Origin of the sequence: Novosphingobium clariflavum (genome assembly GCF_026420865.1) — a bacterium.
Classification (GTDB): Bacteria; Pseudomonadota; Alphaproteobacteria; order Sphingomonadales; family Sphingomonadaceae; genus Novosphingobium; species Novosphingobium clariflavum.
The window spans coordinates 1-56,358 of sequence record NZ_JAPCWC010000024.1 but is presented as its reverse complement, the minus strand read 5'-3'; the positions used below and the strand labels follow the sequence as shown (position 1 = coordinate 56,358).

Sequence of the window (56,358 nt, the reverse complement as noted above, 5' to 3'; positions counted from 1 at the left end):
TGAAGGTGGCGGATTTACGGAAGTGCTTTGCAGGGAAACCGGTGCATTGAAAATATTTGCTCAATATTGAATAGATGAACCCCGATTTCATCCGTATTAGATGATGCGCGGCCCCGTCCACTTATCTTGAAGCAGGAAATTTTTCTGAAATCGATGTTGGCATTTCCAAACACCCTTTGCGATTGCTTTGATGCAAGGCGAACTCGATAAGTATTTTTGCCAATAGTCAGGTTGCTGCTGTGCTGGAAAAGCACTAATTTCCCTGAAAATTTCGAGGCATCGTTGCTTTTGGCGTCCGCTCCTGTTGCGATCAGCGCCGCTACGGCGGCCAAGTATCTGTAGGAAATGCGCTTTCTCGCAGTCATCGTAACCCTTCATAAAACCGCTCACCGTGGCGGTAAGTAAGCGCATTTCTTCGGTCGAGCTACATCTTGCTGCAGATCGCGCAGACCGTCGGGTATCCACCCAATCAGACCAAACCCGCTCAGCCTGAGCTTGTCGAAGGCCCCGAAGCGGGGCGCTGAGCCCCCATGCTTCGACAAGCCCAGCATGAGCGGGGTGGTTGGCGCAGCGTCCGCCAGCCACCCAACTCGGTCGCTCCGCTCCCCGCTGAATGTGTCCGCGCCGCCCAGGCCGTAAACTCATAAACGGCGCCAGCAGGCCAAAACCGGTGAGCCCGGCTTCGCTCAGGCCGGGGCGCGCATGGCCGCGACGAAGTCGCTCAGAAGCAGACGGACATCGAGTTCCTCGATGACCCGAATGGTGCGTCCGGGAATCTCGTCGCCGTAGCGGGCATCGTCGAGGATCCGGCGCGCCGTCTGGGTCCGGGTCCGGCTGGTCGCGGCCGAAATCGCGGTGAGCAGCACCAGCGCGCTGTCGCCGCAGCCGATGGTGCCGCCCAGTTTGACGAAGGGCGGCAACTTGGCATAGCGCTCGTAGAGCCACTGCGTCGTCGCCGAAATGTCGCGCACGTTGCGTTCGAAGTCGGCGATCGAGATCTGGCACTGCGCGTAAGTGGGCATCGGGATCTGCCACAGGGCAATGCCCGAGCGTTCGATGACGTCGCGCGCGGCGGCCAGATCGGCGGACAGGTTGTATTCCTCGCCGCCGCCCGGATAGCCATCGCCGCCCAGCCATACGAGGGTCATGCGCGCGGCGATCCGCGGTTCGAGCCGCAGCGCCTGCGCAAGATTGGTCAGCGGACCGCCGCAGGCAAAGAACAGCGGCAGCGGGTCATCCCGCATGGCTTCGGCGACGATCGCCCGCGCGGCCTGCAGGGCGCCCCTGGGCTCCGGGCCGAGGCTTTCGCTGCCGGCGAGCACCGGGCACATCCGCGCAAGGCCCATCCTGGCCAGCAGGTCGCGGGCCAGGCTCGCGCCCTGTTCGGCGGTGCTGTCGGGGTCAAGCCCTCCCATCCCCGCGAAGCGGCGATCCAGCGTCGAACTGGTGACGAGCACGCAGCGGCTGGAGCGCGAGGCAGCCTGGTGAGCGAGGGCAATCAGCCCATCGGGATCACCGGCAAAATCATTATCGACGATCACCCGCGCCGCAGGCTCGCGGCGCAAGTCGCCCAGCGCCGCACCGGGGATAGCGGCAAGCGCCGCACCTGCAGCGCCGACGATGAATGCGCGGCGATCCACTCTGTCCAACAAGGCCCTTCTCCCGATCCTTGCAGAGACCTTGCAGGGCGCAACGATACCGTCAAATCGGGATTTTTAGGAATTCCATAGCAAGGCGCTATGGATCAACGGCAGGGCCATCCACGCCATAGGCCCGCAGGAAGGCCTCCACCGCCAGCGCCACGGCGGCTTCGATCTCGTAATCGGGGGCAGCGCCGAACAGCTGCGGCTCGTAGATACCAGCCTCGAGCAAACCGCGCAGGTGCGCGCCGACGATCATAGGATCTCCGGCCCTGAGCTTGCCCTGCTCCTGCATGCGCAAGACAAAGCCCGCCATTTCGCGGGCGCCGCGCTTAGGCCCGAGTTCGTAGAGCTGTGCGCCAAGCCTTGCATTCGCCCCTTCCGAGACCACCGTGCGGACGATCGACAAGTGCTCAGGCGCGGAGAGGAAGCGCAGATAGGCCGCTCCGAACCGGCACAGCACGATCCTGACGTCATCGGAAGCGGAATCGAGCAGGTTCAGCATCGCCATGCCCTGCTCCTCCATCGCCCCGACCATGGCGGCAGCGAAGAGTTCGTCCTTGTTCTTGAAGTAGTTGTAGAGCGTGCCCTTGGAACCACCGACGCGCGCGGCGATGGCGGCCATGCTGGCACGCTCATACCCCACCTCCCGAAACAGCGCGATCGCCGTGTCGAGGATCGCCTGTCGGCGGCTGTCTGTCTTCACACGCATGGGTCGTCTTTCATTCCTGTACCGGACTGTACGCTTTTCGTTTGACGGAGCAAGCGCGAATCCATAAATGACCGAACTGTACGGTTATAAACCGATCCTCCGAATCGAGATGGAGTCGTTCGTGAACCCAGAGATTTCACGGCACTTGCGCAGTCCGCGAAGCGTCGCGGCGACAGGAGTCTGCTTGTTGCTTGGCGCCAATCTGCTGCTGGCAGGCTGCGCCGCCCTGCCGCCCAAAGCCGACCTCAAGCCGATTGCCGCCCCGCAGACTTTCGCCGCTGACACAAGCCTCGCCGCTCCATCCGGCGACTGGCCGTCCGACAACTGGTGGAAGGGTTTCGGCGACCCCCAACTCGATACGCTGATCGCCGAGGGCCTTGCCGGGGCGACCGACCTCAGGGTCGCCGAGGCACGCTTTGCCAAGGCGCGGGCGATGGTCAGCACCAGCCGCGCTGCCACCCTGCCCTCGCTCGATGCCAGCGCACAGGGCGGGCTTGCCCAGCAGAGCGATAACTACCTGTTCCCCTCCGGCTTCGCCCCGCGCGGCTGGCCGGATTACGGCCAGGGCAGCCTGAACCTCAACTGGGATCTCGATTTCTTCGGCCGCAACCGCGCCGCGCTTGCCGCCGCGCGCGGTGATGCGGCGGCCGCAGGGGCCGAAGCGGCCTCGGCCCGTCTGGCCGTTTCTGCGGGCATCGCCGCCGCCTATGCCGATCTGGCCGACCATTACGCCCAGCGCGATGCGGCAGATGGTGCCCTGAAAGTCCGCCGGCAGACACTCGAACTGATCGAAGGCCGCCGCGCCGCCCAGCTTGAGAACGACGGCGCCGTCGCCCGCGCCCGCTCGGCCATGGCCAGCGCCGAGGGCGACCTTGCCGCGCTCGACGAGACCATCGCGCTCGATCGCAACCGCATCGCCGCCCTGCTCGGGCAAGGACCGGATCGCGGCCTTGCCATCGCCCGCCCGGCGGACATGGCCCACGCCGCCTTCGGCCTGCCCGCCAATCTCCCCGCCAACCTGATCGGCCGCCGCCCCGACGTGATCGCCGCAAGGCTGCGCACCGAAGCCGCCGCCGCGCGCATCAAGCAGGCCCGCGCCGCGTTCTATCCCGACGTCAATCTCTCCGCAGCCATCGGCCTCCAGGCCATGGGCATCGGCAGCCTGGTCAAGACCGGTTCGGACTACGGCAGCGTCGGCCCCGCGCTCACCTTGCCGATCTTCGAAGGCGGCAAGCTGCGCGGCCAGTTGCACGGCGCCGAGGCCGACTACGAGGAAGCCGTCGCCCAGTACGACGGCACGCTGACCCAGGCGCTGCGCGATGTCGCCGATGCCGCCGCCAGCCAGCGCGCGCTCGATACCCGCCTTGCCGCTGCGCAAAAGGCCGAACAGGCCGCCGAAACCGCCTGGCTCGTTGCCGGGAACCGCTATCGCGGCGGCCTTGCCACCTATCTCGACGTGCTGACCGCCGAAGACTCGCTGATCTCCGCGCGCCGCACCGTCGCCTCGCTGCAAACCCGTGCCTTTGCCCTCGACGTCGCTCTCGTCCGCGCGCTCGGCGGCGGTTTCCGTTCCGAAGGATAAGACCGCAATGAACACTCACGCTCACCCCGAAACCGCCGAAACCGCCCCCGCCGATGTCGAAAGCCCCGCCGATGAGGCCGCCCGCAAGGCCAAGCGCAAGCGCGCCTTCGCGGCGATGGCCGCCGTCGTCGCCGTGCTCGGCGGCGGCGTCTGGGCCTATGAGACTTTCGTCGCCTCGCGCCATGTCGAGACCGACAATGCCTATGTCGGCGCCAATGTCGCGCAAGTGACGCCGCTGGTCGGCGGCCCGGTCGCGGAAGTGCTGGTGGACGATACCGTAGCCGTGAAAAAGGGCGACGTGCTGGTCCGGCTCGACGATACCGACGCCCGCATCGCGCTGGCCAAGGCCGAGGCCGACCTTGCCCGCACCGAGCGCAAGGTGCGCGGCACGATGGCCACCGTCACCGGCCTCGGCGCGCAGATCGCCTCGCGCGAGGCGGCGCAGCTTCAGGCCGAGGCGAACTATGCCTCTGCGAAAAGTTCGCTGGAAAAGGCAAGGATCGACCTTCAGCGCCGTCAGGGCCTTGTCGCTTCGGGCTCGGTTTCCGGCGATGAAGTGACGAGCGCGCGCAATGCCTTCGAAACCGCGCAGGCCAACCTGCGCGCCAGCGAGGCGGCCCGCGCCGCCGCCCGGGCCGACCGTGCCGCCATGGTCGGCGACCGCGACGCCACCGGCGCACTGGTCGAGAACGCAACCGTGGAAACCAATCCCGAAGTGCTCGCCGCCCGCGCGGTGCGCGATCAGGCCCGCGTCGACCTGGCCCGCACGGTGATCCGCGCACCGGTGGACGGCATCGTCTCCCGGCGGCAGGTCCAGCCCGGCCAGCGCGTGCAGGCGGGGCAGGCGCTGATGTCGGTGGTGCCGATCAAGGCCGCCTACGTCGATGCCAATTTCAAGGAAATCCAGCTCGCCAAGGTCCGCCCCGGCCAGAACGTGACGCTGGTGAGCGATCTCTACGGCGACGACGTGGAGTTCCACGGCAAGGTCGTGGGCTTCTCCGGCGGCACCGGCGCGGCATTCGCGGTGGTGCCTGCGCAGAACGCCACCGGCAACTGGATCAAGGTGGTGCAGCGCCTGCCGGTGCGCATCGCGCTCGACCCCAAGGAACTGGAACAGCACCCCTTGCGCGTCGGCCTTTCAATGGACGCGGACATCGACGTCTCCAACTGACCTGAGCCTTTCGGGAGGCCACGCATCATGAGCCAATCCGCAGCCGCCCCAAGAGGGACCGGCGCCTTCTCGGCGTTCACCGCGCGCGAACCGGCAGGCCCGCTGACCGGCGGCAAGCTGTTCCTTGCCGCGCTCGCCATCGGGCTCGGCAATTTCCTCGTCGTGCTCGATACCAGCATCGCCAACGTCTCCGTCTCGACGATTTCCGGCGCGCTCGGCGTCTCCTCGACGCAGGGCACCTGGGTCATCACCTCCTATGCGGTGGCCGAGGCGATCACCGTGCCGCTGACCGGCTGGCTGGCGATGCGGTTCGGCGCGCAGCGGGTGTTCATCGCCTGCTACCTCGCTTTCGCAGTGCTTTCGGTGTTCTGCGGCCTCTCGACCTCGCTGGGCATGCTGGTAGGCGGGCGCGTGATGCTGGGCCTTGTCGGCGGGCCGATCATGCCGCTCTCCCAGTTGCTGCTGCTGCGCGTGTTCCCACCGGAGAAGGCCACGCAGGGCACCGTCTTATGGGCGATGACCACGCTGGTCGGCCCGGTCGCCGGGCCGATTCTGGGCGGCGTCATCTGCGACAGCATGCGCTGGAACGACATCTTCCTGCTGCCCGCCGTGGTCGCGGCCGCCGGGGGCCTGCTGACGATCTTCCTGCTCAAGGGACAGCCCGATCCGCGCCAGAAAGCCTCGATCGACAAAGTGGGCTTCGCGCTGCTGGTGGTCTGGGTCGGCGCCTTCCAGATCATGCTGGACGAGGGCCGCAATCACGACTGGTTCGCCTCGCCCGAGATCTGCGCGCTGGCGGTGATCGCCGCGCTGGGCCTGGTCGCCTTCCTGATCTGGGAGATCACCGAGAAGAACCCGGTGGTGGACCTCAAGATCTTCCGCCACCGCGGTTTCACGGCTTCCGCGATCACCTTTGCGGCCGGGTTCGGGGCGTTCTTCGCCAATATCGTGATCCTGCCGCTCTGGCTCCAGCAGAACATGGGCTATACCTCGACCTGGGCCGGTTATGCGACCGGGATCATGGGCGTGCTCGCCATCGCCTCGGCCCCTGCAGTGGGCGCGGCGGTCAACCGCTTCGACCCGCGCCTGATCGTCTCGATCGGCCTTGTCGGCCTCGGCGGGATGACCGCCTGGCGCATGGGCTTCAACCAGGACGTGACGTTCCTGCAGATGGCGATCCCGACGCTCTTGACGGGCCCGTTCATGGTCATGCTGTTCGTGCCGGTCACCGGCATCGCCATGGCCAGCGTCAAGCCGGAGGAACAGGCCAGCGCAGCGGGGCTCTCCAACTTCATGCGCACGATGGGCGGCGCCATCGCCACTTCGCTGGTGCAGACCGGCTGGTCCGACGCCGCGCGCGAGAACCAGACCGAACTGGCCGGCGCGATGACCTCTGCGAGCCAGACGGTCGACAGCTTCGTGGCGGGCGGCATGAGCCAGGACGGCGCGACCGCCACGCTGACGAGCATCGTCGAGAGCCAGAGCGTGATGCTGGCGACGCTCGACATGTTCGCGGTCATCACCGTCTGCTTCGCTTTCGCGGCGACGCTGATCTGGCTGGCGCCCAAGCCCAAGGGGCCTATCGACACCTCGGGCGGGCATTGAACCAAGGGGAAACTCGCGTCATGCCTCCCCTTCGTCTGGAACATTGCAATCAGCCGCCGGCGGCAATGACCTCGATCGCCAGCGGGGCGCCGCCTGCCGCGACGGTGAGCAGGCGGTCGATATTGGGGTGGGCACCGGGACGGCTGCGCGCATCCGCCGTGTGCTCGCCGAACACCGCCAGCCCCAGTTCGGCAGCCTGCGCGTCGAGGCTGCCGAAACGCTGCTTCAGGTATTGGTAGACGGCCAGCGAGCCCTGCTTGCCGGGACGGTTCTCGATGCTGTCGACCACGGTGCCGGCTGCATCGACAAGGTCGATCCGCTCGATGCCGTCGATGGCGGGCAAGTGCTGGAGGTTGTCCTTGAACGAGGCGCCTGGTGCAAACATGCTTGGTATTTCCCCAATTCCTGAAGTGAACTGGCGGGCGCTCTTGCAGCTTCCACGCCCCTTCGCAATCGCCAAAGCAGCGGGCCGACAGGGCCCGACGAATTGACGGCCACCGGCAGGCTACCTAAGCGCAGCGGGTTCGTTCCGATCCCTCCCGCCGCCAAAGGACAATGCCTCATGAGCTTCTGCGACACGATCTGGGAGGACGTGGCCCCGCTGCGCCGGGCCATTCTCGATCATCCGTTCCTGAACGCACTCGCGGACGGCACGCTGGAGGCGGAAAGCTTCCGCCACTACATCGTGCAGGACAGCCTCTATCTGGCCGAATATGCCCGTGTCCTCGCGCTCGCCGCCGCGCGTGCGCCAAGCGCGGCCGGGCGGCTCGAATTCTCGGACGGGGCCAAAGTCGCCGTGCAGGTCGAGGAAGCGCTGCATCAGGCGTTCTTCGCGCAGTTCGGCGTCACCGCCGAGATGGCCCACGGCAGCGAGCCGACCCCGGCATGCCTGGGCTATACCAGCTACCTCTCCGCGCTGGCCGCCACGCGCAGCTACGAGGAACTGATCGCGGGCATCCTGCCGTGCTTCTGGGTCTACTGGGAAGTCGGCTGCAACGTGAAGCCGCGCGCGGTCTCGCCCAATCCCTATGCCGCCTGGATCGACACCTACGCCGCCCCCTCGTTCGGCGAAGCGACCCGGCGGGTGTGCGCGCTGGTGGACGAAGCCGCCGCCGCCGCCTCCCCGGCTACCCGCGCGGGCATGGCCACGGCGTTCCGCAATGCCACCCGCTTCGAATGGATGTTCTGGGATTCCGCCTGGCACCGCGCCGGCTGGCCGATCTGACCGCGTTCTAAGCGCAGGGCGGCGCGGGGCGGCGCGAGCCATCGCCGGAGAAATGCCCTTTCGGGCATTTCCCAGGCAGACCGTCAGCCGCGCCGGAACACCGGTGCGCGCTTCTGGAAAAAGGCGTCGAACGCCTCGCGGGCCTCGGCCGACTGCATCGCCTCGCGGAAAATCCGGGCTTCCTCGTCGATCCGCGCGAGCACCGGCGCCGTGTCGCCCTTCATCAGTCGGCGCGTCGCCAGCAAGGCCTGCGGCGGCTTGGCCAGCAGGGTCGCGGCAGCGCCGCGCGCATGGGCGAGCAGGCCCTCGCCCGGCACCACCGCCGTCACCAGCCCGGCCTGATCCGCCGCCCGCGCATCCATCGGCTCGCCCAGCAGCAGCATCGCCGCCGCCTTGGCATAGCCCAGGGTCGCGGGTGCCAGCAGGCTGGAGCCGGCCTCGGGAACGATGCCGAGGTTGACGAACGGCATGATGAAGCGCGCATCCGGCGCGGCATAGACGAGGTCGCAGTGGAACAGCATCGTGGTGCCGACCCCCACGGCCAGCCCCTGCACCGCGGCGACTACCGGCTTGTCGAAGGCCGCGATCGCGCGGATGAAGGCAAAGGCCGCACCAGCGCCTTCCGGCCCCGCCATGAAGTCGGCAAGGTCGTTGCCCGCGCTGAAGGCATCGCCCCTTCCGGCGATCAGGACGGCGCCGATGTCCGCACGCGCCGAAGCCTCTTCCAGCGCCGCCGTCATGGCCCCGTACATCGAGGCGGTCAGCGCGTTCTTCTTTTCCGGGCGATCCATATGGATTTCCACAAGCCCCGCCTGCCCGGTTACCTCGACACCTTGAACCACTGCATGTTCTCCCTGCCGCCGCCGACCCTTGCGCGGTGCGGCCATTCTTCGCCAGACCATCCGAAAATGCCCGCGACGGGCATTCGGGGACGGCACCGGCCTGTACCCTTCGCTAGGCGGCCTGGACAAATTCCGCAACGCTGCTGGCGCCGCAGGCGCAACCCCTCCGGGGCGGAGGCGCGGCCAATCGGTCCTGAGCCCGAGAATAGATCACCGCCGGAGGTCGGCAAGGGATGTTTGCGCGCTCCCCCTTCAGTTGACCGCGTCGGCGGGGACAGTGCGGTTGCCGGTCGACACCACCACCGCGCGGGCCTGGCGCACGACACTGTAGGCCGGCACTCCATGGGTCAGCCAGACGTTGCCGCCGATCTCCGCGCCCTTGCCGATGGTCACCCGGCCCAGGATCGTGGCGCCCGCATAGATCACCACGTCATCCTCGACCACGGGATGGCGCGCGCTGGCCTTGGCGGCGGCCACCGATCCATCCAGCGGATAGGCCTTGGCGCCCAGCGTAACGCCCTGATAGATCCGCACGTTGTTGCCGACGATGGCCGTTTCCCCGATCACCACCCCGGTGCCGTGATCGATGAAGAAGCCATGGCCGATACGCGCCGCGGGGTGGATGTCGATGCCGGTGGTGCCATGGGCGATCTCGCTCAGGATCCGGGCGACCAGCGGCGCGCCGAGCCCGTGCAGGACGTGGGCGAGGCGGTAGTGGATGATCGCCAGCAGCCCCGGATAGCAGATCAGCACTTCGTCGATGCTGCGTGCGGAAGGATCGCCCGCATAGGCCGCCTCGAGATCGCGATCGAGCTGGCGGCGGATCGCCGGCAACTGGCGCGAGAAGGCGAGGACGATCTCGTCCGCGCGCCGCTCGCTGGGGCGGGGCCCCGACTCCGGTCCCGACTCTGGCCCACCATCCTCGCCGCCGATCTCGCCGGAATAGGCAAATTCCAGCCGAACCTGTGCCTGCAACCGGCTGAGGGCGATCTGCAGCGACTGGGTGACGAACGTCTCCTCGTTGTGCGGCCGCACGAAGTCCGGGCCGAGCCGCAGCGGGAACAGCGCCCCGCACAGCTCGTCCGCCACCTTGGCCAGCCGCACCCGGGAGGGAAAGCCGCCCACACCGTGCTCGGCATGCGGACTGTTGGTGGCACGCCAGTGCTGGCGGATCTGCGCCAGTTCCCCCACGATCTCGCCGACATGCCAGAAATCGGCATTGTCCTCACCCGCGTTCTGCGCCGCGCCCGGCGCTGCGCTCTGCGCCTCGGGGGCGCTGTTTTCCGTCGTCATCGTCCTACCCCGCGTGATCCTCGAGGGCGACGCCTTCGATGGTGATCCGGTGCATCTCGCGCCGATGGCCGTGATAGTCGTTGTAGGCATAGTGCCAGGTCGCGCGGTTGTCCCAGAACGCGATCGAGCCATCGCGCCAGTGGAAGTCTTCCTGGAACTCCGGCTTCTGGCAATGGGCGTAGAGTTCGGCGAGGAGATCGGCCGATTCTGCGGCGTCCAGCCCCTGGATGTGCAGGGTGAAGCCGGGATTGACGTAGATCGCGCGCTTGCCGCTAAGCGGATGGACGATCACCACCGGGTGGACCGGATCGTCGAGCACGTCGGCGGCCGCGGCATTGCCGATGCGCCCGGCGCGGCTGCCGTCGCCGCGCGTGTCCTGCGCCGCTTCGTAAAGCGCGGCCTTGCTGCCGAAGACATGCCGGGCGGAGTGGACGGCACGGCGCCCCTCGATCCGCGCCTTCAGCCTTTCCGGCAGGCCGTCGTAGGCGGCATACATCGAGGCAAAGGCCGTTGCCCCGCCTTCGGGCGGCAATTCGCGGGCGGCAAGGATCGACCCCAGCGCCGGCTCGAAGTCGTAGGAATGGTCGGTATGCCAGCCGCCGCCGATGTTGTGCTGCTGGTCCGGCTCCTTCACCACCAGCGCGATCTCGGGATAGGCGGGATGCGCGGCAAAGAAGCGGTTGATGTTGATCGCCCCCCAGCGCCGCGCAAAGGCGATGTGCTGGGCTTCATCGATCGACTGGTCGCGGAAAAAGATCACGCCATGTTCGGCAAAGGCACGCCGGACTGCCGCAAATTCCTCGCCGGACAAGGAGCGCGCAAGATCGATGCCGAGGACTTCGGCGCCGACGCGGCCGTGCGGACGGATTTCCAGGGTCATGCGGCAAACTCCGAGGAAACGCGGGTGGTCGCCGTGAAGCGTAAGGTCATCGTATCACCTGATCGTTGGAGAACACGATGCCTGACGTTGTCGTCCGGGCGCCGCGCGCTTTAGCCGTTGGTAACGCGGAGCAAGCTGCTTCTCGGTCAAATGCCGCGGACTGGAACGAACGGACGCCGGCAGGCCAGGTCCCCCCGTCGACATTCTCAAGTTATTTGATTGAGAATTTACCGTCAAGCACGGTCGCCGCGCGCCGGAGGCGGATCGGCGCAACCAATTCTACACCCCCTTGAAGGCGTCCTTGGGGCGTCCCTGGGCCGTCCCTGGCCCGGCATCGACGAATCAGTCGCTCGCCCGGCGTTGCACGATTGCTGCATGCGCACACCGGCAGCTGGCCCGCCAGCGCGCATCCGGTGTTACCGGGCCGGCATGAAAATGACGGTTTTGCGTCATTTCAATAGTCCCGACCGACCATGCCGCAAGTGCAGCATTAATACGCTTGACGCGAAACGTAATATCCATACCGTGTACCCATGTCGCCGGTTCAGAGCGATGAAAGCGGGAAGGAGCATTCTGTAACAACAGGCCGGTCAACCGGTCTGGATGGGGGTTTTTCGATGGAACGACTGCCGGCCAGCAATGCAGTTCTCTCAGGCTACGCGCCATCGGGCGGGGCGTCTTCGGACCGCTGGCTGAAGCAGACGCTTCTCAATCTCGTCCCCCCCGCTTTTGTCGCTCTCGTCGTGCTGCTGTGGGCCTATGCCCCGAAAGCCTGGACCGACAATCCCAACGCGATCATCGTCGCCACCTCGCTGACGACGGCAGCGGTTCTCGCCCTCGAATGGGTCGCCGAGCGCCATGCCGGCTGGCGCATGACCTGGCGCGAGTTCGCGACCGACCTGTTCTACGTGGTGCTCAGCGCCACCGTGATCGCCTGGACCACCGCGACGCTGGCCGACGATCCGTTGGCAAGCCTCAAGGCCTCGCTCGGCATCACCACCCAGTGGGCGATGCACCTGCCCTTTGTCGTGCAAGTCGCGCTGGTGGTGTTCCTCATCGAATTCGGCCAGTACTGGATGCACCGGCTGATGCACAACTGGACGCCGTTCTGGCTGACCCACGCGCCGCATCACCACCTGACCCAGCTCAACGCGATGAAGGGCGCGGTGGGCAACCCGATCGAGCTGTTCCTCATCAGCCTGAGCATCGTCGCCCTGTTCGACCTGCCGACCGCGGCGGTATTCTGCGGGTTCAACGTGCTGGCCGTGATCTCGACCTTCGCCCACGCCAATGTCCGGGCGGACCCGCCGCCGTTCTATGCCTTCTTCTTCACCACGATCCGCCACCACAGCCTGCACCACTCGACGGATTACGAAGCCACCCGGTGCAACTACGCCAACTCGCTCATCCTGCTCGACCGTGTCTTCGGCACCTTCCGCGACGGCGAATCCGCCGTGGTCGGCCAGGACGAACGCAAGCGGCTCTCGATCGCGGAACAGTTCCTGTTCCCGTTCCAGCCCCTGATCGCCCGCGCCCGGCAACCGGCGAGGGACACCACCCCGGCCGCCAACGGATGATCTGCGGCGCAGAGCCGACTTCGGAGGAACGCCCCGGCGGAACTTGACCACGCCGGGAGCAGCAAGCGCGTCGACAGAACCATCCGTCAAGCGATGGCGGACGCGCGACAAGTGTCATCGCAAGCAGCACCCGAGAGGTTCTGGCGCACCCGCGCCGGGGCGCGGGCGAGGTCGTACTCAAGTACTGGCATAATAGATAGGGAAGCACATGACATATCGCGCGAAACTGAAAGTCGGGCTGCTGTCCGCAACCATCTTCACCAACGTCGCCCTTGCCATGCCCGCGATGGCCGAGGATGCCGCGCCTGCCGCCGAGGGCAGCGGCGGCGGCGGTGACGTCATCATCGTCTCGGCCACCCGCCGCGACACCACGATCATGGAAACGCCGATCAACATCAGCGCGCTGGGCGGCAAGGACCTGCAGGACCTCCACGTCGACGACATGCGCAACCTCGGCGCCTTCACCCCCGGCGTGACCATCCTCGACACCGGCCCGCGCGGCGCCGGCACCATCGTCATGCGCGGTCTTTCGGCCGACGACACTTCGGCGACCGGCGGCGACAACAGCAACTCGGCGGTCGGCATGTATCTCGGCGAAGTGCCGATGTATTACGACTTCAAGCTGATCGACATCAACCGCGTCGAGACGCTGCTCGGCCCGCAAGGCACGCTCTACGGCCTCGGCACCCTGGCCGGCGCCATGCGCAACATGCCCAACCGCCCCGACGCGACGCAGTTCTCGGGCGAGGTCCACGGCCAGGTCTTCGACATGGCCCACTCCAAGGACACCGGCTACAACGGCTACGGCGTCGTCAACATCCCGCTGATGAAGGACCACATCGCCTTCCGCTCGGCCACCGGCTACTACTTCACGCCGGGCTATATCGACTACAACTACCTGCTGCAGGATCCCGGCGTCTCGCTGCCGCAGCCGGGCGACGCCAGCAACCCGCTCGGCACCGCCGAGCAGCAGGCCGCCAACTTCAAGTCACGCAGCGACGCGAACTTCGAGCGCACGTTCACCACCCGCAACCAGCTCGCGTTCTATACCGACGACCTCAAGGCCTATGTCACTTACGCGCACCAGCGCACCCACACCGACGGCCAGTCGTCCACCGGCGGCGGCTATTCGGGCGAGGGCAAGTACGAGGCACCCTGGCGCTACCTCGAACCGGCCACCCGCACCGGGGACATGCTGAGCCTGGAGATCGAGGGCAACGTGCACGATGCGGTCAACGTCGTGTTCGTCTCGGCCTATACGCAGCGCAAGACCAAGTACCAGGCAGACAACACCGACCTGCTGCTCGACCTCGACTACGGCTACGAGGCCTTCCCGGCGTTCTCCAGCTACAACAAGTCGGCACAGAAGGAATACGAGTTCACCAACGAGCTGCGCCTCGTCTCGACCTTCGAGGGGCCGCTGAGCTTTGTCGCCGGTGCCTTCTGGAACCGCCAGCACTACAAGTCGAACTACGACGAATACGTGCCCGGCTTCCCCGAATGGGCCAACGACCCCGACAACTGGGATACCGCGTTCGTCACCGATCACAGCAATCCCGAATATGCCCACGAGTATTCCTCGTTCGTGCGCAGCACCAATGACGAGAAGGGGCTCTACGGCGAAGCCACCGTGCACTTCACCGACGACCTGCAGCTCACCGGCGGCCTGCGCTACTACAAGTACAATGCCTGGGTGAACGGCGGTTCCTACCTCCCGCTCTGGGACGACACGTACGCCACGCGTTCGGGCTCCACCGGCAAGGACGGTCTTGTCTACAAGATCAACGCCTCGTGGAACATCTCGCCCGAGTTCATGGTCTACGGCACCTGGTCGACCGGCTACCGCATCGGCGGCGTGAACCGCACCGCGCCCTGCAGCCAAGACGTGATCGACAAGTACAACGCTGGCCTGCCGCAGGACGGCCAGACGCTCTGCGCGCTGCCCAACGAACTCTCCTACGGCCCCGACAAGACCAAGAACGCCGAAATCGGCATGCGCGGCCAGTTCCTCGACAACAAGCTGAACTTCAGCATTTCGGCCTTCCACATCGACTGGGACGGCATCCAGCTTGCCGGCCAGACCTATTACGGCGCCATCGGCATCACCGTGAACGGCGGCAAGGCGGTGTCGAAGGGCATCGACGCCTCGTTCGAGGCCCGGCCGATCCCCGGCCTGTCGATCCGCGGCAACTACTCCTACCTCGACGCGCACCTGACCGAGGGCGTCGCCAACCTGCTTTCGACGCATGACGGGCTGGTCGACGCCGAGGTCGGCGACCGGCTGCCCGGATCGGCCAAGAACAAGGGGGCGATCGGCGTGAGCTACGACCTGCCGGTGGGCGACAACAGCCTCGCCTTCGGCTGGACGGCGACCTATACCGGCAACATCCTGACCCGCGTGGGCGCCCGTGCCGGCGGGGAAAAGCTGCCCGATTACTGGATGCACCAGGCCAACATCACCTACAAGACGGCGATGTACGACATCGGTCTCTACGCCACCAACATCTTCGACAAGTATGCCGTGACCGGCGTCAGCAACGACCTGACCCGCGCCGGCATCGTCAACGACGGGGTGGTTTCGCGCTACTATGGCCGCTCGGTCGCCCAGCCGCGCACGATCGGCCTGCAGGGCACCATGCGCTTCTGATCGAAGCCCAGGACAGGCAACCGGAAGGCGGCGCGGGAAACTCCGGTTTTTCCGCGCCGTTTTCCGTCCACTCAGTCGATCGCGATGCCCTCTGCCCGGAAAAAGGCCGCGACTTCGGCCATGCCCTCGCCCTGGCTCTTCCAGCGGCCCACCGCGTCGCTGTTGAGCTTGCGCCGCACTTGCGCGGCGCTCGGCGTGGCGACGGCGGCGCGGTTCTCGTGGAAGGCCAGGCAGGCCGCGTCCCAGCCCAGCCCGCAGTGGCCGAGCAGGCGGCGGGTCTGGCCTTCCTGGTCGGCGACCAGCCCTTCATAGCTCAATTGCAGCACCCGGCCCGGATAGAGCCGCTCCCACAATGCCATCAGCCGGTCGAAGCGCAGGTAATAGCGCGCCGTGTCCATGAGATCGTAGGAGTAGCCGTAATAGGCCGAGAGGCTGGCAAACAGGTTCTTGTAGTTGCTCCACACCGTGTCCATCGGATGGCGGCGCAGGCAGACCACCGAGGCCTTCGGGAAGGCCCGCAGGATATGGCCGATATAGAGGAAATTGGCCGGCAGCTTGTCGACGAACCGCGCCGTGCCTTGCGGGCGCTGGTGCGCGGCGCGGGCCATGTAGGCCTCGCCGACAAGGCGGGGGTCGATCGCCGCGCTCGCCGCCACCGTCGCCGGATCGATCACCAGCCGCGAAGGCGTGCCCGCCAGGTGCCTGCCCGCCAGTTGCTTGACCGCCAGCGGCATCGCCTGAAGCTCTCCGGCCGAGCCGACATCGGCGTGCGAGGACAGGATGCGGTCGACCAGCGTGGTGCCCGTGCGCGGCATGCCGACCACAAAGATCGGCGCATCGTCAGCGCCTTGGTAGCCCGGCCCCGGATCCGCCAGCCCCGCGCCGCCGAACGTCGCCTCGATGGCATCGAAGATCGCCGCGTCCTGCGCGAAATCGTAGCGGATCGCCCGCTTGTGCGCGGCATTGGCGAGGGACAGGTGGCCGAATGCCGCCGCCGCCTGGCCGAGGTCCTCGAGTTCCTTGGCCAGCGCATACCGGATGCGCAAGGCATCGTCCGGCCGCGCCGCGGCGGCCAGCGCCGCTTCCAGCCGGGGCACGTGATGGGCCTCGTGCGTCTGGCGCGAGAGGATCGCCAGCGCATAATGCGCGCGCGCATTGCCGGGATCGGCAGCAAGGATCCGCTCGTAGTGCCCGCGCGCCTCCTCGACCCGCCCGGTAAACCCGCTCGCCGCCGCCAGGTTGTAGCGATAGTCGAGATTGTCCGGCTCGGCCGCGACCGCGCCGGCAAACGGCACCATCGACGCCTCGTGATCGCCCAGCCGCGCCAGCACGCAGCCGATGGTGTCGCAGGTCAGCGCATCGCCGGGCGGCAGTGCCATGGCCTGCCGCGCGGCCTCCGCCGCCTCGCCGTCGCGCCGCAGCAGGATCAGCAGCCGGGCCAGATGCGCAAGATATTCGGCGCGGGGCCCGCGTTCCACCGCGGCCTCGATCAGCGGCACCGCCTTGGCGATCTGCCCGGCTTCCGCCGCCGCGATACCAAGCAGAAAATAGCCCGCCGGGTCCTGCGGGTCGCTGTCGGCCAGCGCGCGGGCAGCGGCGGCCGCACCGTGAAGGTCGCCGCGCTGCAATGCCGCTCTCGCCCCGGCTTCCGGCGTCATGCGCGGCCTCCGAAAGGGGGGATCCGGCACGGCAGGGATGGGATGCGGGAAGCGAGGCGCAAGGTCATGGCCGAAGTTGTAACGACTTTGCCAGCGAGGTCCAACGCGCAAAAAGTCAGTGAAATCCGCACTTGGAGACGTGTTCGCAGCGGGCTGGGCGGCGCCGCTTGCAAGCCAAGCGCGGCGTTGCGAAATGCGTCCGCGCCGCCTAGGACACCCCATGGCTCAGGCGACCCGCGCGACGAAGATGCTCGAACAGGCTGGCATTGCCTTCAGCCTGCACAGCTACGACTACGATCCCTCGGCAGACAGCATCGGCCGCGCCGCGGCAGAGGCGATCGGCGCCGATCCGGGGCAGGTGTTCAAGACGCTGATGGTGCTGGCCGACGGCAAGCCCGCCTGCGTGATCGCCCCGAGCAGCGGCGAAGTCTCGATGAAGCGCGCCGCCGCCGCGCTCGGCGTCAAGAGCGCGGCGATGATGAAACCCGCCGAGGCCGAACGCCTGACCGGCTACAAGGTTGGCGGCATCAGCCCGTTCGGGCAGATGAAGCGCGTTCCCGTCGTGATCGACGAGACCGCGATCCTGTGGGACGCGATCTTCATCAACGGCGGCCAGCGCGGCCTTCAGGTGCGCCTCGCCGCACAGGACGCCGCACAGGCGCTCGGCGCGACGCTGGCCGATATCTCCGCCTGACCGCTTGCCCTCCTACCGGTCGCCAGCTAGGAGCAGATCCGTCCGGAACGCCAGATGGCAGCCCGGACATGATCGCGCCGGTGCCCCGCAAGGGGCTTAATACGGGAACACGGCAAGGATGGTTCGCCATCCGCAACCGAGGCTGTCCCTGCAACTGTAAGCGGCGAGCGCGATGCACATCGCGGCGGGACAAGGATCTTCGCCGCAGCCACTGGGCCGGACGCTAAATCCTGCGAGGCCTGGGAAGGCCGTGCATCGCGCCGTGACCCGCGAGCCAGGAAACCTGCCGGCGTCGATGTCGCTCTTGCCCGGGTCCAGGGGATGGCCAAGGCACGGTAACTCTTCCGTCTGAGCGACGTGATGGATGCGGCCGGGGCCGCAGCGGCATGCCATGTCGGGCGCCCGTGCGCCGGTCCGACGCGGCACGCCGCCTTCGCCGCCTGTGCGGCGCAAAGCCCCGCCGCTTGAGGTCGCTGGCGCGCGGGAGACGATTACATGAGCAAGGTTCCCACCACTGTCATCACCGGCTTCCTCGGCGCCGGCAAGACCACGCTGATCCGCCACCTGCTGCAGAACGCCAAGGGCCGCCGCCTGGCCCTCATCATCAACGAGTTCGGCGATGTCGGCGTCGACGGCGAACTGGTGAAGGGCTGCAACGACGAGGCCTGCCCGCAGGACGACATCGTCGAACTGGCCAACGGCTGCATCTGCTGCACCGTCGCCGACGATTTCCTGCCGACCATGCAGAAGCTGCTGGACCGCGAGAACAAGCCCGATCACATCATCATCGAGACCAGCGGCCTTGCCCTGCCCAAGCCGCTGGTCAAGGCCTTCCAGTGGCCCGACATCCGCACCCGCGCCACCGTTGACGGCGTGGTCGCGCTGATCGACGCCGATGCCGTCGCGGCGGGGCGCTTTGCCGCCGACGAGGCGGCGCTGGCCGCAGCCCGCGCCGCCGATCCGATGCTCGACCACGAAAGCCCGCTGGAGGAACTGTTCGAGGAACAGCTGGGCTGCGCCGACATGGTCGTGCTCAACAAGACCGATCTCGTCGATGCCGATGCCCTTGCCCATGTCGAGACGCTGGTGCTGGCCGAAACGCGCCCCGGCGTGAAGATCGTGCGCGCCGATCACGGCGCCGTCGACATCGCCGCGCTGCTGGGCATCACCGCAGCGGCCGAGGACGACCTCGATTCCCGCCCCTCGCACATCGACGGGCTGGACGAGGACCACGACCATGACGACTTCGACAGCTTCGTCGTCTCCGGCGATGATGTTGCCGATCTCGATGCGCTGCTCGCACGCCTGAAGGACCTGATCGCGGAGCACGACATTCTGCGCGTGAAGGGCATGGTCGCGGTCGGCGGCAAGCCCGGCCGCCTGGTCGTGCAGGCCGTCGGCCCGCGCATCCAGCACTTCTACGACCGCGCCTGGCTGCCGCAGGAAATGCGCCACACCCAGCTGGTCGTCATCGGCCAGAAGGGGCTGGACCGCGCCGCCATCGAGGCGGGGCTGGCCGGGGTTCTCGGCAGCGTGGACGCCTGATGCACCTGCTGTCCGCCACGCCGGGGACGATCTCCAACGGCGAGGAGGCGATCGACCTCGACCAGTCTCCCGGCGACATGGTGATCCTCACCGTGGCGGACAGCGAACTCGCCTGCTTTGCAGGCGCAGCAGCGCGCATGCAGGAAGGCGCGCGCCCCCATTCCGCCCCGAGCATTCGCCTCGCCAACCTGCTGCAACTGCGCCACCCCTACTCGATCGACCTCTATGTCGAGAAAGTGATCGCCAAGGCCAAATTCGTCTGCGTGATCCTGCTCGGCGGCAAGAGCTACTGGCCCTACGGCATCGACGAGATCGCCCGCACCGCGCGCGAGAACGGCATTGCCTTTGCCGCCATTGCCGATGGCCGCGAAGCCGATCCCGCGCTCGACCGCGCTTCCACCCTGCCGGCCGATCTGCGCGAACGGCTGCGCGACTATCTGCGGCAGGGCGGCATGGCCAATGCCCTCTCGTTTCTGCGCACCGCCGCGCGCACCATCGGCCATGATGCCGGCGCGCCCGACGATCCGGTGCCGGTCGCCGATGCCGGGCTCTACCTTGCGGGCACCGAGCGCGCCGGCCTTGCCGACGTGCGGGGGGGCTGGACCCCGGGCCGCCCGCTCGCACTGCTGGTGTTCTACCGCGCGCTGATGATCGCGGGCACGCTGGACGCCGTGGACGCGATGATCGCGGCACTGCAGGAGCGCGGCTTCAACGTCGCCGCCGTCCATGTTCGCGCCCTGCGGGAGCCGTTCGCGGTGGACTGGCTCTCCGGCCTGCTGGGCGAGATCGCGCCCGACGTGATCGTCAATGCCACCAGCTTCGCCTCCTCCTCCGCAGGGGACGAGCGCAAGCCGGGCATTCTCGAAAAGGCGGACTGCCCGATCCTGCAAGTCGCCTTCGCGGGTGTCGAGGAGGCCGATTGGCACGGTTCCGCACGCGGCCTTGGCCCGCGCGATCTGGCCATGAACGTGGCGCTGCCCGAAGTGGACGGCCGCCTGTTCACCCGCGCCGTCGCCTTCAAGGCCGCCGCCCGCTTCGACGAAGTGACCCAGTGCGGCATCGTCGTCCCGCGCGTCGCGCCGGACCGGGTGGCCTTTGTCGCCGACCTTGCCGCCAACTGGGCAAGCCTGCGCCGCACCCCCTCGCCCGAGCGCCGCGTGGCGCTGGTGCTGGCGAACTATCCCAACCGCGACGGGCGCATCGGCAACGGCGTCGGCCTCGACACCCCCGCCAGCACCGCCGCGATCATCGCCGCGCTGGCCGAGGCTGGCTACGACACCGGCGCAGCGCCGGAAGACGGCGCCGCGCTGATGCAGGTGATGACCGGCGGCGTGACCAACGACCTCACCTCGCGGGATCGCCCCGGCGAAGTGTCACTGCCGCTTTCGGCCTACGAAGCCGCCTTCGCGAATGTGCCCGAAAGTGCGCGCAAGGCCATGACCGAACGCTGGGGCGAGCCCTCGGCCGATCCCTTCGTGCAAGGCGGCGCGTTCCGCCTGCCGGTGCACCGTTTCGGCAATCTCGCTCTCGCCGTGCAGCCCGCGCGCGGCTACGCCATCGATCCCAAGGCCAGCTACCACGATCCCGCGCTGCCGCCGCCGCACGCCTATCTTGCCTTCCATGTCTGGCTGGCGCAGGACTTCGGCGCACAGGCACTGGTCCACGTCGGCAAGCACGGCAATCTGGAATGGTTGCCCGGCAAGGCCATCTCGCTCTCGCGCGACTGCTTCCCGGAGATCTGCGCCGGGGCGCTGCCCCAGCTCTACCCCTTCATCGTCAACGACCCCGGCGAGGGCACCCAGGCCAAGCGCCGCATCGGCGCGGTCATCGTCGATCACCTCACCCCGCCGCTGACCCGCGCCGAGACGTACGGCCCGCTCAAGCAGCTGGAAGCGCTGGTGGACGAATATTACCTCGCCGCCGGGATGGACCCGCGCCGGCTCGACCGGCTGCGGCGCGACATTCTCGATCTGGCCCGCAGCCACGGCCTCGACCGCGATGCCGGGGCCAGCGGCAACGACGACGATGCGCTTTCGGCCATCGACAACTACTTGTGCGAACTGAAGGAATTGCAGATCCGCGATGGTCTGCATGTCTTCACCCGGTCGCCCGAGGGCCGCCTGCGGCGTGACCTGCTGGTCGCGCTGGCCCGCACGCCCCGTGGTTATGACCATGACGGGCAGGCCTCGCTGCTGCGGGCGATGGCGGACGATTTCAGGCTGGACTTCGATCCGCTCGACTGCCGCATGGGCGATCGCTGGAACGGCGCGCGGCCCAAGGCGCTCGCGGCGGTATCCGATGAGCCGTGGCGCACCCATGGCGATACCGTCGAGCGGCTCGAACTGCTGGCGGCGGAATGGGTCAGCGAAGCAACCCAGCCGCCGTTCGTCCTGAGCGTGTCGAAGGACCACAGCACCGCGCCAGCATCCTTCGACACGCTCAGGATGAGCGGGGCGGGAGACAAGAGCCTGGCGGTTCTCGAAACCATTCAAACCGACCTCGCCCCCCGCGTCGACTTGTGCGGCCCGCGCGAGGCGCAAGCGCTGCTGGCGGGTCTCGATGGCTGCTTCGTGCTGCCCGGTCCCTCCGGCGCGCCGACCCGCGGGCGGCCCGATGTACTCCCCACGGGGCGCAACTTCTACTCGGTCGACACCCGCGCCGTGCCCACCGCCGTCGCCTGGGAACTCGGCCGCAAGTCCGCCGATCTTCTCGTCGAGGACTACCTCCAGCGCGAGGGCGAGTACCCCAGGGCCGTGGCCCTTTCCGCCTGGGGCACCGCCAACATGCGCACCGGCGGCGACGACATCGCGCAGGCCCTCGCGCTGATGGGGGTGCGTCCGCGCTGGGACTGGACTTCGGGCCGTGTGACCGGCTTCGAGGTGATGACCGTGGCCGAACTCGGCCGCCCGCGCGTGGACGTGACCTTGCGTGTCTCCGGCTTCTTCCGCGATGCTTTCCCCGAGCAGATCGACCTGATCGACAGCGCCGCGCGCGCGGTCATGGCGCTCGACGAGCCGCTGGGCGACAACCCCGCCGCCGAGCGCCACCGCGCCGAAACCGCTGGGCTCATCCAAAACGGCGAGGCCGAAGCGCAGGCCGCCCGCCGCGCCGGTGCGCGCGTGTTCGGCTCCAGACCGGGGGCCTACGGCGCCGGGCTCCAGGCCATGATCGACGAGAAGATCTGGCACGAACGCGGCGATCTGGCCGATGTCTATCTCGACTGGGGCAGCCATGCCTATGGCGGCGGCGTGGAGGGCGATGCCGAACGCGGCCTGTTCGCCGCGCGCCTCACCGCGGTCGATGCGGTCGTGCAAAATCAGGACAACCGCGAGCACGACCTGCTCGACAGCGACGACTACTACCAGTTCGAGGGCGGCATCGCCGCCGCCGTCGAGCATCTCAAGGGCCGCGCGCCGATCAGCTATCACAACGACCACAGCCGCCCCGAACGCCCGGTCGTGCGCACGCTGGAGGACGAGATCGGCCGCATCGTGCGCGGACGCGTCACCAATCCCAAGTGGATCGCGGGCGTCATGCGCCACGGCTACAAGGGCGCGTTCGAGATCGCCGCCTCGGTCGACTATCTCTTCGCCTTTGCCGCCACCACCCACGCGGTGAAGGACCACCATTTCGACGCCGTCCACGCCGCCTTCATCGAGGACGAGGCGGTGCGAGACTTCATGGCCCAGGCCAACCCCGCCGCCTTGCGCGAAACCGCCGCGCGGCTTGCCGAGGCGCTGGAGCGCGGCCTGTGGAAACCCCGATCGAACAGCGCGGGCCTGACGCTCGCGGCCCTTGCAGGAGCATGACCATGGTGCAGCGCAGTGACGAACAGCACGCCGAGAAGATGAAGAAGAAGCAGGCCGCGCATGACAAGATCATGGCCGGAAAGACGATCGAGAAGGGCCTGCTGATCGTCCACACCGGCAAGGGCAAGGGCAAGACCACCGCCGCGCTCGGCATGGTGGTCCGCGCCATCGGCCACGGCAAGAAAGTGGGCGTCGTCCAGTTCGTGAAAGGGGCGATGACCACCGGCGAAAAGGTCGTCTTCGATGCCTTCCCGGACAATGTCGAATTCAAGCCGATGGGCGAGGGTTTCACCTGGAACACGCAGGACCGCGCCCGCGACATCGCGCTCGCCCGCGAGGCCTGGGAGGAAGTGAAGCGCATGGTCGCCGATCCCGCCTATGACATGGTGCTGGCGGACGAACTCAACATCGTCCTGCGCTACGACTATCTGCCGCTGGACGAAGTGCTGGACGTGCTGACCGCGCGCGGCGAGATGAAGCATGTGCTGGTCACCGGCCGCAATGCCCCCGAAGCGCTGATGGAGGCCGCCGATCTCGTCACCGAGATGACGCTGGTGAAGCACCCGTTCCGCTCCGGCGTGAAGGCGCAGGCGGGCATCGAGTTCTGACCATGCCGCCGCGCTTCGGCCCCGACTTCCAGCAGGAACTGGGCGACCTGCTGGCCTGGCGCCGCGACGTGCGCCATTTCCGCAGCGATCCGCTGGAGGAAGAACTCGTGGCCGAATTGCTCAGGGCCGCCCAGCTTGCGCCCTCGGTCGGCAATTCGCAGCCCTGGCGTTTCGTGCGGGTGCGCTCGGGCGAACTGCGCGAGGCGCTGGCGGCCCACGCCGATGCCGAGATCGCCCGCGCCGGTGAGGCGATGCCCGAGGATCGCCGCCCGGCCTATCGCGCGCTCAAGCTCCACGGCCTGCGCGAGGCGCCCGAGCTGATCGCGGTGTTCTGCGACGATGCCACGCCCGTCGGCGGCCGCCTCGGCGCCGCGACGATGCCGGAAACGCGGGGATTTTCGGTGGTGCTGGCGATCCACACGCTGTGGCTGGCCGCGCGGGCGAGAGGGCTGGGGCTGGGCTGGGTCTCGGTGGTCGATCCTGCGCATGTGTCCGGGCTTCTCGGCGCCGCGCCGGACTGGCGGCTGATCGCCCTGCTGTGCCTCGGCGCGCCGCTCGAAGCCGACCCTGTGCCCGAACTCGAACGGCGCGGCTGGCAGGCCCGGCTCGACTGGCGCGCAAACGTCAGCGAGCGGTGAGAGGCCGCCCGCCCGCCTGCTCCGCCATGGCCCGCGCCGCCTTAACATAGGCCGGGCCGCCGCAGACCGTCCACGCCTGCGGGATGGTGATGCGGGCAATGGTCCTGAGGATCGGGTGATGGATCATCTCGGTGCCCTGATCCTCCACTGGCCGCGCGGCGCTGTCCATCAGGATGAAGTCCGGCCGGGCCAGCGCCATCTCTTCCAGGCTCATCTGCGAAAGCGGCGGTTTTCCAAGCTTTCCGGCGAGATTGACCAGCCCCACCCGCGTCATCAGATCGTCGACCAGCGTGCCGGTCCCGGTCAGGTACCCGCGCCGCTGGTAATAGGCGGCGACCTTGCCTCCGGGCACTTTCGGCAGCCCGGCCAGATCGGCATTCATCCGCGCGATCATCGCCTCCCCGCGCTCCGGATGGCCGACCGCGCGGGCCACCGCGCGGATCGAGACGAGGATGTCCTCGTAACGGTTCGCGGACTGGAGATCGAGCGCGGGATAGTGCTGCCCCTTCAGCACCGCGATGGCCGGATTGCGGCGGGCGGGCATGCCGACCACGAGGTCCGGGCGCGCGGCGAGGATCTCCTCCGCCGAGCCGCCGAAGACCGGCAGGCGGCGCGCCTGTGCCGCCACCGCCGACATCTCGGGGTCCGAGGCATAGCGGGTGAGCCCGGCGATCTGCTCGCGGTCGGCGAGCGCCACCAAAAGTTGATCGGCGCACAGATTGAGCGAGACGATCCGGTGCGGACGCGGCAAAACCGGCGCGGCAGGCCGCATCGCCGCACCATAGACCACGCCGCCAACCATCGCCGCGAGCAGCAGGCAGGGGACAAGCCGAAGACGCCGATGGATTTTTCCGCAAGCCATGGCATTGGCTCTTAGCCGGACCTGACCGGGACACAAGCATGACAGACAGCGACACAGGCATGACACAGGCCGATGCCAAGCGAGGTTCCAGTGGAATTATCCGGTAGTCCGCCCCGGCTACGCCACCCGGCGCTGCTTCCGCTGCTGACCTGCGCCGTGATCGTGGTGGCGCTGGCGTCGATGAGCCTCGGGCCCATCTCGCTCGGCCTTGGCCGGATGGTGGCAGCGCTTGGCGGAACCGGCGAGCCGGTGGTGCGTGCGATCCTGCTCGAACTGCGCTTGCCGCGCACCCTGATCGGCCTGATGACCGGCGCGATGCTCGGGCTGTCGGGTGCGGTGCTGCAGGGCTACTTGCGCAATCCCCTGGCCGAACCCTCGGTGCTGGGGGCCTCCAACGCCTCGGCGCTGGGCGCGGTGATCGCGCTCTATTTCGGCATTTCGCAGTGGCACGCAGCGATGCTGCCGCTGCTTGCCATCGCCTCGGCACTGGGCGCGATGGTGCTGCTGTTCGCGCTGGCGGGGCGTTCGGAAAGCCCGCTCGGCCTGATCCTGGCGGGCATCGCCGTCTCGACGCTGGCGGGCGCGGGGATCAGCCTCGCGCTCAATCTTTCGCCCAATCCCTTCGCGGCGATGGAGATCATGTCCTGGCTGCTCGGCTCGATCGAGAACCGTTCGATGGAGCACGTGTGGATCGCGCTGCCCTGCGTGGTGGTGGGCGCGGCGCTGCTGCTGGCCGATCCGCTGGCGCTCGATGCGCTGTCGCTGGGCGAGGACGGGGCGCGCTCGCTCGGCGTCGACCTTGCCCGCACGCGGCTGCGGCTGATGCTGGGCGTGGCGATCGGCGTCGGCGGCGCGGTCGCGGTGTCGGGCGCGATCGGCTTCGTCGGCCTGATCGTGCCGCACCTGATCCGCCCCATGACCGACCGCAGCCCTTCGGCGCTGCTGGTGCCCTCGCTGCTCGGCGGCGCGGTGCTGCTGACCGGAGCCGACATCCTCGTGCGGCTGATCCCGACCGATGCCGAACTGAAGCTGGGCGTGGTGACGGCCTTCCTCGGCGTCCCCGTCTTCCTCTTCCATCTGCTGCGGGAGCGGCGCCTGTGGTGAGCCCGCCGATGACGACGATCGCGATCAACGAGCTTGCCGTCGAACTCGGCCGCCGCGAAATCCTGCACGGCATCTCCGCGCAGCTTCACGCCGGTTCGCTGATCGGCGTGATCGGCCCCAACGGCGCCGGCAAGTCGACATTGGTGCGCGCGCTCGCGGGGCTGGTTCCGGCGGCGCGCGGCACCATCGCACTGGACGGCGCGGACATCGCCGCGCTCCCCCCGCGCGAGCTGGCCCGCCGCATCGCCTATCTGCCGCAAGGCCAGACGCTGCACTGGCCGCTCACGGTCGAGCGCCTCGTCGCGCTCGGCCGCCTGCCGCACCTGGGGCCGATGTCGCGGATCGCCGAGGCCGACCGCCTTGCCGTCCACGAGGCGATGGCACGCGCCGACGTCGGCCATCTCGCCGCGCGCATCGCCACGCAGCTGTCCGGCGGCGAGCGTGCCCGCGCGCTGCTGGCGCGGGCCCTGGCGGTCGGCGCCCCGGTGCTGGTGGTGGACGAGCCGCTCGCCTCGCTCGACCCCGGCCACCAGATCGACGTCATGGAACTGCTGGCCCGCGAGGCCCGCGCCGGCGCGCTGGTGATCGCCGTGCTGCACGATCTCAACCTCGCCGCACGCCACTGCGACCGGCTGCTGGCGATCGACCAGGGCCGTCTGGTCGCCGACGGCTCGCCCGCCGAGGTCCTCACCGACGCCATGCTGCGCAGCATCTACGGCGTCACCGGCTACCGCGCGGAGCTGGACGGCATGCCGCTGGTCATCCCGCTCGCACGGAGCCGGTGATCCGGGCGCGCACCGCGGCGGATTTCGCGGCTGACGTTTACGGCAACATATCGTTACGCCGATAAACCATAGGCAAGCACGATTTCCATGCTTATGGGGGTGGCCATGGACGACAATCTGCGCCGCGCCGCCCTCGATTACCACCTCTACCCCCAGCCCGGTAAGCTCAGGATCGAGCCGACCAAGCGCATGGTGAACCAGCGCGACCTGGCGCTGGCCTATTCGCCCGGCGTCGCCGCGCCCTGCATGGAAATCGCCGCCGATCCGGCCAAGGCGCTGGACTACACCGCGCGCGGCAACCTCGTCGCGGTGATCTCCAACGGCACCGCCGTGCTCGGCCTCGGCGCGATCGGCGCGCTGGCCTCGAAGCCGGTGATGGAGGGCAAGGCGGTCCTGTTCAAGAAGTTCGCCGACATCGACGTCTTCGACATCGAAGTCGACACCACCGATCCCGACAAGTTCGTCGAAGCCGTCGCCCTGCTCGAACCGACTTTCGGCGGCATCAACCTGGAAGACATCAAGGCCCCCGAATGCTTCGCCATCGAGGCGCGGCTCAAGGAACGCATGAACATCCCGGTGTTCCATGACGACCAGCACGGCACCGCCATCGTCGTCGCAGCCGCCGTGCGCAACGCGCTGGTGCTGCAGGGCAAGACGCTGGCGGAGGCGCGCCTCGTCACGTCGGGTGCGGGCGCGGCGGCGCTGGCCTGCGTCGACCTGCTGGTCTCGATGGGCCTCCGCATCGAGAACGTGACGCTGACCGACAAGGACGGCGTCATCCATTCCGGCCGCGAAGGCATGCTGCCCAACATGGCGCGTTATGCCCGCGATACCAACGCGCGTTCGCTGCCCGAGGTGCTGCCCGGCGCCAACCTGTTCCTCGGCCTGTCCGCCCCCGGCGTGCTCAAGCCCGAATGGCTGGAGCTGATGGCGCCCAACCCGCTGATCTTCGCGCTTGCCAATCCCGAGCCGGAAATCCGCCCCGAACTGGCCCGCGAAGCCCGCCCCGATGCGATCATCGCCACCGGCCGCTCGGACTATCCGAACCAGGTCAACAACGTCCTGTGCTTCCCCTACATCTTCCGCGGCGCGCTCGACGTCGGCGCCACCGCGATCAACGAGGAGATGAAGGCGGCCGCCGCCGAGGCCATCGCCGCGCTCGCCCGCCTGCCCGCGCATGACAGCGTGGCCCAGGCCTATGGCGGCCGCAAGCTGGTGTTCGGCCCCGAATACATCATCCCGACCCCGTTCGACCCGCGCCTGATCGGCGAAATCGCGGTCGCCGTCGCCCGCGCGGCGATGGACAGCGGCGTCGCCACCAAGACCATCGACCTCGACGACTACAAGCGCGCGCTCTCGCACCAGAACACCCGTTCGGGCCAGCTCATGCTGCCGGTGTTCGAGGCCGCCCGCGGCAGCAAGCGCCGCATCGTCTACGGCGAGGGCGAGGACGAGCGCGTGCTGCGCGCGATCCAGGACGCGCTGGACGAGGAACTGGTGCGCCCCACCATCGTCGCCCGCCGCCGGATCCTCAAGGAGAAGCTGCCCAGCCTCGGCCTCGGCTTCGAACTCGACCGCGACGTCGAGGTGATCGATCCCGAGACCGATCACGAGGTCATGGCCGATCTGGTCGAGGCCTATCGTGCCATCGCCTCGCGCAAGGGCGTGCCGACCGACGAGATCCTGCGCCACGTCTATCGCCGCCCGACGATCACCGCGACGATGATGCTGCGCACCGGCCGCGTCGATGCCGCGCTGGTCGGCGGCCGTTCGGAATACTGGGGCCAGGTCGAGCACGTGCTGCGGGTGATCGAGCGCGATCCCGCCAGCAGCCGCGTCTACGCGCTGTCCGGCCTGATCCTCGATGCCGGCGCGCTGTTCATCACCGATACCCACATGGTGCCGGACCCGACCCCCGAGCAGATCGCCGAGATGACCCAGCTGGGCGCCACCCAGCTCAAGCACTTCGGCCTGCGCCCGCGCGTGGCGCTGCTCTCGCACTCCAATTTCGGCGCCTCGCACAGCCCCAGCGCGCGCAAGATGCGCGCCGCGCTGGACATCGTGCGCAAGGCCATGCCGGACCTGCAGGTGGACGGCGAAATGCATGCCGACGCCGCGCTCAGCCAGCCGCTGCGCGACCGCCTGGTGCCGGATTCGCGCTTCGAAGGCCCGGCCAACCTGCTGGTCATGCCCACGCTCGATGCCGCCAACATCACGCTGACCGCGCTGTCCGCCTCGTCCAGCTCGCCCACCGTCGGGCCGATGCTGATGGGCCTGGCCCAGCCGATCCACGTGCTGACGCCGGGCGTCACCGCGCGCGGCATCCTCAACCTGACGGCGATCGCCGCCGCCCAGCTCGAACAGGGCTGATCGCCCTGCCGCCGGCCGGAGCAGCGCCTGCGCCCTGCTCCGGCCCAGCGGTCCGTCAGCGGCCCCTGTCGCCCCGGATAACGTCGCCGCGGATCGCGCCGAGCCGGATCACACCGACGCCGTGATCGATGGCGATGGTCGTGCCATAGGGCTGCGACAGCGCCTGCAGCCGCGCCAGGATGCGCGCGCCGGTGGCAGCGTCCGCCATGTGCGGCACCCCGCGTCCCGCCCCGCTGGCATTCACACCGAGATCGACCGGATAGAGCCGCACTTCGTCCAGCCTGCCGTCGCGGTAGTGGGCCGTGGCGATCACCGTCTCGTAGAGGGCGGGATCCGAGAACTCCTTGGCATTGCGCGCGGCCAGCAACTCGGGCGTGGTCACGCTGCCCGGAGTGACGCCGAACTGGTCGTACATGTCGGCCGGCACGTCATCGAGCGAGTTGTTCATCATCGCGAAGTTGCCCAGCGAGTAGAAGATCGGCTTGCCCTTGTAGATCTCGATCCCGCGCAGCTGGTGCGGGCCGTGGCCGACATAGACGTCGGCGCCCGCATCGATGGCCTGATGGGCGAGGCCCTGCGCGAAGCCGGCCGGCGTCCTGCTGGCATTGCCCGGCTCGTGGTTGTGCAGCGAGAACACCGCGAAGTTGCCGTTTTCCTTGGCCTGGCGCACCGCCAGCAGGTTGGCGGCCACGTCCTTCCGGTTGAGATCATACTCGATCTTCATCGGCGAGACGGCATCGGCGGAGACGCGGTACTCGCGGCCCTTGAGCTTTACCGCAGCGCCTTCCTTGGTGCCGGCAAGACGCGCCAGCACCGCAAGGTCGGCTTGCGAGACAAGCCCGACTTCGGTGCTGCGGATGGTGTTCGCGCCGCCGCGCCCCGGCACCTGCCCCAGCGGATCGGCGGCGGGCGACATCGGCGTGAACGTGGTCGTCGCGGAGACCAGGCCGATGCGGCCATGGCCGCCGTCGTAATAGGCGGGCGCGCGCGCGGCGCTCATCGAGCGGCCCGTCCCGGCATGGACGACATGGGCATCATCGAGCAGATCGAGCGTATCGAGCATGCCTTCCACGCCCCAGTCGGTCGCGTGGTTGTTGGCGTGGCCGACGATGTCGATGCCCATCGCGGCGACATCGGCAGGCACGCGCGGATCGGCCAGCATCCAGGTGCCGCCGGATTCGGCCTGCGGCGATCCCTTGAAGGTCTTGAGATCGAGTGCGGTGGTCTCGAAGTTGCCGAACGTCACATCGGCGCTGCGCAAAAGACGCAGCATTTCCGGGGACTGCTTTTCGAGCGTCGCCAGCATCGGGCGCAAGTAGATCAGATCGCCCACGGCGGCGAAAGTGAAGTCCCCTGCAATCGGCGTGCTGGGCACGGCGGCGACCGGCGGCAGGGTGCCGCCTTCCTCCTCTTCCTCCGCCAGCGCGGGCATGGCGGTGGCAGCAAAAGCAGCGGCTCCGGCAACGAGAAAAGCGCGCAAGGCGCGGCGGCGGATTGGCATGACGGATGTCCCCTTGGGCTGGCCCGATAATGGCTGGCCCAGGGGGTATCGACGGCGGCTGACAGGAACCTGTCGCGCCCTTGCCGGTCCATGCAATTCATGCCGCTTCGGCGCGGAACTCCACGATGGCGCACAGTCCCTGCCCGGTGCGTCCGTCCGCCAGCGTGACCCGCGCACCGAGCCGGTCGGCCAGCGCGCGGGCAATCGGCAGGCCAAGCCCGGTGCCGAAAGCCTGGCTTTGCCCCCGCACCCGGTAGAAGCGCTCCCACACCCGTTCGCGCTCTGCCGCCGGGATGCCGGGGCCGGTGTCGTCGATCTCGACGAAGGCATGGCCGCCGCGCCGGCCAAGATGGACCGCGACCGCGCCGCCGGGCCGGTTGTAGCGGATCGCATTGTCCAGCAGATTGCCGATCAGCTCGGCGGCAAGGCGGGGCTCGCCCATGGCCGTTACCGTGCCCTCGCTCTCGTTTTCGTAACTGATGTCGATATGCGCAGGCGCCTGCGCGGCGCGGTCCGCGGTGACGGAAGCGGCGACGTCCGAGAGGTCGAAGGGCTGCAGCAGCGTGCCTTCCTGATCCTCGCTGCGGGCCAGCGAAATCAGCTGGCGCAGCAATTGCTCCAGCGAATCGATGGAATGCGGAATATCCTGAAGCGCGGCCTGCCCTTGCGGCGATTCCGGGCCGTAGCGATCCAGCACGTCGAGCTGCACGCGCGCCACCGCCAGCGGCGTGCGCATCTGGTGCGAGGCGTTCGAGGTGAACTGCCTGAGCGAATCCGCCGCCTTGTCGAGCCGCGCCATCAGCCCGTTGAAGGCCGCCACGAAAGGCCGCATCTCCACCGGCGCGGTTTCCGGCGCCTGCAGGCGGAACGCGGGCGAGGCGTCATGGCGGGCCTGCTCGACCTGCCGGGTCATGTCCAGCAGCGGGCGCAGGCCCCAGCGGATCGCCCACCAGAACAGCACGCCGGTGACGATCAGCGCGGCAAGGCCGACCATCAGCACGCGCAGCGCGAAGTTCTGCACATAGATGGCGCGATCGTCGACATAGTCGGCAATCTGGATGACGATCAGGCCCTGCTCGCCCGCCGCGCGGCGGATCTCGGTGGTGATGCGCACGGGTTTGCCGTGGAGCATGCCACCACGCAGATAGGCGGCCTGCGTTACCGCTGCGGCATCCGCCGGATCAAGATAGCCGCGTACCAGCCGATGCTCGCGATAGGCGTTGTAGAATGTCGCGGGTGCATGCCTGTCGGTCACGCCGTCCCAGCGCGGGCTGTAATCCGCCGGCGGCAGCAGCGCCGGATCGCCGGAGATCGCCTTGCCGCCGCTGTAGACGCTGTAATGCACGACCGGACGGGCCCGGCGCTTGAGCAGGTGGATCGCCAAAGGCACCAGCCTTTCGCGCTCGCCGGGCGGACTGTTGTAGGCAAGGCTGAGCGTCCGCACCGAGCCGATCAGCACGCGGTCCACGGTATCGGCTTCGGTGTTGTGGGTGACCAGCACGGTCACCACGCCGAAGAACAGCACCAAGGCGGCCAGCGGCAGCATCACCGCGCCGGTCAGGCGCAGCCGCAGAGACGGCGCCAGTGGCGGCGCCTGCCGGGAACGGACGTGCAGCATGGCCCCTTGCGCCCGTTCAGGCCGCCTCGATCATGTAGCCGAGCCCGCGCACGGTGCGGATGGCCGGGCCGGACGGCAGCAGCTTGCGGCGCAGGCGGCCGACGTAGACTTCCAGGGCATTGGGGGTGACGGCATCGTCGAAGGCGAAGACTTCGGCTGAGAGACGCTCCTTGGGAATGACCTTGCCGGGGCGGCCCATCAGCGTTTCGAGCACCGCCAGCTCGCGGCGGCGCAGATCGATCACGCTGTCGTCGAGCGAGACGGTGCGGCTCGAGCGGTCGAACACCAGGGTGCCGATGCGCAGCACCGGATCTGGCGTGCCCTGGCTGCGGCGGACCAGCGCGCGGATGCGCGATTCGAGTTCGCGCGGGTCGAACGGCTTGGCCATGTAATCGTCGGCGCCGCGGTCGAGCCCGTTGATGCGGTCATCCACCATGTCCCGCGCGGTGAGGATGAGCACCGGGGTCAGCGCGCCGCGCGCCCTGAGCCGCGAAAGCACGTCCAGTCCATCGATGTCGGGCAGCCCCAGGTCGAGGATTATCGCGGCATAAGGCTCGGCCCCGGCCAGCTGCAGCGCGTCTTCCCCGCTGTCCAGGCGGTCGACCGAAAAACCGGCCGCCTCCAGCGAGGCGGCGACGCCGCGCGCCAGCCGTTCGTCGTCTTCAACCAGCAACAAACGCATCAGAAATTCCCCAGATTGCGACCCGTCTCCCTCCCCCGAGGATGTGATATTTCGCCATGCATGGCTCTACGCATAACAAATGCCAAGCCCTTGCGTCAGGTTCTTGCAATTGATTGCACAAAAGCTTGACGCTGGGCGCACATGTCAGGTTCGTGACAGCGGAGCGCTCTAGCTCTCCCCCTCGAACGCAACACCGCCTGCGCCCGACGCAGCGGGTTGCGGGATCGAAGGGGATCTTGCGACATGAAGTTGAGCCTGACGCCGATTGCCGGCGTAATGACTGCCATTGGTCTTTCCAGCCTTGCCCAGGCGGCCCCCACTCCGGCCTCTGCTCCGGCTTCTGCGGCCCAGATCGCCGCCGTCGACACCGTCTTCGCACGCTGGAACCATAAGGATACGCCGGGCTGCGCGGTTGCCGTCTCGCGCGGCGGGCAGGTCATTGCCGAGCGCGTCTACGGCATGGCCAGCCTCGAACTCGGCGTGCCGGCCACGCTGGAGTCGATCTACGAGGCGGGTTCCGATTCCAAGCAGTTCACCGCCGCCGCCACCTTGATGCTGGCCCGCGAAGGCAAGCTCTCGCTCGATGACGACATCCGCAAGTACGTGCCGGAAATGCCGGACTACGGCGCGCCGATCACGATCCGCCACCTGCTGCACCACACCAGCGGCCTGCGCGACTGGGGCTCGGTCGCCGCGATCGAGGGCTGGCCGCGCAACAGCCGCACGGCGGACAATCAGGACATGCTCGGCATCCTGGTCCGGCAGAAGCAACTGAACTACGCCCCCGGCGCGCACTACCTCTACAGCAACAGCAACTTCAACCTGCTGGCGATCATCGTCCAGCGCGTGAGCGGCCAGTCGCTGGCGGACTTCACGCACGGCCGCATCTTCGTGCCGCTGGGCATGACCCACACCCGCTGGCGCGACGATCACGGCGACGTCGTCGTGGGCCGCACCGGCGCCTACGACTTCGACAAGGGCCTCTATCGCAACGACCAGGTGATCGAGGACGCCTATGGCAACGGCGGCCTGCTCACCACGGTCGGCGATCTGGTGAAGTGGCAGGCGGCGCTCGACGACGATCGCTTCGGCCCCGGCTTCACCCAGACCATGCAGCAGCCCACCACGCTGAACGACGGCACCCGCATCGCCTATGCCCTGGCGCTGGTGAACCTCGACCACAATGGCGAGCAGGAAGTCAGCCACTCGGGCTCGACCGGCGGCTACCGCGCCTGGATGGCGCGCTATCCCCGGCAGAAGCTGGCCGTTTCGCTGCTGTGCAACGGCGGCAATGCCGATACGCCGACGCTGGGCCGCGCGGTCGCCGACGTGTTCCTGCCCGCCTTCAAGGCCAAGCCCTACACGCCCAAGGCGCCGCTGCCGACCGGTCTCTATGCCGATGGCATGACCGGCTTCCCGGTCCGCTTCGCCGCCGATGCGCAGGGTCAGCTCACCGCCGATGGCCGCGTGCTGGTGCCGGTAAGCGCGGGCCGCTGGGCGCTGCGCGAGGACATTTTCGCCTTTACGAAGTCCGGCCTCGTCCGCGAAAACCGCGAGGGCGAGCGCATCCCCTACCGCAAGGTCGAGCAGGTCACGGCCTTCGATCCGAAGGACTACACCGGCCGCTTCTGCGGCGTCGACACCAGCGGCTGCCTGACCTTCCGCCAGCAGGGCGATGCGCTGGTCTACGACGGTCCGCGCTGGTCCAGCCGCCCGCTGGCGGCGGCTTACGCTGACGTCTTCACCGGCGACGCGCTGCCGCAGTCCTCCGCCGTCACCGTCAAGTTCAAGCGCGATGCCAGCGGCAAGGTCACCAGCCTGCGCTTTGGCGAAAGCCGTGCCTACGACGTCGAATTCCGCCGCGCCGAAGGCTGACGCGCGCCTCCCACTCTTCACCACAACAGCCGCTCAGGGGCGGCCGGACAAACTCAACAAGGGGTCCACAGAAATGCGTGATAATAGCCGCAAGTTCCGCCAATTGCTGACCGGGGGCACCGCCGTCCTCGGCGTGACCATCGCGCTTGCCCAGCCAGTCATGGCGCAGGAGAGCGTTCAAAATTCGGCGCCTGCCGATGAGGCCGGCGATGCGGGCTCCGCCATCGTCGTCACCGGATCGCGCATCGACCGCAAGGGCTTCGACGCGCCGACGCCGACCACTGTCGTGGGCGAGACCGAACTGCGCCTCGGCGCCCGTCCCAGCATCGCGCAGGTGCTGAACGACCTGCCCCAGTTCCGCGCCACCCAGACCCCGGCCAGCACGGTCGCCAACACCAACTCCAGCGCGTCTGCCATGGACCTTCGCGGCCTCGGCGTCACCCGCACGCTGACGCTGCTCAACAACCGCCGCTTCACCGGCGCGGCCGATCTCAACACCATTCCCCAGGGCCTGGTGAAGCGCGTCGACGTCGTCACCGGCGGTGCCTCGGCGGCGTGGGGTTCGGGCGCCATCGGCGGCGTCGTCAACATCATCCTCGATGACGAACTCGAAGGCCTCACCATCGGCGCGCAGAACGGCATCTCCTCGCGCGGGGACGGCTATCGCTACAGCTTCGACGGTACCTTCGGCACCAGGTTCGCGGGCGGCCGCGGCCACTTCATGATCGGCGCCGAATACCAGAACGACGAAGGCATCCTCGACCGCAACTCGCGCAAGAACGTCGGCAGCTCGAACCTGTTCTCGCCGGTCGGCGGCGACCATGCCTATATCCTCGTGCGCGACGTCAACGCCTCCAACACCAGCCTCGGCGGCCTGATCACCTCGGGCACGCTCAAGGGCCAGACCTTCAACGCGGACGGCACCCTGCGCGCCTTCCAGTATGGCAGCCAGATCAGCGGCACCACGATGGTCGGCGGCGAAGGCGTTGCCACCAACGACGAATACGCGCTCACCAACCCCTACCAGCGCGTGAACTCCTACGCCCGCGCCAGCTTCGAAGTGGGCGACGCCACGTTCTGGGCAGACGGCAGCTACAGCCGCATCTGGGCGAGCTATCCCTTCTATGCGGAAAGCGGCACCTACACGCTCTCGGCCGCCAATCCGTACCTGTCGGACACCATCCGCAGCCAGCTTGCCGCCGCGGGTGAAACCAGCATCAAGGTCGGCCGCGTGTTCGAGGACTACGGCTACCGCACCTTCGACTACTACCGCCAGAACGTGGAAGGCGCGATCGGCGTGGACGGCAGCTTCGCCGATGGCAAGTGGCGCTACAGCGCCTATTACAGCCACGGCGAAATGCGCAACATGCAGAGCTACCACAACCAGATCACCGGCACGAACCTGACCAACGCGCTGGACGCGGTGACGGATTCCAGCGGCAACATCGTCTGCCGCGTGGCGCTGACCGACCCCGATACCGACTGCGCGCCGCTCAACATCCTGGGCACCGGCACTGCCAGCCAGGCCGCCATCGACTATGTCTTCGGCAACACCGCCCGCGCGGTCTACACCACCAAGCTGGATTCGATGGGCGGCAGCTTGCGCGGCGATCCGTTCTCGACCTGGGCGGGCCCGGTCTCGATCGCGGTCGGCGCCGAAGCGCGCTGGGAAGAACAGGTGACCAGCGGCCTTGACGCGGTTTCCGCCGCCAAGGGCTTCAGCCGCTTCAACTTCTCGCCGCTCAATGGCGGGTTCAACGTGCAGGAGTTCTTCGGCGAAGTCGCCGTGCCGCTGCTCGACCAGCCGTTCAGCAAGCTCGATGTCAACGGAGCGGCGCGCTACAGCCACTACAGCACCAGCGGCGGCATCTGGTCGTGGAAGCTGGGCCTGACCGACCGCATCTTCAACAACCTGCTGCTGCGCGTCTCGCGTTCGCGCGACATCCGCTCGGGCAGCCTCAGCGAGCTGTTCACCACCACCACCACGAGCTTCTCGACCGTGGCGGAGAATGGCAACACCTATTCGGTCACCCGTTACGGCGGCGGCAATGCCGGCCTCAAGCCCGAAATCGGCAGCACGCTGACGCTGGGCGCGGTGTTCACGCCCTCGTTCCTGCCGGGCTTCAACCTCTCGGTCGACTACTACAACATCAAGCTGCGCGACGCGATCACTTCGCTGGGTGCACAGGACATCGTCTCGGGCTGCGACAACGGCAATACCTCGCTGTGCAGCCAGATCGTGCGTGACAGCTCCGGCGCGCCGACCACGATCTACACCACCTACATCAACCTGGCCGAATACAAGACCAAGGGCATCGACATCGAGGGCACCTACCAGTTCCCGCTGAGCACGATCGCCGCGAATCTCGGCGGCAACCTGCGCCTGCGCGGCCTTGCCACGTATGTTCCCAAGGTCCTGATCAACGACGGCACCACCACCGTGGACCGCGCGGGCGACGTGGGCGACAATGTCAGCTTCGGCACCCCGCACTGGCGCGCCAGCGGCATCGTCACCTATACGAGCGACACGTTCTCGCTCGACACCCGCGTTCGCTATGTCGGCGGCGGCAAGTTCAACCATGCGCTGGACATCGCCAACAATGACATCTCGGCCCGGGTCTACGTGGACCTCGGCGCGCAGGTGAACATCGACAAGTTCACGATCTTCGCCAACGTCAACAACCTGTTCGACCGCGATCCGCCGCTGACCACTTACGGCGCGATCCACTACGACACGATCGGCCGCTATTTCACCATGGGTGCCAAGGTTCGTTTCTGAACCACCCGGATGAAGCGTGAGGGATGGCGGCCTTTCGGGGCCGCCATTTCTTCGATCCGGGCGCTGCGCGGGCTTTACCCGCCTGCGACAAGCCAAGGCTGTCAGGTGGCAGCGCCTGGCGAAGCAAAAAACGCGTAAGACCAGAGCTGGCGTTACGTGCGGCAGCCCGCTCGGGGAAGCCGAAGATCGGCCTCCAGCCCACCGCCTGACCGGTTGCGCAGCCAGAGCGTGCCGTGATGGGCCGCGGCAATGTCGCGGGCGATGCTCAGGCCCAGGCCGACACCGCCGGACGCCACGTTCCGCGAATCCTCTTGCCGGTAGAACGGCTCAAACACCAGGTCGAGCGCCTCCTCCGGTATGCCCGGGCCTCTGTCCTGCACCGTGATGGCGATGTGGGCGGGGCTTGCACAAACCACGATCTGCGCGGCTCCGGCATAGCGCAGCGCGTTCTCCACCAGATTGCCGATACAGCGCCGCAACCCGTTCGGAAACCCGGCGACCCTGCCGTTTGCCGATCCGCTCAGCGTCACCGCCGCGCCATGGTCCTGCAAGTTCGCGACCATTTCACCCAGCATCGCGTCGAGATCGACATCTCCGGTCAATTCCTCATCGACGCCGCCTTTCATGAACGACAGCGTGGCATCGACCATCCCCTCCATTTCGGCCAGATCCTTGCGGAAACCCGCCTTCTGCTCCTCGCCAGGCAGCATTTCGGTGCGCAGCCGCAGGCGGGTGATGGGGGAACGCAAATCGTGCGACACGGCGGCCAGAAAGCGGGTGCGCTCCTCGATATGGCCGATCACCTTGTGCTGCATGGCGTTGAATGCCTCGGCGGCGCGGCGCACCTCGCGTGGGCCCGAGGTTTCCAGCGGCGGGCTGTGAATGTCGCGCCCCAGCGCCTCGGCCGCATCGGCCATGCGCTTCAGCGGCGTCATCGCCAGCCGCACGGCAAGCCAGGTCAGCACCCCGACGATCAGGATGCGCAGGAGATAGATGCGCACCACATAGTCGGCGATGGTCCCGACCCGGTCCAGGTCGGCCCCGTTCTCATCCTCATGCCCTTCGGCCAGCAGCCAGGGATCGTCGGGATCGCGGCGGACGGCGATGCGAAACTGCGCGGCCGGTTCCTGCGCGGACAGCATCGCCCAAGTGTTCGCGGGTCGCCCCCGGTCGTCCAGCAATTGCGCGCTGATGACCCGCACTTCCACCGGTCTGCCCAGGTGCACGCGCATCGCGTGCTGAAGCAGCGCGGATGAACGCTGCACGTCCTGCGACCCAGCTTGCGGTGCCGGCAGCTGCGAGGCGAAGCGCAGCGAAAGGCCGGGCGCCTGCAGTGCCGCCATCAATTCCGCGCGGTCCTGGGGCGGGCGGGCGTCCAGCAGGCGCAGGGCGTCGGCCACGCGCGTGGCGAAAACGCGCGCCGGGATCTCCTGCATCTGGCGGCGGCGGCTTTCGAACCAGATGGTGCTGGTCAGCAACTGGGCGAGCAGCAGCCCGGCGACGAGGATACAGGCGATCCGTGCCGACAGCGAAGCGGAGCGATTGGCTTTGCGGTAAATCGGCATCAGCGCGCGCCGCTCAGCCCCCGTTCGCCACATCCACCGCCAACACATACCCGCCATTGCGAACGGTGCGGATCAGCGACGGGCTGCGGGCATCGTCGCCCAGGATCTGGCGAAGGCGGCTGATGCACATGTCGATCGCCCGGTCGGTCGGATCGCGCTCCCGCCCATAGACCTCGCGCGCCAGAAAATCCCGGCTAAGCGTCCGGTAAGGGTGGCGCAGCAGCGTGCGCAAGGCAAGGAAGTCCGACCCGCCCATCATCACGGGCCCAGCCCCGCCATCCTGCAGAAGCAGGTTGCGGCGGGTATCGAGCTGCCATCCGGCAAACCGGATCGTCTCGGGCTCGGACGCCGGTGCCTGCGCCCCCGCGCGCGCTGCCCGGCGCAGCACGACGTTGATCCGGGCCAGCAGTTCGCGGGGATCGAAAGGTTTGGCGAGATAATCGTCCGCGCCAAGTTCGAGCCCGACAATCCGATCGATCAGCGCGCCGCGGGCGGTGAGCATGATGATCGGAATGTCGTGCTGCGCCGTCAGCGCCCGGCAGAGCGACAGCCCGTCCGCCCCCGGCAGCATGAGGTCGAGAATGATCAGGTCGGGCCGGTAGCGTTCCAGCAACCGCCACATTTCCTCGCCATCCGCAGCGCCTTTCGCGCCCATCCCCGCCTCGCACAGATAGGTGCAGAGCAGTTCGCGGATGTCGGCATCGTCGTCGACGACCAGAATATCGGTCACGACGGATTTTCCGCTGAATACCGATGGATTTCAACGCCCGTTACATGGCGTGACAAAGCGCCGGAAGACCTGACAAAATTGCACAATTCCACGGATTTACCCCAAGCCCTTCGGTGATAGTGGGCGCCCCTGTTGCGAATGAATTGCATTATAAGGGGCTTTCAACGTGAAACCAACCTATTCCGTGCGAACCGCTACGCGCGGCTCGCTGGCAGCGCTTGCCGTCGCCCTGTGCTGGGTTCAGCCCGCCGCGGCCGAGGATGCGGACGCCCCGTCAATCATCGTCACCGGCCAGCGAACGGAAGAGACATCGTCCTACACGGGCCAGGAAGCCAGTATCGCCATCGGCCTGCCGCTGACCCTGCGCGAGACGCCGCAGACCGTCACCGTCGTCACCCGCCAGTTGCTCGACGACCAGCAGATCGAGACTATCGACGATGTGCTGGCCACCACGCCGGGCGTCACGTCCTATTCCAACGACAACGCGGGCCGGACCAACTACCGCGCGCGCGGGTTCGAGATCACCAACTACCGCATCGACGGCATGCAGGTGGATGGCCAGAGCAGCCTGACCAGCGGCGGCGCCTCCACCAACATGGACCTCTATGACAGCGTGCAGATCGTGCGCGGTGCCAATGGCCTGCTGGGCGGCACCGGCGATCCTTCCGCCACGATATACCTCCAGCGCAAGCAGCCGACGACCAGGCTGGGCGCGGCCGGCATGCTGACGCTGGGCAACTGGGACAAGCGCCGGGTGATGGCCGATCTCAATGCCCCGGTCACGGCCGACGGCACCGTGCGCGGCCGCCTGGTCTTCACCGACGAGAGCACCGGCACGTTCCGCGAGCGCGAACATATCGACCGGCGCGGCGTCCTGGCCAACTTTGCGGTCGACCTTGGCCCGAAGACCGTGCTGAACGGCGGGGTCCAGTACGAACGCACCATCAACAAGGGCGCGACCTGGGGCAGCAACGTCGCGATCTGGTTTGCCGACGGCACGCTCGCCCACCTGCCGCGCAGCACCAATCCGGTCACCGACTGGAGCATCGCGCGCCGCAAGACGACCACGGCCTTCGCGAACCTCCAGCATGAATGGGACAACGGCTGGCGCCTCCGGCTGGGCTATGCGCGCACGGACGGCAGCGCCTACAACAACATGGGCCTCGCCAAAGTGAACAACGCGGCCCGCTCCGTCGGCGGGTTTGCGGGCTTCTGGAATCAGGACGGCACCGGCGCCTACCTCAATGCCTTCCATTCCGAAGCGGATAGCGGACGCGACAACATGGATGTCTCCGCCCATGGTCCGCTTCATCTGTTCGGGCGCGAACACCAGTTGATGATCGGCATCAACGGCTATTGGGACCGGGTCACGCAGTACACGTTCAGCAATGCCCTGGGCAATTGCAGCATCGCCGGCGTCGCGCCCTATAGCGGCTGTCAGTACCGCGCGGCCGGCCTGCCGATCGACGACTGGCGCAGCTGGGACGGATCCTATGCCAATTTCGAGACCTTCCGCACCGATGCCCGCGCCGTGGACAAGACGCGCAACATCGGTGGCTACGTGGCGGGCCGCTTCAGCCTGATGGACGGCCTGACCGCCATCGTCGGCGGGCGCATCAGCGATTACAAGGCCCATGGCGGCGACTACACGGTGCGCAACGTCTACACCGCCGACGCCGCCGTCACGCGGGAAAAGGGCGTGTTCACGCCCTACGCCGGGCTCGTCTACGACGTGACGCGCGAAATCTCGCTCTATGCCAGCTATACCGACATGTTCACGCCGCAGGGCAATCTGCGGGACGAGAACGACAACCTGCTCGATCCCGTCACCGGCTCCAGCTACGAGGCGGGCATCAAGGGCGCGTTCTACGGCGGCAAGCTCAACACCTCGCTCGCGTTCTACCGCAACAAGCAGAGCAACGTGGCCGAAAGCACCGGCCTGATCCACGAAACCACGGGCGAGACGATCTACCGCGCCGTCAGCGGCGTGATCTCCAAGGGCATCGACCTCGATGCCTCGGGCGAGGTGCTGCCGGGCTGGAACCTGTTCTTCGGCTACAGCTATCTCGATGTGAAGGGCCTCAGCTACCAGCGCGATCCGCACCATGTGGTGCGACTGTCGACCAGCTACACGCTACCCGGCGCCTTGGATCGCCTGACCATCGGCGGCGGCATTTCCAGCCAGAGCAAGACCGAATGGTCGACCAATCCCGGCCGCCCGCTGGGGGGCGGCCAGTACGACGCCGCCAATCTCAAGGTGGCAGGCTATACCCTGGTCAACCTGATGGCGCGCTATCAGGTGACGGACACCATCCAGATTTCCGCCAATGTCACCAACCTCACCGACAAGACCTACTATCGCCAGTACGGCTTCTACGACGGGCTGATCTACGGCGAGCCGCGTAGCTACAGCGTAACCCTGCGCGCGCGGATCTAGGTCGTAAACTCATAAACGGCACCATGCCGGGGCGCCCCCCCCCCGGCATGGCCTTCACTCCCGGCCTGCGCCAAAGATCCGCGTGGAGCCGCTGCCCTGGGCAATCTGGATCTCGAAATGACCGGGTGCGACTTCGCGGGCCTCACCGGAGGCGGTGTGCAGTCGTATCCTTGCGTCCTTGCCCGCCGGGGATGACACGATCATCCGCACAAGGCGCGCCGGGCCCTGCGCGTGTTCGATGACCGCTTCCCATGCGCTCAGATCAGGGTCCAGCGCAATCGAAGCGTTGGCGGCAAAGCGGCATCCGCCCTGCACTTCGAGGTCCAGCCCGGCCTTGCCAAGGCGGGCATGGAAACGGCGGCGCACCCCATCGCGCGGACTGACCAGCAGGCGGCCCTGCTCTTCGCGCCATTCTCCGCCCAGCGCGATACGGCCGAAAAGGTCATCATCGACCAGCGTGGTGCGCGCCGCGCGCAAGGCCCCGCAAAAGCCCAGATCAATCTCACACGCGTAATACCATGAGCCATGCCGGTGGGGCTGGTTCAGCCATGTCTCCCCCAGGGCGGCGGGCTCAAAGCCGCCGCCCGCGCCGCCATCATTGGCCGCGCCGGGATACCAATAACCATAGCCGCTGTCAGGCGTCCCGCTGTTGAGCAAGGCCCAGCTGCTGAGCGCGGCGGCATGGCCCAGACGCAGCAACGGGCGCGGATCGTCAACGTCGTGCAGCGCATGGTCGAGGATCGCCCAGCCGCCCATCTGCGCCATATAGCTGAGCGTATAGGCATCGCCCGCGGAGGCGCGATAATCCGAGCCGAGGTAGTAATAGGAAGGCTGCAACCACCCGCGGCAGAACAGGTTCGCCTCCATCTGGGCGCGGTTGAAGGCGCGAACCTTGTCGGGCGCAAACCGCTGCGGCCGGTCCACGGCATAGCGGGCGATCGCCTGCGTGGATTCAAAGCCCGTGGAATCAAACGCATATTCCGACACATAGAGGTCGCTCACCGCATGCACGAAATGGTGGACCTTGGCCTCCCACAAGGCGGCAAGCTCCTGGGCCGCATCCGTGCGCCCTTCGCGGCGCAGCGCCTCGATCACATCGGGGATCACCAGTTCGTTGTAATAGCCGATCGAGTTGGCATCCCAATCCGCGACCTGCTTGGGGATGACGAACATCGCCCTGGCCGTGCCAAAGGCGCGCTCCAGATAAGTGGCCGCCGAAAGGCGCGTGCGCACGTCGGGGTGGTCGCGGGCGATCCGGTAGAGCGAGAAATACATCAAGGCGATATGCGGGTAGTCATAGACGCGCCAGATGTGCATCTGCCCGCGCGGGCCCGGATCGCTGCTGGTGCGGTTGCGGTGCCAGTCCGGAATGCCGTAAATGCCATAGGCCTGGCTTTCCGCTGTCGAGCGTTGCAGGCCGCCCCAGACGAAATGCTCGACATAGTCATCGAGCGCATCGATCTCGGCCTGCACCGGGTACTCGGCATTCTTGGCGGCGAGAAAGGCCGGTTTCGACAGGCCCGGATCATCGCAAGTGACTTCGTAGATCCGCCAGCCCGTGATGCGGTCGTAGTTGTCGGGACCCAAGAGGGTCTGCGTCTCCATGTTCCATTCGGCCAGGAGCCCGTTGTACCACGCCGCTGGATCGCTGTGCCGGTGGGCGGCGATAAAGACCCCGCGCTTGGCGATCATCGTCTCGACGGCTTGGGTGACGAAGAATTCGAGCGTGGTGATCCCGCCGTCCGCCTGACGCACGGTGATGTGATTTTCGCCCAGTCGCTCGAAGTGCAGGACATAGACCTGGCGATCCGCGCGCTGCCCCGCCGCCTCGATCCGCGTCTCGGCCCCATGTTCGGCGATCAGCGCCTCGACCGGCACGCGGGAGCCAAACGAGAGGCGGACCTCGCTGCCGACAGGCACGGTCATGCCGGGCACGACCTCGACATCGAGCAGGCCATGGTCGGCGATGGCGCGCCGCATGGCATCCTGGCCATCGACAAGGAGAAACCGGACGCCCATCTCGCGGCTTTCGCCCGCCGGAACGGTCAGGCTGCTGGCAGGAAGCCGCCATCGCGAGCCCGCCTTGCGGACAGCTGCGACCTGGGCGGCGGCATGGAAATAGACGCGGTACAGATCGGGCGAGTCCTTGGGCGCATCCCAGTATTCCAGCGACGAGCCCTTCTCGGGCAGCATGGCGAGCCAGGGCTTGCTGACATCCTTGTGCCGCCAGAAGACATGGGAAGACTGGCCCGAGATAAAGCTGTGCTTGAGCAAGGCGTCCGGGTCTTTGCTGGTATCGTCGATCCTGTTGATCGGCAAAGGCAGCGCCACGTCGCCAAACTCGATGGGAGCGGCAGTGGCGTTCTCGATCCTGACCAGGACCTTCAGGCATTCGCCATCGAGCAGGAACCGGCAGGAGAGGCTCACCCCCTTGGCGACCGGGTATCGGATTTCAACGCCTTGCCCGGGCAGCGCCGCCATCGCCCCCGGCATCCCGGCGGTATCAAAGCGCGACCACGCGCCCCCTTGCGCGCGCCAGACCCCGCACGGGCTGCCCAGGCTTGCCCCCGCTTTCAGAACATCGCCGGTCAGGCGCCCGCTCGCATCGCGCAGGCTGGTGATGCGTCCCTTGTCGCAGCCCACGATGAAACGTCCGCCCGGGATGGACAACGTTTCGCGCACCTGACGCACCTGTGGCGGGGCAGCATGGAGCGGGCGCGTGCTGGCCATGGCGAGAGCGGCAAGGCTGCTGCCCAGCATGGCGCGGCGATTCAGCTTGCCGGCGGTGCCGAGGGGGACCATGCGGTGCGATTGGCGGATTTTGAACAGGTGCCGGCTCCATGTATGTTCGCTCGGCTGTTCAATTCAGGACAACGACAGAGCAGATCCATACAGAATGGTATTTAGTATACCATGCGTGTCAAGCTCCGGCGTGATCGGCCTCCTCGAACGCCCCGTCCGGGGCGCCAATGAGGGCGGCCAAGGTCCTGCCCGCCCTCACGCGCGGGTGAACCGCCAGCGGTCGGGCTCACTGGCTTCTTCGTCGAAGCGATAGCCGTCGCTGTCGAAGCCGCGCATCGCCTCGATGTCGGTGACGTGATGCTCGCACATCCAGCGCGCCATCATGCCGCGCGCGCGCTTTGCGTTGAAACTGATGAAGCGCGGACCGTTCGGGCCGGGTTCGCGGAAGTCGACGTCGACCACGCGCAGGCCTTCCAGCTTGCCGGAAACCGCCGCGAAGTACTCCTGGCTGGCGAGGTTGAGCACTGCGCCCGACCCCTCTTCGGCCACTTGTGCGCGCAAGTATGCGGCGATGCGGGCGCCCCACCAGTCGGTCAGGCTCTTGTGGCGCGGGGCCCAGCGCGTGCCCATTTCCAGCCGGTAGGGCCGGATCAGGTCGAGCGGGCGCAGCAGCCCGTAGAGGCCCGAGAGCATGCGCACGTGATCCTGCGCGAAGGCCACGCCCGCCTCGTCCAGCGTATGCGCCTCGAAGCCGGTGTAGACGTCGCCCGCGAAGGCGAAGAGCGCCTGGCGTTCGGGAAGCTCGGGAAAGTCGCGATAGCGGTCCGCGTTCAGCTTCGCCAGCTTGGGCGAGATATGCATCAGTTCGGAAAGCCGCTTCTGCGTCAGGTTCGACGCCGAACGGGCAAGGCCGAGCGCTTCCTCGGCAAAATGCGGGGTGGTCGCGGCGAGGGGCGGCAGCACGCGCTCGAAGTCGAGCGTCTTGGCGGGAGACAGCAGGGCGATCATGGCGAGAGGCGGTAGCGAGGGGGCGCGGCGCCGTCAAACCGGGGCGTCATGCCCGCACGGCAAACCCGCCCCCTTCTGGTGCCCCCTTCTGATGAGCGTCCTTCTGATCCCGCCCCATGTTGACATTGGATCCAATTGGATGATTATTGGATCCAATAAACAAGAATCAGGAGTGGACGGTGGAAGGTGAAACCCAAACCATGACCCGGGCGGCCGACAGGCCGGCACCGGCCAAGCTGGCCCCATGGCCCCGCAATGCGTGGTACGTCGCCGGCACGCCCGACGAGATTGCCGGCGGCCCGCTGGGCCGCACGATCTGCGGCGAACGCATGGTCCTTTTCCGCGGCGCCGATGGCGAAGTGGCCGCGCTCGAAGATTTCTGCCCGCACCGCGGTGCGCCGCTGTCGCTGGGATTCCTGCGCGATGGCGAACTCGTCTGCGGCTATCACGGGCTGGCGGTGAACTGCCGGGGCAAAGTCGCCGGAATGCCGGGACAGAAAGTCGGCGGTTTCCCGTCTGCCCGCCGCTTTGCCGCCCTGGAGCGTTACGGCTTCCTCTGGGTCTGGCCCGGCGATGCAGACAGCGCCGATCCGGCCGCGCTCCACCCTCTCGCATGGGCCGAGAGCGACGAATGGGCCTATGGCGGCGGCTACTACCACATTGCCTGCGACTACCGGTTGATGATCGACAACCTCATGGACCTGACGCACGAGACCTATGTCCACGCCAGCAGCATCGGCCAGAAGGAGATCGACGAAGCGCCCGTGCGCACCCGCGCGGATGCCCGCGAGGTCGTCACCAGCCGCTTCATGGACGGCGTGAAAGCCCCCCCGTTCTGGCAGATGGCGCTGCGCGGCGCCGGTCTTCCCGCCGACGCGACGGTCGACCGCTGGCAGGTCTGCCGCTTCTCGCTGCCCAGCCACGTGATGATCGAGGTCGGCGTCGCGCTCGAAGGCCGGGGCGGCTACGACGCGCCGGACGCGGTCAAGGCCTCCAGCATCGTCGTCGATTTCATCACCCCGGAAACCGAGACCAGCCATCACTACTTCTGGGGCATGGCCCGGCGCTTCGCGGTCGCGGACACGGCGCTGACCGACACCATCCGCGAGGGCCAGGGCAAGATCTTCGGCGAGGATCTGGAAATGCTCGAAAGCCAGCAGGCCAACCTCTCGCGCTGGCCGGAGCGGCGCCTACTCAAGCTCAACATCGATGCCGGCGGCGTCCGCTCGCGGATGATGATCGATCGCGCCATCGCCGCGGAGGGCGCCACTCCGGCCGAAGTTTGACAGGAGCGCCCTTCACCGGCGAAAGCGGGCCATGGACACTGCGGACCGTACCGAAGCCAAGCCCGCCCCCAAGCGGCCTGACCGCGTGAAGCCCGGCCAGCACGTGATCATCTCGCTGCGGCGGATGATCGCGCAAGGCCGCTTCGCGCCCGGCGAGCGCATCGGCGAGATCGCCACAGCCGAAACACTCGGCGTCTCGCGCATGCCGGTCCGCACGGCCCTGCGCGCGCTGGAGGCGGAAGGACTGGTCGAGAAGCTCGGCGCGCGGGGCTATGCGGCGCGTTCGATGACCTCTGCCGAAGTGGAAGGCGCGATCGAAGTGCGCGGGGTGCTGGAAGGGCTCGCCGCCCGCCGCCTCGCCGCGCGCGGCCTATCCGCCGCGGAGGACATGCGCTTTTGCGAATGTCTGGCCCGCGGCGAGGCGATCTTCGCGCGCGGCACGCTGGCGCAAGGCGATGTGGACGCCTTCCACGATTACAACCGCGCGTTCCATGCCCTGCTGGTGGCGGCCAGCGGCAATCCCTCGATCGCCGAGGCCATCGCCCGCAACGATCACCTGCCGTTCGCCTCGTCGTCGGCGCTTGCGCTCGAAAGCGATCCGGCCAGCGAGTTTGCCCATCTCCATTCCGCCCACCGCGACCATGTTGACGTGATGGACGCCATCCGCCGCCGCGACGAGGAGCGCGCCGAACGGGCGATGCGTGCCCATGCCCGCGCGGCGCTGGGTAGCGAGCGGCTGTTCCGGCGGCTCGTGCCCCAGGGATGAGCCCTAGCCGGCAAAACTCTCCCAGCGGATGAACGGCAGGATCGAGGCGTGGTCGTCGCTCCATGCCTTGGCGCCGGTATCCTCCAGCGGTGTCCAGGGATGGCCCGGACTGCTGCGCACCAGCGCCTCCAGCACCGAAGCCTCGCGGGACAGCGCGATCCAGCGCGAGGGCGTGTAGCGTTCGCGGTCGGCAGGGTTGTCCAGCCGCGACAGCACCGCCAGCCCGCCATCGCGCGCATTGGCGGCAACCACCGGTTCGAGGTCGATGTACCGGTTGGAAATATGCAGCATCAGGAGGCCATGCGGGCTCAGCGCGCGGGTATAGACCGCCAGCGCCTCGCGCGTCAGCAGATGGACGGGGATGGCGTCCGAGGAAAAGGCATCGATCACCAGCACATCGAACGCAGCGGGCGGCAGCTTGCCCAGTTCCAGCCGTGCGTCGCCGATCACGACGTGTGCCTGCGGCGTGCAGTCGCGCAGATAGGTGAACTTTCCGGAGGTCGAAAAGCGCAGGATCGCCGGATCGATTTCGAAGAACGTCCAGCGCTGCCCCGGCCGCGCCCGGCAGGCGAGCGATCCGGTACCGAGGCCGACCACGCCCACCCGCGCATGCGGCCCCGCGATCGCCGGCGTTGCCGCCAGCGCCAGCCAGACACCGGAACCGGGGCCGTAATAGGTCAGCGCATCGCGGGCATGGGCGGGATCGAGCGACTGCTCGCCGTGCAGCGTGGTGCCGTGCGCCAGCGTGCGCATGCGTTCGTCCTGGCGGTCGTGAACGGTGTAAATGCCGAAATAGCTGCGCGTCCGCTCGCCCGACAGCGTGGCGCGGATCGTCCAGATGCCGCCCTGCGCCACCATCGCCAGCACCAGCACCGCCGCGAAGGCCGCGCGCCATGCCATGACCATCACCCCGGTGCCGACGAGGAAGATCGTCAGCCCCATGGCGACCAGCCCGTCCTCCGCGCGCAGTGCATATTGGTCGAGCTGCCAGCCGAGGAACCCCGCGAAAGCCAGCAGCATGACAAGGGCGATGCGCGCGGGGCCGCGGTCGATCGCGTCGCCCTCGGACCAGCGCAGCAGCGGCTCCAGCGGCATCAGCAGGGCCGCCGCCAGCACCAGCAGCGGATGCTCCCAGGCCCAGTCGAACAGCAGCGGCGCCGCGAGCGCGGTGAACACCCCGCCCAGCGCGCCGCCCGCCGACATCGCGAGATAGAAACGCGTCAGTTGCGCCGGGCCGGGCCTCAGGTCGTAAAGGCGGCCATGCAGCGCGATCGCCACGCAGAACAGCAGAAGGCAAGTCCCGCCCGCGACCCATAGCGTGCCCGATCCATTCGACAGCATCGCATAGCTGCCCGCGAACAGCACCACCACCGGCGCGATCCGGGTCACCGCCCGAACGGGGCCGCGCCGGTCTGCAAAGGCGACCACGAAGCTCAGCAGATAGAGCCCCAGCGGGATCACCCAGAGCAGCGGCATCGCGAAGATGTCGGTGGTGAGATGCGTGGTGGTCGAGAGCATCAGCCCGGAAGGCACGGCCGAAAGCAGCAGCCAGAGGCCCACGGTGCGCCAGCCGGGCGCAGGCCCCGCCGCCGCCGCCGCCGCCGCCACCGGCCTATGCGCGCCGGGCCGCGACCAGCGGCTCGCCCCGGCCAGCGCGACAAGGAGGACAAGCAGCGCAAACCCGCCGGTCCACACGAGGCTCTGCCAGCGCAGCGACAGCAGCGGCTCGGCCAGGAGCGGGTAGGCAAGCAGGCCCGCGAAACTGCCGAGGTTGGACGCCGCATAGAGCGCCCATGGCGCCCCCGCCTGCGGATCGGCGGCAAACCAGCGCTGCATCAGCGGCGCCTGCGCGGAAACCACGAAAAACACCGGGCCGATGCTGAGGCCCAGCAGCAGCGGCACCCACAGCGCCTCGGGCAGGCCCGGCAGCGGCGGCAGCGCGACAAGACCGACCGGCAGGGTCAGGCCCGCCAGCACCAGCAGCGCAAGATGGACCAGCACCTGCCGGCGCAGCGACAGCCGCCCCAGCGCATGGGCATAACCATAGCCCGCCAGCAGCAGCGCCTGATAGACCAGCATGGCGCTGTTCCAGACGTTGGGCGCTCCGCCGAGACGCGGCAGCGCCATGCGCGCGACCATCGGCTGGACGAGGAACAGCAGGAAACTGCCGACCAGGATCGTCGCGACGTAGAGCCCCCGCGCCGCGCCTTTGCCTGCCTTCGCAAGATCAGAAGTGTGCAAGATACCCGCCATCGACGCCCAGGACCTGCCCGGTGACATAGGATGCCTCGGCCGAGGCCAGGAACAGCACCGGACCGACGATCTCCTCGGGCCGCCCCCAGCGCCCGAGCGAGGTGCGCCGGGCAAGGTGCTCGGCAATCGCCGGGTCGGCCACCATCGCGGCATTGGCCTCGGTTGCGAAATAGCCCGGTGCCACCGCATTCACGGTGATCCGGCGGGGCCCGAGTTCGGCGGCCAGCGCCCGGGTCAGTGCCTCGAGCCCGCCCTTGGCCATCGTGTAGGCGGCATCGCCCGAACGCGCGATCTGCCCGGCGATCGAGGTCACGTTGACGATGCGCCCGCCCTCGCCCATCGCCGGAGCCAGCACCCGGGCGAGTTCGAAGGCGGCGACGAGGTTGACCTCCAGCATCTGCCGGACCGCGGTCCGCTCCAGCTCGGCGAGCGGCCTGCGATCGCGGTGTCCGGCATTGTTGACGAGTATCCGGATCGGCCCGTGCTCGGCCTGGGCGGCGGCAATCGCGCGGTCCATCGCGGCTTCCTCGGCAAGATCGAAAAGCACCGGGAAGGCACGGCCGCCCTGGGCACGGATCGCCGCGATCACCGGCGCTGCCCGCTGCAGACTGCGGCCGTGGACCAGCACCGTCGCGCCCTCCGCCGCCAGCGCCACGGCGATTTCCCGCCCGAATCCGGCGCTCGCCCCGGTGACGAGCGCGGTCTGTCCGTCAAACCTCACGGCCTGGCTCCGGGGAAGGTGGACGAACCAAGAGGCTGAAAACGCGCGGGGTATCTGCTCATGCCTTCCGATAGCTGCGGCAGCGCCGGAGGGCCAGCACCTTGGCGCTGCAAGGGAGTGACCAAGGCGCCACACAAACAGGCCGCGCGGTACCGTTGGCACCCCATGATGTTGACTTGGCGCAGCTTCCGCCCGACAAGCACGCCTTATTGATATTGACTCGCAGTCACACAAACAGGAGGGAACGGTGATCGACACCGAGGGGCGCCACAACAGCACATTCAACCGCACCGGCGCATCGCGCTGCGCGCTGGCCGTCATGGCATGCAGCGCCCTGCTGCCGATCCCGGCGCATGCCGATGACGCCGAAGCGGCCGGCAAGAAGTCCGACCGTGACATCGTCGTCACCGGCTCGGTGCCGCAGGACTATGTCGTCGGCGCGCAGGGCAGCACCGCCCGCCTCGACCTTTCGCTAAGGGAAACCCCGCAGGCGGTTGCGGTCATCACCCGCGCCCAGATCGAGGACTTCGGCCTCAACACCGTGGACACCCTGCTGCGCCGCGCCACCGGCGTGAACGTCGACAGCGCCGAGACCGACCGCACTTATTACAACGCGCGCGGCTTCGACATCGTCAACTTCCAGTTCGACGGCATTGGCCAGCCGCTCAGCTACGGCCTCCAGAACGGCCAGATCGACACCTCGATCTTCGAGCGTGTCGATGTCGTGCGCGGCGCGACCGGCCTGCTGTCGCAGACCGGCAATCCGTCCGCGGCGATCAACTTCGTGCGCAAGCGCCCGGCCAAGGACCTCGGCGGCTATGCCAGCCTCAGCTACGGCTCCTACAACGAGGTGCGCGGCGATGTCGACGTCAACGCCCCGCTCACCGAGGACGGCTCGATCCGCACGCGCTTCGTCGGCTCCTATCAGGACGGCGATTCCTACCTCGATTACTACCACACCTCGCGCCTCACGCTGTACGGCGTCGCCGCCGCCGATCTCGGCCCGGACACCGTCGCGACGGTCGGCTATTCCTGGCAGGAAAGCGATCCGCGCGGCGTGAGCTGGGGCGCCCTGCCCTTCACCAATGCCGACGGCACCCCCGCCACTTACCCGCGCTCGACCAATTCGGCACAGCCCTGGTCGAAGTGGTACTCGCTCGACCGCAACCTGTTCGGCGACATCACCCACGATTTCGGCGGCGGCTGGACCGGCAAGGTCTCCGTCCTGCGCCGCGCGCGCAATCAGGATTCCAGGCTGTTCTACGTCTATTACGGCGAGGTCGACGGCGAGACCGAGCTGGTCGCCTACCCCGGCGCCTATCTCGACAAGCTGCGCGAGACGACGCTGGACGCCAACATTACCGGCAAGATCAATGTCGCCGGGCGCGAACATGACGTGGTTCTGGGCGTGAACTACGGCGAATCCCGCCTGGTCGAGCAGGAATCGATCGATGCCGATGCCATCGGCACCCCGCTTCCGGGCAATACTGCCTTCGAAGGCTCGTTCCCCTACCCGAACTGGGGCGATTACAGCGTCACGGCCGACTACACGACCAAGATCACCAGCGCCTATGGCCTCATCCGCCTGTCGCTGGCCGATCCGCTCAAGGTCATGCTGGGCGCCAATGTGACCAACGCCAGGCGCACGGGGACCAGCTACGATACGCCTTATGCCTTCGACAAGACCAGGTTCCTGCCGTTCGCGGGCCTGACCATCGACCTCGCCGGCAACATCACCGCCTATGCAAGCTATGCCACGATCTTCAGCCCGCAAGTCTATCTGACGGCCGATCGCTCGAACATCGATCCGCTTGAAGGCGAGACGTACGAGGCTGGCCTCAAGGGCGAGTGGAATGACGGCAAGCTCACCGCCGCCGTGGCCGTCTTCAAGACCCGCGAAGACAATGTCGCTGAATCGATCGGTTTCGACGCCGATCTCGGGCAGACCCTCTACCAAGGCGTGAACGCAAGATCGCACGGCGTCGAGGTCGATCTGGCCGGTGAAGTCCTGCCCGGTTTCCAGGTTTCGGGCGGTTATGCCTGGACCGACATCGAGGACGATGACGGCAACAACGCCCGCGCCTTCATCCCCCGCCACACCCTGCGCATGTCCGCGACCTACACGCCGCAGTTCCTCCCCGCCCTGCGAATGGGCGCCTCGGCCCGATACCAGAGCAAGATCCACAACGACTACATCGAGCAGGACGGTTATGCGATCGTCGACCTGATGGCCCGCTATCAGGTAACGAACAACGTCTCGCTGGCGGTCAACCTAGATAACCTGACCGACGTGAAGTACTGGACCAGCCTGCAGTGGGACCAGGCCTACTACGGCGCCCCGCGCACGGTTCGCGGCACGCTGGGCGTCAGCTTCTAGGCGGCGTGGACAAATTCCGCATCGCCACGGCTGGAGGCAAAAGCCGTCAATTCAAGAAGGTAAGGCGCAGGAGTATGTCGATACTTCAAGCCGAGCCGACGCCGAAGGGGCGGCTTTTGCCTCCAGCCCCGGAGGGGTTGTCCTGCAAGCGGCGCCGGCAGCGTTGCTGCGCCTTGAAAGAAGCCCGCCCGGCGGCAACTTCGGCCCGATCTGTTCGCCATTTGGGCGCCTAGATGGTGCCGTTTATGAGTTGACGACCTAAGCCTGGATTTGCGTATCGATTAATGCAGCAACGACACTTTTGGCATCTTGGGCGGGGTTCGTGCTGCCAGTAAACAACGCATTGACGATCGCGCCGTTCATGATGAGATCGAATTGTTCCGTAAAGCGAAACGGATCGCGGACCCCGGCTGCTACGGCAATCGCGCGCAATTGTTCCAAAACTGGCTTTTTGTGCGCCATGGTGACTGCCATCAGCGCTTCGCTGTTGTTGCGCACCTCCAAAACCGCATTCATCAACGCGCACCCGAAGTAATCGTCGCGTTCGAACCATTCCGTCAGAATGTCGAAAACCGCCAAGAGCTTTTCACGCGGCGGCAGTTGAAGCGCGGCAAGCCGCGCAAAGAACCACGTCCGCCATGCCGCGCTTTCCCGCTCCAGGGCGGCGACCACCAACCCGTCCTTCGAGCCGAAGTGATTGTAGATCGTCATCCGCGCGACGCCCGCCTCACGCACGACCGCATCGATTCCGGTTGCCCCTATTCCATCCCGGCAGAACAGGCGGATCGCGGCATCAAGGATCGCCATCTTGGGCGAAAGCGATCGCTCCACCACGCTGACCGCATCAAGGCGCCGCTCCCATGGTGCGGCAGTAGGCAACAAGCTTGTCATTCCCTCTACCGGTTCCCCCGTCATGTCCACGAACCCCGCGCATATGCGGACTTTAGCCGATTTGGCCAGATCCAATCAATCGGCTTCAAATTAGAACGATCGGTCTATCTATATGGGCATCCGATGCGGATCAACATGACGCCATGAAATAAAATCTAATTCAACCCACCGGAAAACTTTCTCGCAAATCTCCACCGAAATGGTTGAGATAGAACGATCGGTACAGCACACCGATTGCCAAGTTCCGGAAGACCCTTCGAAGGGAACCGATTCTGAGCGGAGGTTCGCCCATCCTGCCGGTCGGGTGCCTCGCGCAGAATGCATGGCCGGCTCGGCGTCACCCCGACGTCAGCTCGCAACTGCTTCTCTGGAGGTTTTCGTGTTTCTCAGCCCCCCGACGGGATTGGATTCCCATCAGCACGGCCTGTCGGCCTTGCCTGAAAACATCCCTGGTGCCGATCGCCGCATCACCGCCTCTCGCCGCCGTTCGGCCATGTCGTTTCTCGGCGGCAGCGCCTTACTGGCCCTTTCCGCTGCCCCGGCACTGGCCGCGGAAACCACCGCCACCACTGCGGCATCCGAAGCCTCCGACAATGAAGATCCCAGCGGCGACGGCAAGAGCCAGATCACCGTCGTCGGCACGAAGGACAATGCCCTTCGCAAGGCCGCAGAGGCATTGCAGGCCGTTCCGGGCACCACCGCCGTGATCGACGCGAAGGAGATCGAACGCGGCCGCGCAGCCAATCTGGAGGATACGCTGTCCTTCCAGCCCGGCATTCTGGCCCAGGCCACCAGCGGCAGCACCGCCAACAAGGTTTCGATCCGCGGGTCCGGCGCCGGGGTCTTCTATGGCGGCAATTCCATCGGCCTCAAATATCTGGTCGACGGCCTGACGATCAGCGGCGTCGCCGGTCTGCATGAAGACCGCCTCAACACCACCGGGTACCAGCGCACCGAAGTGCTCTATGGTGCCAATGCCTTCGATTACGCTGCGACGGCCCTTGGCGGCGCGATCAATTTCGTGACGCACACCGGCCGCTCGGCTCCCGGCTTCACAGCCCATTTCGAGGGCGGCAGCTTCGGCTCGTTCAAGGAGCAGCTCAGCCAGGGCGGCACGTTCGATAACGGCAAGGGCGATTACTACGTCACGCTTGCCCGCACCGATCGCAAGGGCTTTCAGGACCATACCAAGACCTGGCGCAACGATGCGGTGGCCAACATCGGCTATCAGGTGACCGACAAGCTGACGCTGCGCCTGATCGGCCGGTTCGACCAGGGCCAGCTCCATTACGGCGGCACGCTGACCAGGGCCCAGCTCAAGGACGATCCTTCCCAGAACCCCAACGACTGGGGCCAGCGCCGCGCCAAGGGCACGACGATGATCGGCTTCAAGGCAACCTACGCCTTCGACGACGATTCCGAACTCGAATACGGTATCAGCTACAACGACTACCCGCTGTTCGTGGCCAAGGGAACGCTCCAGCCCAGCCTCTGGCGCTATACCGACATCAACAACTCGCTGCGCTACACCCGTAGCGGCGATACCCTGTTCGGCAGGCCCAGCAAGACCACCCTCGTGCTCAGCGACGTCCGCCTCGTAAGCGGGGACGCGCGCTACTACACGACCAGTTCCCCCGCCGATACCGGCGACCGCAGCGACTGGGTGTTCCACCAGCGTACCCAGTACGACGGATCACGCGATTCCGTGCTGGCGCTGGGCAACGAACTGGAATTCCTCGACGGGAGCTGGCTGTCGACCGGCCTGTCGGTGATCTCGATCTATCGCGACGTTCGCATCACCGACCGGGCCGTCGAAAACGCCGATCTTCGCGACGGCATCCGCTACGACAAGACCTTCTTCGCCCCGCGCATCGGCCTGC

General features: G+C 67.3%; 40 protein-coding genes and 1 riboswitch. Of the genes, 21 read left to right on the top strand and 19 right to left on the bottom strand.

Annotated elements, in window-relative coordinates; all coding sequences use genetic code 11:
* Positions 1-14 precede the first annotated feature (14 nt).
* From OKA11_RS19970 to OKA11_RS19960, 3 genes are all read right to left on the bottom strand, one after another.
* Positions 15-365, bottom strand: a complete 351-nt coding sequence (locus OKA11_RS19970) for a hypothetical protein (protein WP_267223600.1) — start codon at positions 363-365, stop codon at positions 15-17.
* Between the two features lie 321 nt (positions 366-686).
* Entirely contained in the window at positions 687-1,652 is a 966-nt protein-coding gene (locus OKA11_RS19965; protein ID WP_267223598.1) for a nucleoside hydrolase, read from the bottom strand.
* 85 nt (positions 1,653-1,737) lie between these two features.
* Entirely contained in the window at positions 1,738-2,352 is a 615-nt protein-coding gene (locus OKA11_RS19960) for a TetR/AcrR family transcriptional regulator (RefSeq protein WP_267223596.1), read from the bottom strand.
* 187 nt (positions 2,353-2,539) lie between these two features.
* Between OKA11_RS19960 and OKA11_RS19955 the strand changes: the two genes are divergently transcribed.
* Genes OKA11_RS19955 through OKA11_RS19945 form a run of 3 tightly spaced genes read left to right on the top strand, consistent with a single transcriptional unit; the run spans position 2,540 to position 6,710 of the window.
* Complete coding sequence (locus tag OKA11_RS19955; RefSeq protein WP_267223594.1) at positions 2,540-3,934, top strand: efflux transporter outer membrane subunit; 1,395 nt, start codon at positions 2,540-2,542, stop codon at positions 3,932-3,934.
* A gap of 7 nt (positions 3,935-3,941) precedes the next feature.
* Positions 3,942-5,105: an HlyD family secretion protein gene (locus OKA11_RS19950; RefSeq protein WP_267223593.1), complete on the top strand. Its 1,164-nt coding sequence runs from the start codon at positions 3,942-3,944 to the stop codon at positions 5,103-5,105.
* 27 nt (positions 5,106-5,132) lie between these two features.
* A complete protein-coding gene (locus OKA11_RS19945; RefSeq protein ID WP_267223592.1) occupies positions 5,133-6,710 on the top strand; it encodes a DHA2 family efflux MFS transporter permease subunit in 1,578 nt (525 codons plus the stop codon).
* Positions 6,711-6,759: 49 nt separating this feature from the next.
* Here OKA11_RS19945 and OKA11_RS19940 read toward each other — a convergent pair whose 3' ends face one another.
* Positions 6,760-7,095, bottom strand: coding sequence for a DUF2322 family protein (locus OKA11_RS19940; RefSeq protein ID WP_267223591.1), 336 nt, complete (start codon positions 7,093-7,095; stop codon positions 6,760-6,762).
* 177 nt (positions 7,096-7,272) lie between these two features.
* Here OKA11_RS19940 and tenA point away from each other — a divergent pair, with 177 nt between their 5' ends.
* Positions 7,273-7,935 carry a thiaminase II gene (gene tenA, locus OKA11_RS19935; RefSeq protein ID WP_267223590.1) on the top strand — a complete coding sequence of 221 codons (663 nt, stop codon included), beginning with the start codon at positions 7,273-7,275 and terminating at the stop codon, positions 7,933-7,935.
* Between the two features lie 83 nt (positions 7,936-8,018).
* On the opposite strand, the gene OKA11_RS19930 is transcribed toward tenA, so the two are convergent.
* The 3 genes from OKA11_RS19930 to OKA11_RS19920 form a co-directional block, all read right to left on the bottom strand.
* Positions 8,019-8,777 (bottom strand): enoyl-CoA hydratase-related protein, encoded by a 759-nt coding sequence (locus tag OKA11_RS19930; protein ID WP_267223589.1) that lies wholly within the window; start codon positions 8,775-8,777, stop codon positions 8,019-8,021.
* 252 nt (positions 8,778-9,029) lie between these two features.
* Positions 9,030-10,070, bottom strand: a complete 1,041-nt coding sequence (epsC, locus tag OKA11_RS19925) for a serine O-acetyltransferase EpsC (RefSeq protein ID WP_267223588.1) — start codon at positions 10,068-10,070, stop codon at positions 9,030-9,032.
* 4 nt (positions 10,071-10,074) lie between these two features.
* On the bottom strand, positions 10,075-10,950 hold the full coding sequence (locus tag OKA11_RS19920) for a TauD/TfdA dioxygenase family protein (protein WP_267223587.1): 876 nt from the start codon (positions 10,948-10,950) through the stop codon (positions 10,075-10,077).
* Between the two features lie 617 nt (positions 10,951-11,567).
* Between OKA11_RS19920 and OKA11_RS19915 the strand changes: the two genes are divergently transcribed.
* Positions 11,568-12,527 (top strand): sterol desaturase family protein, encoded by a 960-nt coding sequence (locus tag OKA11_RS19915; protein WP_267223585.1) that lies wholly within the window; start codon positions 11,568-11,570, stop codon positions 12,525-12,527.
* A 208-nt stretch (positions 12,528-12,735) separates the two neighbouring features.
* The gene (locus tag OKA11_RS19910; protein ID WP_267223583.1) at positions 12,736-15,174 is read left to right on the top strand and encodes a TonB-dependent receptor; all 2,439 of its coding nucleotides are present in this window, start codon (positions 12,736-12,738) and stop codon (positions 15,172-15,174) included.
* A 71-nt stretch (positions 15,175-15,245) separates the two neighbouring features.
* Here the strand turns inward: OKA11_RS19910 and OKA11_RS19905 are convergent, their stop codons facing one another.
* Positions 15,246-16,832 carry a tetratricopeptide repeat-containing sulfotransferase family protein gene (locus OKA11_RS19905; RefSeq protein ID WP_267223581.1) on the bottom strand — a complete coding sequence of 529 codons (1,587 nt, stop codon included), beginning with the start codon at positions 16,830-16,832 and terminating at the stop codon, positions 15,246-15,248.
* A 220-nt stretch (positions 16,833-17,052) separates the two neighbouring features.
* Between OKA11_RS19905 and ybaK the strand changes: the two genes are divergently transcribed.
* The 5 genes from ybaK to bluB all read left to right on the top strand — a co-directional run bounded on the left by ybaK (position 17,053) and on the right by bluB (position 24,126).
* A complete protein-coding gene (gene ybaK, locus OKA11_RS19900) occupies positions 17,053-17,526 on the top strand; it encodes a Cys-tRNA(Pro) deacylase (protein ID WP_267223579.1) in 474 nt (157 codons plus the stop codon).
* Between the two features lie 61 nt (positions 17,527-17,587).
* Positions 17,588-17,831, top strand: a riboswitch (cobalamin riboswitch).
* A 190-nt stretch (positions 17,832-18,021) separates the two neighbouring features.
* A complete protein-coding gene (gene cobW / locus OKA11_RS19895) occupies positions 18,022-19,071 on the top strand; it encodes a cobalamin biosynthesis protein CobW (protein WP_267223577.1) in 1,050 nt (349 codons plus the stop codon).
* Positions 19,071-22,880 (top strand): cobaltochelatase subunit CobN, encoded by a 3,810-nt coding sequence (gene cobN, locus OKA11_RS19890; RefSeq protein ID WP_267223575.1) that lies wholly within the window; start codon positions 19,071-19,073, stop codon positions 22,878-22,880. The genes cobW and cobN overlap by 1 nt, the downstream gene beginning before the upstream one ends.
* Positions 22,881-22,882: 2 nt before the next feature.
* Positions 22,883-23,488 carry a cob(I)yrinic acid a,c-diamide adenosyltransferase gene (cobO, locus tag OKA11_RS19885; RefSeq protein WP_267223572.1) on the top strand — a complete coding sequence of 202 codons (606 nt, stop codon included), beginning with the start codon at positions 22,883-22,885 and terminating at the stop codon, positions 23,486-23,488.
* A 2-nt stretch (positions 23,489-23,490) separates the two neighbouring features.
* Entirely contained in the window at positions 23,491-24,126 is a 636-nt protein-coding gene (gene bluB / locus OKA11_RS19880) for a 5,6-dimethylbenzimidazole synthase (protein ID WP_267223570.1), read from the top strand.
* Here the strand turns inward: bluB and OKA11_RS19875 are convergent.
* Positions 24,113-24,988 carry an ABC transporter substrate-binding protein gene (locus OKA11_RS19875; RefSeq protein WP_267223568.1) on the bottom strand — a complete coding sequence of 292 codons (876 nt, stop codon included), beginning with the start codon at positions 24,986-24,988 and terminating at the stop codon, positions 24,113-24,115. The genes bluB and OKA11_RS19875 overlap by 14 nt on opposite strands.
* Before the next feature lie 90 nt (positions 24,989-25,078).
* On the opposite strand from OKA11_RS19875, the gene OKA11_RS19870 reads away from it, so the two are divergent.
* The 3 genes from OKA11_RS19870 to OKA11_RS19860 all read left to right on the top strand — a co-directional run bounded on the left by OKA11_RS19870 (position 25,079) and on the right by OKA11_RS19860 (position 29,247).
* A complete protein-coding gene (locus OKA11_RS19870; protein WP_267223566.1) occupies positions 25,079-26,092 on the top strand; it encodes a FecCD family ABC transporter permease in 1,014 nt (337 codons plus the stop codon).
* An 8-nt stretch (positions 26,093-26,100) separates the two neighbouring features.
* Positions 26,101-26,877, top strand: a complete 777-nt coding sequence (locus OKA11_RS19865) for an ABC transporter ATP-binding protein (protein ID WP_267223564.1) — start codon at positions 26,101-26,103, stop codon at positions 26,875-26,877.
* A 105-nt stretch (positions 26,878-26,982) separates the two neighbouring features.
* The gene (locus OKA11_RS19860; RefSeq protein ID WP_267223562.1) at positions 26,983-29,247 is read left to right on the top strand and encodes an NADP-dependent malic enzyme; all 2,265 of its coding nucleotides are present in this window, start codon (positions 26,983-26,985) and stop codon (positions 29,245-29,247) included.
* A gap of 55 nt (positions 29,248-29,302) precedes the next feature.
* Here OKA11_RS19860 and OKA11_RS19855 read toward each other — a convergent pair whose 3' ends face one another.
* The 3 genes from OKA11_RS19855 to OKA11_RS19845 all read right to left on the bottom strand — a co-directional run bounded on the left by OKA11_RS19855 (position 29,303) and on the right by OKA11_RS19845 (position 33,048).
* A complete protein-coding gene (locus OKA11_RS19855) occupies positions 29,303-30,748 on the bottom strand; it encodes a CapA family protein (RefSeq protein WP_267223560.1) in 1,446 nt (481 codons plus the stop codon).
* 97 nt (positions 30,749-30,845) lie between these two features.
* Entirely contained in the window at positions 30,846-32,366 is a 1,521-nt protein-coding gene (locus OKA11_RS19850; protein WP_267223558.1) for a sensor histidine kinase, read from the bottom strand.
* 16 nt (positions 32,367-32,382) lie between these two features.
* Positions 32,383-33,048, bottom strand: coding sequence for a response regulator (locus OKA11_RS19845; protein ID WP_142639240.1), 666 nt, complete (start codon positions 33,046-33,048; stop codon positions 32,383-32,385).
* A 243-nt stretch (positions 33,049-33,291) separates the two neighbouring features.
* On the opposite strand from OKA11_RS19845, the gene OKA11_RS19840 reads away from it, so the two are divergent.
* Positions 33,292-34,923, top strand: coding sequence for a serine hydrolase domain-containing protein (locus OKA11_RS19840; RefSeq protein ID WP_267223554.1), 1,632 nt, complete (start codon positions 33,292-33,294; stop codon positions 34,921-34,923).
* A 73-nt stretch (positions 34,924-34,996) separates the two neighbouring features.
* Positions 34,997-37,702 carry a TonB-dependent receptor domain-containing protein gene (locus OKA11_RS19835; protein WP_267223551.1) on the top strand — a complete coding sequence of 902 codons (2,706 nt, stop codon included), beginning with the start codon at positions 34,997-34,999 and terminating at the stop codon, positions 37,700-37,702.
* 152 nt (positions 37,703-37,854) lie between these two features.
* On the opposite strand, the gene OKA11_RS19830 is transcribed toward OKA11_RS19835, so the two are convergent.
* Both OKA11_RS19830 and OKA11_RS19825 read right to left on the bottom strand, forming a co-directional pair.
* Entirely contained in the window at positions 37,855-39,138 is a 1,284-nt protein-coding gene (locus tag OKA11_RS19830) for an ATP-binding protein (protein WP_267223549.1), read from the bottom strand.
* 142 nt (positions 39,139-39,280) lie between these two features.
* Positions 39,281-39,997 carry a response regulator gene (locus OKA11_RS19825; RefSeq protein ID WP_267223547.1) on the bottom strand — a complete coding sequence of 239 codons (717 nt, stop codon included), beginning with the start codon at positions 39,995-39,997 and terminating at the stop codon, positions 39,281-39,283.
* A gap of 166 nt (positions 39,998-40,163) precedes the next feature.
* Between OKA11_RS19825 and OKA11_RS19820 the strand changes: the two genes are divergently transcribed.
* On the top strand, positions 40,164-42,434 hold the full coding sequence (locus OKA11_RS19820) for a TonB-dependent siderophore receptor (RefSeq protein WP_267223545.1): 2,271 nt from the start codon (positions 40,164-40,166) through the stop codon (positions 42,432-42,434).
* A gap of 54 nt (positions 42,435-42,488) precedes the next feature.
* On the opposite strand, the gene OKA11_RS19815 is transcribed toward OKA11_RS19820, so the two are convergent.
* Positions 42,489-45,236 (bottom strand): DUF5695 domain-containing protein, encoded by a 2,748-nt coding sequence (locus OKA11_RS19815; RefSeq protein ID WP_267223543.1) that lies wholly within the window; start codon positions 45,234-45,236, stop codon positions 42,489-42,491.
* A 195-nt stretch (positions 45,237-45,431) separates the two neighbouring features.
* Positions 45,432-46,184, bottom strand: coding sequence for a peroxide stress protein YaaA (gene yaaA, locus OKA11_RS19810; protein WP_267223541.1), 753 nt, complete (start codon positions 46,182-46,184; stop codon positions 45,432-45,434).
* Between the two features lie 179 nt (positions 46,185-46,363).
* Here yaaA and OKA11_RS19805 point away from each other — a divergent pair, with 179 nt between their 5' ends.
* Together OKA11_RS19805 and OKA11_RS19800 are read left to right on the top strand one after the other, a co-directional pair.
* Entirely contained in the window at positions 46,364-47,470 is a 1,107-nt protein-coding gene (locus tag OKA11_RS19805; protein WP_267223539.1) for an aromatic ring-hydroxylating oxygenase subunit alpha, read from the top strand.
* Between the two features lie 31 nt (positions 47,471-47,501).
* Positions 47,502-48,236, top strand: coding sequence for a GntR family transcriptional regulator (locus OKA11_RS19800; protein WP_267223537.1), 735 nt, complete (start codon positions 47,502-47,504; stop codon positions 48,234-48,236).
* A gap of 3 nt (positions 48,237-48,239) precedes the next feature.
* Here the strand turns inward: OKA11_RS19800 and OKA11_RS19795 are convergent, their stop codons facing one another.
* Positions 48,240-50,489 carry a spermidine synthase gene (locus tag OKA11_RS19795; RefSeq protein WP_379489345.1) on the bottom strand — a complete coding sequence of 750 codons (2,250 nt, stop codon included), beginning with the start codon at positions 50,487-50,489 and terminating at the stop codon, positions 48,240-48,242.
* The gene (locus OKA11_RS19790) at positions 50,464-51,210 is read right to left on the bottom strand and encodes an SDR family oxidoreductase (RefSeq protein ID WP_267223534.1); all 747 of its coding nucleotides are present in this window, start codon (positions 51,208-51,210) and stop codon (positions 50,464-50,466) included. The genes OKA11_RS19795 and OKA11_RS19790 overlap by 26 nt, the downstream gene beginning before the upstream one ends.
* A gap of 247 nt (positions 51,211-51,457) precedes the next feature.
* Between OKA11_RS19790 and OKA11_RS19785 the strand changes: the two genes are divergently transcribed.
* Positions 51,458-53,587 (top strand): TonB-dependent siderophore receptor, encoded by a 2,130-nt coding sequence (locus OKA11_RS19785; protein ID WP_267223532.1) that lies wholly within the window; start codon positions 51,458-51,460, stop codon positions 53,585-53,587.
* 258 nt (positions 53,588-53,845) lie between these two features.
* On the opposite strand, the gene OKA11_RS19780 is transcribed toward OKA11_RS19785, so the two are convergent.
* Entirely contained in the window at positions 53,846-54,469 is a 624-nt protein-coding gene (locus OKA11_RS19780) for a TetR/AcrR family transcriptional regulator (RefSeq protein ID WP_267223530.1), read from the bottom strand.
* Between the two features lie 388 nt (positions 54,470-54,857).
* Here OKA11_RS19780 and OKA11_RS19775 point away from each other — a divergent pair.
* Positions 54,858-56,358: TonB-dependent receptor plug domain-containing protein (locus tag OKA11_RS19775; protein ID WP_267223528.1), on the top strand; the 1,501-nt coding region annotated here is incomplete at its 3' end.

Excerpts from the sequence above, each read along its gene's own strand:
- tenA (WP_267223590.1), top strand. The coding sequence starts at position 7,273 with ATGAGCTTCTGCGACACGATCTGGGAGGACGTGGCCCCGCTGCGCCGG.
- OKA11_RS19795 (WP_379489345.1), bottom strand. The coding sequence starts at position 50,489 with ATGGCGGGTATCTTGCACACTTCTGATCTTGCGAAGGCAGGCAAAGGC.
- OKA11_RS19915 (WP_267223585.1), top strand. The coding sequence starts at position 11,568 with ATGGAACGACTGCCGGCCAGCAATGCAGTTCTCTCAGGCTACGCGCCA.
- bluB (WP_267223570.1), top strand. The coding sequence starts at position 23,491 with ATGCCGCCGCGCTTCGGCCCCGACTTCCAGCAGGAACTGGGCGACCTG.
- OKA11_RS19970 (WP_267223600.1), bottom strand. The coding sequence starts at position 365 with ATGACTGCGAGAAAGCGCATTTCCTACAGATACTTGGCCGCCGTAGCG.
- OKA11_RS19800 (WP_267223537.1), top strand. The coding sequence starts at position 47,502 with ATGGACACTGCGGACCGTACCGAAGCCAAGCCCGCCCCCAAGCGGCCT.
- OKA11_RS19840 (WP_267223554.1), top strand. The coding sequence starts at position 33,292 with ATGAAGTTGAGCCTGACGCCGATTGCCGGCGTAATGACTGCCATTGGT.
- OKA11_RS19865 (WP_267223564.1), top strand. The coding sequence starts at position 26,101 with ATGACGACGATCGCGATCAACGAGCTTGCCGTCGAACTCGGCCGCCGC.
- OKA11_RS19905 (WP_267223581.1), bottom strand. The coding sequence starts at position 16,832 with ATGACGCCGGAAGCCGGGGCGAGAGCGGCATTGCAGCGCGGCGACCTT.
- yaaA (WP_267223541.1), bottom strand. The coding sequence starts at position 46,184 with ATGATCGCCCTGCTGTCTCCCGCCAAGACGCTCGACTTCGAGCGCGTG.
- OKA11_RS19815 (WP_267223543.1), bottom strand. The coding sequence starts at position 45,236 with ATGGTCCCCCTCGGCACCGCCGGCAAGCTGAATCGCCGCGCCATGCTG.
- OKA11_RS19855 (WP_267223560.1), bottom strand. The coding sequence starts at position 30,748 with ATGCCAATCCGCCGCCGCGCCTTGCGCGCTTTTCTCGTTGCCGGAGCC.
- OKA11_RS19960 (WP_267223596.1), bottom strand. The coding sequence starts at position 2,352 with ATGCGTGTGAAGACAGACAGCCGCCGACAGGCGATCCTCGACACGGCG.
- OKA11_RS19850 (WP_267223558.1), bottom strand. The coding sequence starts at position 32,366 with ATGCTGCACGTCCGTTCCCGGCAGGCGCCGCCACTGGCGCCGTCTCTG.
- OKA11_RS19920 (WP_267223587.1), bottom strand. The coding sequence starts at position 10,950 with ATGACCCTGGAAATCCGTCCGCACGGCCGCGTCGGCGCCGAAGTCCTC.
- epsC (WP_267223588.1), bottom strand. The coding sequence starts at position 10,070 with ATGACGACGGAAAACAGCGCCCCCGAGGCGCAGAGCGCAGCGCCGGGC.
- OKA11_RS19835 (WP_267223551.1), top strand. The coding sequence starts at position 34,997 with ATGCGTGATAATAGCCGCAAGTTCCGCCAATTGCTGACCGGGGGCACC.
- OKA11_RS19910 (WP_267223583.1), top strand. The coding sequence starts at position 12,736 with ATGACATATCGCGCGAAACTGAAAGTCGGGCTGCTGTCCGCAACCATC.
- OKA11_RS19940 (WP_267223591.1), bottom strand. The coding sequence starts at position 7,095 with ATGTTTGCACCAGGCGCCTCGTTCAAGGACAACCTCCAGCACTTGCCC.
- cobO (WP_267223572.1), top strand. The coding sequence starts at position 22,883 with ATGGTGCAGCGCAGTGACGAACAGCACGCCGAGAAGATGAAGAAGAAG.
- OKA11_RS19830 (WP_267223549.1), bottom strand. The coding sequence starts at position 39,138 with ATGCAGGAGATCCCGGCGCGCGTTTTCGCCACGCGCGTGGCCGACGCC.
- OKA11_RS19945 (WP_267223592.1), top strand. The coding sequence starts at position 5,133 with ATGAGCCAATCCGCAGCCGCCCCAAGAGGGACCGGCGCCTTCTCGGCG.
- ybaK (WP_267223579.1), top strand. The coding sequence starts at position 17,053 with ATGGCTCAGGCGACCCGCGCGACGAAGATGCTCGAACAGGCTGGCATT.
- OKA11_RS19845 (WP_142639240.1), bottom strand. The coding sequence starts at position 33,048 with ATGCGTTTGTTGCTGGTTGAAGACGACGAACGGCTGGCGCGCGGCGTC.
- cobN (WP_267223575.1), top strand. The coding sequence starts at position 19,071 with ATGCACCTGCTGTCCGCCACGCCGGGGACGATCTCCAACGGCGAGGAG.
- OKA11_RS19860 (WP_267223562.1), top strand. The coding sequence starts at position 26,983 with ATGGACGACAATCTGCGCCGCGCCGCCCTCGATTACCACCTCTACCCC.
- cobW (WP_267223577.1), top strand. The coding sequence starts at position 18,022 with ATGAGCAAGGTTCCCACCACTGTCATCACCGGCTTCCTCGGCGCCGGC.
- OKA11_RS19875 (WP_267223568.1), bottom strand. The coding sequence starts at position 24,988 with ATGGCTTGCGGAAAAATCCATCGGCGTCTTCGGCTTGTCCCCTGCCTG.
- OKA11_RS19950 (WP_267223593.1), top strand. The coding sequence starts at position 3,942 with ATGAACACTCACGCTCACCCCGAAACCGCCGAAACCGCCCCCGCCGAT.